53 protein-coding genes and 6 pseudogenes (2 of these 59 running past the window's edge) are annotated in these 56,140 nt (G+C 62.6%); 35 read left to right on the top strand and 24 right to left on the bottom strand.

The genetic code is table 11. From position 1 onward, the window contains the following. From AB4Z16_RS25495 to AB4Z16_RS25485, 3 genes and pseudogenes are all read right to left on the bottom strand, one after another. Nucleotides 1-265, bottom strand: partial view of a CopG family transcriptional regulator gene (locus AB4Z16_RS25495; protein ID WP_441514113.1) — the 5' portion only. It extends 128 nt beyond the left edge of the window; only the first 265 of its 393 coding nucleotides appear in the window; the start codon lies at nt 263-265; its stop codon lies off the left edge, out of view. Between the two features lie 313 nt (nt 266-578). Beyond that, nucleotides 579-866, bottom strand: a complete 288-nt coding sequence (locus tag AB4Z16_RS25490) for a YciE/YciF ferroxidase family protein (RefSeq protein WP_441514112.1) — start codon at nt 864-866, stop codon at nt 579-581. A gap of 38 nt (nt 867-904) precedes the next feature. Then, a pseudogene (locus tag AB4Z16_RS25485) lies at nt 905-994 on the bottom strand (cold-shock protein); the annotation flags it as partial. Nucleotides 995-1,444: 450 nt separating this feature from the next. On the opposite strand from AB4Z16_RS25485, the gene AB4Z16_RS25480 reads away from it, so the two are divergent. The 4 genes from AB4Z16_RS25480 to AB4Z16_RS25465 all read left to right on the top strand — a co-directional run bounded on the left by AB4Z16_RS25480 (nt 1,445) and on the right by AB4Z16_RS25465 (nt 6,132). Continuing rightward, entirely contained in the window at nt 1,445-1,711 is a 267-nt protein-coding gene (locus AB4Z16_RS25480; protein WP_441514111.1) for a hypothetical protein, read from the top strand. 66 nt (nt 1,712-1,777) lie between these two features. Continuing rightward, nucleotides 1,778-2,038: a hypothetical protein gene (locus tag AB4Z16_RS25475; RefSeq protein ID WP_441514110.1), complete on the top strand. Its 261-nt coding sequence runs from the start codon at nt 1,778-1,780 to the stop codon at nt 2,036-2,038. 336 nt (nt 2,039-2,374) lie between these two features. After that, nucleotides 2,375-3,499, top strand: coding sequence for a metallophosphoesterase family protein (locus tag AB4Z16_RS25470; RefSeq protein ID WP_441514109.1), 1,125 nt, complete (start codon nt 2,375-2,377; stop codon nt 3,497-3,499). Next, nucleotides 3,496-6,132 carry an AAA family ATPase gene (locus AB4Z16_RS25465; RefSeq protein ID WP_441514108.1) on the top strand — a complete coding sequence of 879 codons (2,637 nt, stop codon included), beginning with the start codon at nt 3,496-3,498 and terminating at the stop codon, nt 6,130-6,132. Before AB4Z16_RS25470 ends, AB4Z16_RS25465 begins: the two co-directional genes overlap by 4 nt. Before the next feature lie 111 nt (nt 6,133-6,243). On the opposite strand, the gene AB4Z16_RS25460 is transcribed toward AB4Z16_RS25465, so the two are convergent. Then, nucleotides 6,244-6,546 (bottom strand): HigA family addiction module antitoxin, encoded by a 303-nt coding sequence (locus AB4Z16_RS25460; RefSeq protein WP_441514107.1) that lies wholly within the window; start codon nt 6,544-6,546, stop codon nt 6,244-6,246. Next, complete coding sequence (locus AB4Z16_RS25455) at nt 6,546-6,833, bottom strand: type II toxin-antitoxin system RelE/ParE family toxin (RefSeq protein WP_441514106.1); 288 nt, start codon at nt 6,831-6,833, stop codon at nt 6,546-6,548. The genes AB4Z16_RS25460 and AB4Z16_RS25455 overlap by 1 nt, the downstream gene beginning before the upstream one ends. Before the next feature lie 91 nt (nt 6,834-6,924). Between AB4Z16_RS25455 and AB4Z16_RS25450 the strand changes: the two genes are divergently transcribed. The 4 genes and pseudogenes from AB4Z16_RS25450 to AB4Z16_RS25435 all read left to right on the top strand — a co-directional run. Beyond that, nucleotides 6,925-7,233, top strand: a complete 309-nt coding sequence (locus AB4Z16_RS25450) for a hypothetical protein (RefSeq protein ID WP_441514105.1) — start codon at nt 6,925-6,927, stop codon at nt 7,231-7,233. 423 nt (nt 7,234-7,656) lie between these two features. Next, nucleotides 7,657-7,780: pseudogene (locus tag AB4Z16_RS25445) on the top strand (IS30 family transposase); the annotation flags it as partial. A 30-nt stretch (nt 7,781-7,810) separates the two neighbouring features. Next, nucleotides 7,811-8,394, top strand: a pseudogene (locus AB4Z16_RS25440) (IS3 family transposase); the annotation flags it as partial. Nucleotides 8,395-8,425: 31 nt separating this feature from the next. Beyond that, a pseudogene (locus AB4Z16_RS25435) lies at nt 8,426-8,545 on the top strand (IS5/IS1182 family transposase); the annotation flags it as partial. Nucleotides 8,546-8,559: 14 nt separating this feature from the next. Here AB4Z16_RS25435 and AB4Z16_RS25430 read toward each other — a convergent pair. Continuing rightward, nucleotides 8,560-9,297: an alpha/beta fold hydrolase gene (locus tag AB4Z16_RS25430; RefSeq protein ID WP_441514104.1), complete on the bottom strand. Its 738-nt coding sequence runs from the start codon at nt 9,295-9,297 to the stop codon at nt 8,560-8,562. Nucleotides 9,298-9,357: 60 nt separating this feature from the next. Further along, nucleotides 9,358-10,596, bottom strand: a complete 1,239-nt coding sequence (locus AB4Z16_RS25425; protein WP_441514103.1) for an FAD-dependent oxidoreductase — start codon at nt 10,594-10,596, stop codon at nt 9,358-9,360. Between the two features lie 338 nt (nt 10,597-10,934). Here AB4Z16_RS25425 and AB4Z16_RS25420 point away from each other — a divergent pair, with 338 nt between their 5' ends. The 6 genes and pseudogenes from AB4Z16_RS25420 to AB4Z16_RS25395 all read left to right on the top strand — a co-directional run bounded on the left by AB4Z16_RS25420 (nt 10,935) and on the right by AB4Z16_RS25395 (nt 16,351). Next, nucleotides 10,935-12,167: a quaternary amine ABC transporter ATP-binding protein gene (locus AB4Z16_RS25420; RefSeq protein WP_441514102.1), complete on the top strand. Its 1,233-nt coding sequence runs from the start codon at nt 10,935-10,937 to the stop codon at nt 12,165-12,167. After that, nucleotides 12,164-13,063, top strand: a complete 900-nt coding sequence (locus AB4Z16_RS25415) for an ABC transporter permease (RefSeq protein ID WP_441514101.1) — start codon at nt 12,164-12,166, stop codon at nt 13,061-13,063. The genes AB4Z16_RS25420 and AB4Z16_RS25415 overlap by 4 nt, the downstream gene beginning before the upstream one ends. A gap of 143 nt (nt 13,064-13,206) precedes the next feature. Next, on the top strand, nt 13,207-14,244 hold the full coding sequence (gene proX / locus AB4Z16_RS25410; RefSeq protein ID WP_441514100.1) for a glycine betaine/L-proline ABC transporter substrate-binding protein ProX: 1,038 nt from the start codon (nt 13,207-13,209) through the stop codon (nt 14,242-14,244). Nucleotides 14,245-14,358: 114 nt separating this feature from the next. Continuing rightward, nucleotides 14,359-15,309, top strand: a complete 951-nt coding sequence (locus AB4Z16_RS25405) for a LysR family transcriptional regulator (RefSeq protein WP_441514099.1) — start codon at nt 14,359-14,361, stop codon at nt 15,307-15,309. 33 nt (nt 15,310-15,342) lie between these two features. Continuing rightward, nucleotides 15,343-15,564: pseudogene (locus tag AB4Z16_RS25400) on the top strand (tautomerase family protein); the annotation flags it as partial. A gap of 10 nt (nt 15,565-15,574) precedes the next feature. Then, the gene (locus AB4Z16_RS25395) at nt 15,575-16,351 is read left to right on the top strand and encodes an alpha/beta fold hydrolase (RefSeq protein ID WP_441514098.1); all 777 of its coding nucleotides are present in this window, start codon (nt 15,575-15,577) and stop codon (nt 16,349-16,351) included. Between the two features lie 380 nt (nt 16,352-16,731). Here AB4Z16_RS25395 and AB4Z16_RS25390 read toward each other — a convergent pair whose 3' ends face one another. From AB4Z16_RS25390 to AB4Z16_RS25375, 4 genes are all read right to left on the bottom strand, one after another. Next, complete coding sequence (locus tag AB4Z16_RS25390) at nt 16,732-16,989, bottom strand: GCG_CRPN prefix-to-repeats domain-containing protein (RefSeq protein WP_441514209.1); 258 nt, start codon at nt 16,987-16,989, stop codon at nt 16,732-16,734. Between the two features lie 246 nt (nt 16,990-17,235). Beyond that, nucleotides 17,236-18,177 (bottom strand): HlyD family secretion protein, encoded by a 942-nt coding sequence (locus AB4Z16_RS25385; protein WP_441514097.1) that lies wholly within the window; start codon nt 18,175-18,177, stop codon nt 17,236-17,238. Next, complete coding sequence (locus AB4Z16_RS25380) at nt 18,174-18,434, bottom strand: DUF3302 domain-containing protein (protein WP_441514096.1); 261 nt, start codon at nt 18,432-18,434, stop codon at nt 18,174-18,176. Before AB4Z16_RS25380 ends, AB4Z16_RS25385 begins: the two co-directional genes overlap by 4 nt. Before the next feature lie 216 nt (nt 18,435-18,650). Further along, complete coding sequence (locus AB4Z16_RS25375) at nt 18,651-19,508, bottom strand: acid phosphatase (protein ID WP_441514095.1); 858 nt, start codon at nt 19,506-19,508, stop codon at nt 18,651-18,653. Between the two features lie 280 nt (nt 19,509-19,788). Between AB4Z16_RS25375 and AB4Z16_RS25370 the strand changes: the two genes are divergently transcribed. Beyond that, nucleotides 19,789-20,820, top strand: coding sequence for a DUF1254 domain-containing protein (locus AB4Z16_RS25370; protein ID WP_441514094.1), 1,032 nt, complete (start codon nt 19,789-19,791; stop codon nt 20,818-20,820). A gap of 241 nt (nt 20,821-21,061) precedes the next feature. Here the strand turns inward: AB4Z16_RS25370 and AB4Z16_RS25365 are convergent, their stop codons facing one another. From AB4Z16_RS25365 to AB4Z16_RS25345, 5 genes are all read right to left on the bottom strand, one after another. Further along, complete coding sequence (locus AB4Z16_RS25365; RefSeq protein WP_441514208.1) at nt 21,062-22,555, bottom strand: mechanosensitive ion channel family protein; 1,494 nt, start codon at nt 22,553-22,555, stop codon at nt 21,062-21,064. Between the two features lie 548 nt (nt 22,556-23,103). Beyond that, on the bottom strand, nt 23,104-23,451 hold the full coding sequence (locus AB4Z16_RS25360) for an HdeA/HdeB family chaperone (protein WP_441514093.1): 348 nt from the start codon (nt 23,449-23,451) through the stop codon (nt 23,104-23,106). A gap of 138 nt (nt 23,452-23,589) precedes the next feature. Beyond that, nucleotides 23,590-25,977 carry an arylsulfatase gene (locus tag AB4Z16_RS25355; RefSeq protein WP_441514092.1) on the bottom strand — a complete coding sequence of 796 codons (2,388 nt, stop codon included), beginning with the start codon at nt 25,975-25,977 and terminating at the stop codon, nt 23,590-23,592. Beyond that, nucleotides 25,961-26,896, bottom strand: a complete 936-nt coding sequence (locus AB4Z16_RS25350; RefSeq protein WP_441514207.1) for a formylglycine-generating enzyme family protein — start codon at nt 26,894-26,896, stop codon at nt 25,961-25,963. Before AB4Z16_RS25350 ends, AB4Z16_RS25355 begins: the two co-directional genes overlap by 17 nt. A gap of 371 nt (nt 26,897-27,267) precedes the next feature. Continuing rightward, the gene (locus AB4Z16_RS25345) at nt 27,268-28,803 is read right to left on the bottom strand and encodes an arylsulfatase (protein WP_441514091.1); all 1,536 of its coding nucleotides are present in this window, start codon (nt 28,801-28,803) and stop codon (nt 27,268-27,270) included. 358 nt (nt 28,804-29,161) lie between these two features. Between AB4Z16_RS25345 and AB4Z16_RS25340 the strand changes: the two genes are divergently transcribed. After that, nucleotides 29,162-30,385, top strand: coding sequence for an MFS transporter (locus AB4Z16_RS25340; RefSeq protein ID WP_441514090.1), 1,224 nt, complete (start codon nt 29,162-29,164; stop codon nt 30,383-30,385). Nucleotides 30,386-30,481: 96 nt separating this feature from the next. Here the strand turns inward: AB4Z16_RS25340 and AB4Z16_RS25335 are convergent, their stop codons facing one another. Then, nucleotides 30,482-31,264 (bottom strand): hypothetical protein, encoded by a 783-nt coding sequence (locus AB4Z16_RS25335; RefSeq protein ID WP_441514089.1) that lies wholly within the window; start codon nt 31,262-31,264, stop codon nt 30,482-30,484. A 117-nt stretch (nt 31,265-31,381) separates the two neighbouring features. Here AB4Z16_RS25335 and AB4Z16_RS25330 point away from each other — a divergent pair, with 117 nt between their 5' ends. Both AB4Z16_RS25330 and AB4Z16_RS25325 read left to right on the top strand, forming a co-directional pair. After that, nucleotides 31,382-32,059, top strand: a complete 678-nt coding sequence (locus AB4Z16_RS25330; RefSeq protein WP_441514088.1) for a Crp/Fnr family transcriptional regulator — start codon at nt 31,382-31,384, stop codon at nt 32,057-32,059. A gap of 51 nt (nt 32,060-32,110) precedes the next feature. Then, entirely contained in the window at nt 32,111-32,800 is a 690-nt protein-coding gene (locus AB4Z16_RS25325) for a Crp/Fnr family transcriptional regulator (RefSeq protein ID WP_441514087.1), read from the top strand. A gap of 365 nt (nt 32,801-33,165) precedes the next feature. On the opposite strand, the pseudogene AB4Z16_RS25320 reads toward AB4Z16_RS25325, so the two are convergent. From AB4Z16_RS25320 to AB4Z16_RS25305, 4 genes and pseudogenes are all read right to left on the bottom strand, one after another. Beyond that, nucleotides 33,166-34,550, bottom strand: a pseudogene (locus AB4Z16_RS25320) (IS1182 family transposase). Between the two features lie 500 nt (nt 34,551-35,050). After that, on the bottom strand, nt 35,051-35,680 hold the full coding sequence (locus AB4Z16_RS25315) for an NADPH-dependent F420 reductase (protein ID WP_441514206.1): 630 nt from the start codon (nt 35,678-35,680) through the stop codon (nt 35,051-35,053). 39 nt (nt 35,681-35,719) lie between these two features. Next, nucleotides 35,720-36,151: an ester cyclase gene (locus tag AB4Z16_RS25310; protein ID WP_441514086.1), complete on the bottom strand. Its 432-nt coding sequence runs from the start codon at nt 36,149-36,151 to the stop codon at nt 35,720-35,722. Nucleotides 36,152-36,204: 53 nt separating this feature from the next. Then, nucleotides 36,205-36,870 carry a hydrolase gene (locus AB4Z16_RS25305; RefSeq protein WP_441514085.1) on the bottom strand — a complete coding sequence of 222 codons (666 nt, stop codon included), beginning with the start codon at nt 36,868-36,870 and terminating at the stop codon, nt 36,205-36,207. Between the two features lie 83 nt (nt 36,871-36,953). Here AB4Z16_RS25305 and AB4Z16_RS25300 point away from each other — a divergent pair, with 83 nt between their 5' ends. From AB4Z16_RS25300 to AB4Z16_RS25225, 16 genes are all read left to right on the top strand, one after another. After that, a complete protein-coding gene (locus tag AB4Z16_RS25300; RefSeq protein ID WP_441514084.1) occupies nt 36,954-37,061 on the top strand; it encodes an Hsp20 family protein in 108 nt (35 codons plus the stop codon). Nucleotides 37,062-37,071: 10 nt separating this feature from the next. Beyond that, nucleotides 37,072-37,599, top strand: a complete 528-nt coding sequence (locus AB4Z16_RS25295; protein WP_441514083.1) for an Hsp20/alpha crystallin family protein — start codon at nt 37,072-37,074, stop codon at nt 37,597-37,599. Between the two features lie 134 nt (nt 37,600-37,733). Beyond that, on the top strand, nt 37,734-38,228 hold the full coding sequence (locus AB4Z16_RS25290; protein ID WP_441514082.1) for a hypothetical protein: 495 nt from the start codon (nt 37,734-37,736) through the stop codon (nt 38,226-38,228). A 149-nt stretch (nt 38,229-38,377) separates the two neighbouring features. After that, nucleotides 38,378-39,031 (top strand): BON domain-containing protein, encoded by a 654-nt coding sequence (locus AB4Z16_RS25285; RefSeq protein ID WP_441514081.1) that lies wholly within the window; start codon nt 38,378-38,380, stop codon nt 39,029-39,031. Nucleotides 39,032-39,451: 420 nt separating this feature from the next. After that, nucleotides 39,452-40,477: a cation:proton antiporter domain-containing protein gene (locus AB4Z16_RS25280; RefSeq protein ID WP_441514080.1), complete on the top strand. Its 1,026-nt coding sequence runs from the start codon at nt 39,452-39,454 to the stop codon at nt 40,475-40,477. Beyond that, nucleotides 40,474-41,157, top strand: a complete 684-nt coding sequence (locus tag AB4Z16_RS25275) for an NAD-binding protein (protein WP_441514205.1) — start codon at nt 40,474-40,476, stop codon at nt 41,155-41,157. Before AB4Z16_RS25280 ends, AB4Z16_RS25275 begins: the two co-directional genes overlap by 4 nt. A 132-nt stretch (nt 41,158-41,289) precedes the next feature. Continuing rightward, complete coding sequence (locus tag AB4Z16_RS25270) at nt 41,290-41,898, top strand: HdeD family acid-resistance protein (RefSeq protein WP_441514079.1); 609 nt, start codon at nt 41,290-41,292, stop codon at nt 41,896-41,898. A 15-nt stretch (nt 41,899-41,913) separates the two neighbouring features. Beyond that, complete coding sequence (locus tag AB4Z16_RS25265; RefSeq protein WP_441514078.1) at nt 41,914-42,423, top strand: redoxin domain-containing protein; 510 nt, start codon at nt 41,914-41,916, stop codon at nt 42,421-42,423. Beyond that, nucleotides 42,389-42,925, top strand: coding sequence for a DsbA family protein (locus AB4Z16_RS25260; protein ID WP_441514077.1), 537 nt, complete (start codon nt 42,389-42,391; stop codon nt 42,923-42,925). Before AB4Z16_RS25265 ends, AB4Z16_RS25260 begins: the two co-directional genes overlap by 35 nt. A 550-nt stretch (nt 42,926-43,475) precedes the next feature. Beyond that, nucleotides 43,476-43,775, top strand: coding sequence for a putative quinol monooxygenase (locus tag AB4Z16_RS25255; RefSeq protein ID WP_441514076.1), 300 nt, complete (start codon nt 43,476-43,478; stop codon nt 43,773-43,775). 81 nt (nt 43,776-43,856) lie between these two features. After that, on the top strand, nt 43,857-45,056 hold the full coding sequence (locus AB4Z16_RS25250; protein ID WP_441514075.1) for an alcohol dehydrogenase catalytic domain-containing protein: 1,200 nt from the start codon (nt 43,857-43,859) through the stop codon (nt 45,054-45,056). A 143-nt stretch (nt 45,057-45,199) separates the two neighbouring features. Further along, complete coding sequence (locus tag AB4Z16_RS25245; protein WP_441514074.1) at nt 45,200-45,769, top strand: type 1 glutamine amidotransferase domain-containing protein; 570 nt, start codon at nt 45,200-45,202, stop codon at nt 45,767-45,769. 118 nt (nt 45,770-45,887) lie between these two features. Further along, nucleotides 45,888-46,100 carry a zinc-binding dehydrogenase gene (locus AB4Z16_RS25240; protein WP_441514204.1) on the top strand — a complete coding sequence of 71 codons (213 nt, stop codon included), beginning with the start codon at nt 45,888-45,890 and terminating at the stop codon, nt 46,098-46,100. Nucleotide 46,101: 1 nt separating this feature from the next. Next, the gene (locus tag AB4Z16_RS25235; protein WP_441514073.1) at nt 46,102-46,788 is read left to right on the top strand and encodes a type 1 glutamine amidotransferase domain-containing protein; all 687 of its coding nucleotides are present in this window, start codon (nt 46,102-46,104) and stop codon (nt 46,786-46,788) included. Between the two features lie 290 nt (nt 46,789-47,078). Further along, nucleotides 47,079-49,625: an excinuclease ABC subunit UvrA gene (locus tag AB4Z16_RS25230; RefSeq protein ID WP_441514072.1), complete on the top strand. Its 2,547-nt coding sequence runs from the start codon at nt 47,079-47,081 to the stop codon at nt 49,623-49,625. 344 nt (nt 49,626-49,969) lie between these two features. Further along, on the top strand, nt 49,970-52,030 hold the full coding sequence (locus AB4Z16_RS25225) for a mechanosensitive ion channel domain-containing protein (RefSeq protein ID WP_441514071.1): 2,061 nt from the start codon (nt 49,970-49,972) through the stop codon (nt 52,028-52,030). A 185-nt stretch (nt 52,031-52,215) separates the two neighbouring features. Here the strand turns inward: AB4Z16_RS25225 and AB4Z16_RS25220 are convergent, their stop codons facing one another. After that, complete coding sequence (locus tag AB4Z16_RS25220) at nt 52,216-53,136, bottom strand: LysR family transcriptional regulator (protein WP_441514070.1); 921 nt, start codon at nt 53,134-53,136, stop codon at nt 52,216-52,218. 92 nt (nt 53,137-53,228) lie between these two features. Between AB4Z16_RS25220 and AB4Z16_RS25215 the strand changes: the two genes are divergently transcribed. Next, nucleotides 53,229-54,182: an NAD-dependent epimerase/dehydratase family protein gene (locus AB4Z16_RS25215; protein ID WP_441514069.1), complete on the top strand. Its 954-nt coding sequence runs from the start codon at nt 53,229-53,231 to the stop codon at nt 54,180-54,182. A 47-nt stretch (nt 54,183-54,229) separates the two neighbouring features. On the opposite strand, the gene AB4Z16_RS25210 is transcribed toward AB4Z16_RS25215, so the two are convergent. Continuing rightward, nucleotides 54,230-56,071 carry a putative bifunctional diguanylate cyclase/phosphodiesterase gene (locus AB4Z16_RS25210; protein ID WP_441514068.1) on the bottom strand — a complete coding sequence of 614 codons (1,842 nt, stop codon included), beginning with the start codon at nt 56,069-56,071 and terminating at the stop codon, nt 54,230-54,232. A 66-nt stretch (nt 56,072-56,137) separates the two neighbouring features. Next, nucleotides 56,138-56,140 carry the 3' portion of a GlxA family transcriptional regulator gene (locus AB4Z16_RS25205; protein ID WP_441514067.1) on the bottom strand. It continues 984 nt past the right edge of the window, so 3 of the gene's 987 nt are visible here — the last part of the coding sequence; its start codon lies beyond the right edge, outside the window; it ends in the stop codon at nt 56,138-56,140.

Raw genomic sequence — 56,140 nt, 5'->3', positions numbered from 1 at the left:
CCAGGACGCGAATCTCCAGTCGTTCGCCGGCGGCCTTGACCGCCTCAAGATCGCGCCGGGTGAATGTCCTCAGGCCGAGTTCGAGAGACAGCCGCGTCGTGGCCTGCGCCGCGACATCGGCATGGCTAGAAAGCTGGTTTCGGATCGCCGTGCGAATGAAGTCGGACCGATTCGAGTAGAAGCCGTCCCTGACCAGCAGGTCGATGCGGCCGAGATCGACGAAGCCGAGATTGAGAGTCAGTTTCTCGCTATCGGGGGTTTTCATCAGGCATCCATATACCATCCACATGGATGGTATATGGATGCTTTGCGCCGAAGCGCAAGACCGCTGGCGCAGCTCAGGATGCGGAGACCAGCGAGCCCCCACATTATGCTGACTGCCAGACCGCCGGTGTGTGCGGATGCACATCATGGCATCACGCCTTCAACAAGGACCCGTCGACGGCGAGATGACTGGACCAGTTGTCGCGATGGCCGGCGAGCGACCTCAAGGCGGCTTCGAACATGACGACAAATTATCCCGAGCGCAAAAATGACCCCGATGGCAAATGCCGTCGGGGTCTGATGCAGCGGCGTGATCAGGCGGCCTTGGCGACAGCCGCCGAGTTCGCAGGCGCGCCGAGCTGGGTCAGGGTCTTGTCCGTCTTGGTTTCCTCGGCGAGGACGTCGCAGGTCTTGCCTCGCGGTGCCTTGCCGATGATCTCGAAGACCTGGCCGAGACGCGCGACATGTCCGTCGGTTTTGTCGCGATGGGTCTCGAAGGCCTTCTTCAGCTCGGGCGCCTTGGCGACCTTGGCCATCTTGGGCAGCGCCTTAAGAATCTGCTTCTCGGCGTAATAGACGTCCTTGAGCATGTGGAGGAACATCTCATCCAGCGGCTTCGGGGTCGTGGGTGGTCCCCGGATTGTTCGGGCTCCCGCAGGTCACGCATGCCAGCCCGCTCGATGGCAGAAATATGGACGAAGACGGCCTGGCTGCCGTCATCCGGCTGGATGAAACCGAAGCAGCCCTTGGTGGAATTGAACCATTAACGTTGCCGTTGTCCTGAAAACCCTCTTTGTGACGAACTCTGTCGCTCGCCGACAGGATGTCGAGCGAGTTCAGAACGATCTCGAAGGGGGGTCATCATCGATGCCGAGCCGAAGCGCGAGAAAAACAAAAAAAGCCATCCAGGCAATCTCGATATAGCGATATCCATCTGCTAAATTTTTGGGACACAAATAAAAATACCATAGTGGTGGGTTCTTCAAAATCGGAATTCTTGTTTTCCGCACGAATTCGGCACGGTATTACAATATTCTTTTATCAGATATATTTTCAAGATCGTACGGTTTGCGCGAAATCGACGTCGATGAGGCGAACAGACTGAATAAATCCCCACAGATGGGCAAGGCATGGTAGGATACATCTCAGCTCCAGAAGCTGCGTGCATCAAGGAGTCATCATGCCCCATCGATATGTGATCGGCGACGAAGTTTCCCTCGCCTTCGGCTTTTTCGACCGAGACGCTGCCGGCACCTACGACGTCACCAGGCTCCTCCCGACTTCGCTGAACGGCGAGCCACAATATCGGATCAAGGGCAAAGACGATCGTGAGCGAGTGATCGGAGAGGGGCAGATCATGGGCAATGGGCACCTCAGAAATGCCAAGCCGCGGAGCAGCCATAATCCCATTACGGCGATGTTCGACCGCCTGGACCGCGCGAAGTAGCGTCTTGCCGAGCAGCGAAATCGTATGCCGCTGGCAGCTAATTCGCGCGCAGGAGAACGGAACATCATGAGCGAACGACGCGAACTCTACCGCGGTCCAAATGGCGAAAGCTGGTATCTGGGGAGAGAACCGGCCACCGGAAATGCCTTCGTTATACACCAGCCAAACGGGCCTTCGGGAGGTCAACTCAGTCATATCGCGCTGGGAGCGTTTCTCGAAGAAGGAACCAAGGAGCGGCCAGAGCAACGCGCGTTGCTGCGCCTAATTGCGACATTGGTAGACGTCCCTCCATTCGGAACGCGCGGTGTGCCGCCGGAGAATGACTGACGCCTTCGAGGCTCCGCGACGAGCGAGCCACCCAAGGGACGGCTGGCAACTTATGTCAGCTTCCCCGAATTCAACGAACAGCAAGGTCAGATGAAAAAGCACAACGAGCAGGCTGTGTGGGCGATCCGCGGGTGGGACTGGAATCGTACGTCAGAAAGCGTCGTGTTGAACAGAGGCCAACAAACGAGGGGGAGGCCCTACCTCCGGAGGTCGCATCCATAGATCCGCGTGTAAGTGATCGAGCGCCTCGCTTAGACGTCGTGGGCGCGTCGGTGAGGCGCGCCCGCGACATAAAATGTCCGGAAGAGCTGTCAGCATGCGCTCTATAGGTTTGACATGTTTCGCTTCCTGCACAGCGCCGATCTGCACTTGGGCAAGCCGTTCGGCTCCATGCCAGAGGAGTTGAGAGGCCGGTTGCGTGACGCAAGGCATACGGTCCTTGATCGCCTCGCGGCCAAGGCCCGATCAGGCGGTGCCGAGACCGTATTGCTGGCCGGGGACACATTCCACACGGAAACCCCCAGTCCTGCGATTCTTCGCCAAGCGCTCGCGGCCATGGCCGGCCACCGTGATCTGCGTTGGTTTATTCTCCCAGGTAACCATGACTCCTTGGCAGCCGATGAGCTCTGGTCTTCGGCGAGTGCGGGACTTCCAGCCAATGTCCATCTCGCGCTTGCCCCCACCCCAACGGCGCTCGCCGACGATGTAGTCCTGTTGTCGGCCCCCTGCACAACACGACGCCCCGGCCGCGATCTGACGGAATGGATGAGCTCGGCCGCGACAACAGATGGCACCATCCGCATCGGGCTGGCACATGGTGCGGTTCAAAGCTTTTCCGAAGAGGAAGCTGCGACCGACATCATTGCGCCTGATCGAGCCGCCCGCGCACGTCTGGACTATCTCGCGCTAGGCGATTGGCACGGCCAACTGAGCGTTGGAACGCGAACCTGGTACTCTGGCACGCCCGAACCCGACCGATTCAAACACGATGAACCTGGGCGAGCACTGCTCGTGGCGGTGGCAGCACATGGTGCAGAACCAGCGATCGAAGCCGTACAAACGTCGCTGTTTGATTGGCGAACGATCCAGCTCGACTGCCTTCCCGGCGAAGCTGGGGCGGGCAATCTGCTCAGCAGATGTCCCGATGGACCAGCACGTCGACAAACCCTGCTGCGCATCCTCGCCGCGGGGCGGGCAGGGCCGCAAGCAAGATTGGAACTCGACGCCGCTGTTGCAGCGATCGCGCCCGAATTTGCTCTCATGCAGTTCGATGCAGAAGCTTTGGTGACCGAATGCGAAGTCGGGGATCTCGATCTCATCGACCGTGTCGGAGCGCTGCGACGAGCAGCCGAGCATCTTCTTTCTGAATGTCATGACGATACTCGGTCAGCGGGGGAGCGGGAAGTATCCCGACAGGCGCTGACCCGCTTGTTTTCCTATTGCGCGGGTGTGCCGGCATGAAGCTGACGGCGCTGCGCCTGCACAACGTTCGCCGCTTCGGCGGGAGGGGCGTCCGGATTGAAAACATCGGCGAAGGTGTCAACGTTCTCTGCGCCGCAAATGAATATGGGAAATCGACCAGCTTCGATGCGTTGCACGCCCTGTTCTTCCAAGCTCATACTGGAACGCCTAGTGCGGTGCAGGCTCTCCGGCCGTATAGCGGGGGCAGCCCCCTCGTCGAGGCTGACCTTCTGACAGCTGACGGCGCATTCCGGCTGACAAAGCAGTTTTACAGCGGGCGGCGAGCACAAGTCCGCGAACGCGATAGCGGGCGCTTGATCGCGCAAGCGGATGAAGCAGAACGCTTCATGTCGAACTTGGTGCGTGGCGGTACTGGCGGTCCCGCGGGGCTCCTCTGGGTTCGTCAAGGAACGACCGGTATCGAAAAGCGCGCCAAGTCGGATGATGAAACCGAGAGAAGGGCCCGAGAGACGGTCCTGACATCCGTTCAAGGCGAAGTTGAAGCTTTGACTGGTGGCCGACGGATGTCGCATGCGCTCGCCGCCTGCGAAGCCGAATTGACACGACTTGTCACGACCACAGGTAAGGCAAAAACAGGCGGTCCCTACGCGGTCGCGTTGGAAGAGCAACAGCGGCTCAGGGAGTTGGAGGCTCGCCTCGGCGGTGAAGTCGTCGAGTTGCGCGCGGCTCTGGACCACCGCCGATCTGTGCGGGGGCGGCTGGCAGAGATCGACACTCCAGAGCAGGAGCGTGATCGTCATGCTGCTCTGGCCGATGGCGAGGCGATTCTAGCGTTGGCCAAAGCCCATCGCTCGGAGCTCGACGCAGCTCGGAGCGGCGAGGCTCTCGCCCGCAACGAACTGGAAGCGGCGCGTTTTGCTCTGTCGACCTTTCAACAGTCTCGGGCGCGCCATAACGAACTCGTCGATTTGCTGATGGCCGCCGAAGCTGATCGGGATGCGCATCGCACGCAACACCACGAAGCGAAGTCGGCGGCTACGCAGGCTTCTGCCAATGTTATTGCCGCCGAGCAGAACGAACGAGAACAGCGGGATTATGTGGCGGCACTCGAAAAGTCCGTTCGCGCCACGTCAGCAGCCAGCCGACTGGCGCTCGTTCGGAAGGCGCGAGACGACGCCGACGCAGCGCGCAAAGATGTCGAAGTCATCCAAGCATCGATCAAGAACCTGACCTTACCGCCCAAAAAGCTCGCGGAACTCGGAGAAATCGAGGAACATCTCGCTGGACAACGGGCAGCCGAGCGAGCCCAGGCACCGCTCCTACGTGTGGAATATTCAACTGGGGTCGATGCGGCAGTCTCGATCGATTCTGCCATATTGCAGCATGGCGAAGAACGACCACTGCTGGGTACCACCCTCATCGACATCGTGAACGTCGGCCGGCTGTCGCTATCGGTGCCTCGATCGGAAAAGACTGAGCGTGACATCGTCGCGCTGAAGGCTCGCCAGAGTGCTTTGCTGGCGGAAATGGGCATCGAGAGCTTGGCCGCAGGTCGACAGAGAGAGGCGCAACTGCGAGACCTAAGCAACCAGTTAGCCCTCGCTCGTCAACGCTTCGACCTCCTCGCGCCAACGGGGTTGGGCGCGCTTGACGAAGAGATTGTCCGGTTAGAAGCCGAAGTCGCGGACTCCAGCCAAGTCACCGGCGACCTCGGCGTGGCACGAGCAGCCGCGCGTGAGGCGGAAGCTCTTATGCGATCGACAAGAGAGGCCGCTACAGCGGCCCGAGCGCGGGCGGAGCTGCTCGCGACGAGCATGGTCGAAGCCGAGCGGCGGGTGGCGGCCCTCGCTTCTTCGCTCGCCGCCATCCGTGAAACTCTGGGTGCGACGGTTGAGTGGTCGGAGCGAGAGGAGGACCTCAAGCGCGCCGAGAAGGAAGCGTCAGCCAAATTCCAGCGGATCGCCGAACATGCTGCTGAAATGGCGGCGCGCAATAGCGACTTGCCCGCGGCCGAGGCCAGATATGCGCGGATGCGTTCATTGGTAGAGGCGGCCAGGAGCGAGATCGTCCGGCTGCGGGAGGAAGCTGCAGGCCTCAACGGCCGTATTCAAACCCGTGCGGAATCCGCCATCGAGGAAGCCTGGCAGGAAGCGCGTGACAAACTCTCAGAGGCGGACCGGAAGGTCGCTGTTCTGAGCCGCGAGGTCGCAATTCTAACTCGTCTGCGAAGCGCTCTAGAAGGCGCCCGCTCGGAGGCGCGGTATCATTATTTTGCTCCCGTACTTCAGGAGCTGCGCCCCTTGCTCGGCCTACTCTTCGACGCCGCCGACGTGACGTTCGATGAGGACACGTTGCTGCCGCGAGCAGTCGAACGCAACGGCCTCGAGGAAGAGGTTGGGTTTCTCAGCGGCGGCATGCGTGAGCAGTTGGCTATCCTCACGCGTCTCGCTTTCGCGCGGCTGCTCGCCAAGGACGGACAGATCACACCCGTAATCCTGGACGATGCGCTGGTCTATTCCGATGACGACCGCATCGAAAAGATGTTCGACGCTCTCCATCGGCAGGCTCAAAGCCAACAGATCGTCGTGTTTTCGTGTCGCCAGCGCGCCTTCGCCCGACTGGGCGGGAATGTGTTGCACACGGTTCCCTGGGACCCTGTCGCAGCTTCCTAATCGAGGAGCCACCGGAATATATCCCGGCCTCAGTGCTTCCGGCGCCCGCCGTCTGGCTTGGGTTTGCAGAGCGGCGAACCGTACTGCGGAACTGGTCCGCATACCTGATGGCTACGCAGCTTTCGCAACCCGTTCCACGATGATCTCCTTTTCATGCCCGCGAGCCTGAGCGAGATCGTACACAGCCTGCATCCGCAGCAAGGTATCCGCGCGAACGCCAAAGGCTTTTTCGAAGCGGATTGCCATCTCTGCCGACAATCCGGCTTTACTGTTCAGCAGGTTGCTCATGGCCTGGCGAGTGACCTTGAGCTTCTCGGCCGCGACGGTGACATTCAGCCCATAGGGCTCGACCAGTTCGCTTCTAAGCCACTCTCCAGGGTGAACAGCAAAACTTGCGTGAAGCTTGATCCCCATCAGTGATAATCCTCCAAATCTATGTCCTCGATCGCACCTGCCTGATTGACGCGAAACGTTATCCGCCAGTTCTTCGTAACTGTGAGCGACCAAACGCCAGCTCGGTCGCCGGTCAGCAGATGTGCACCAAAGTTTGGCGGGGTGTACAGTTCTTCGGCAGACTCGATCGCCGCCAGAAACGCCAGCATGTTCCGAAGTCGTCCCACGAGATCGCCAGGCAATCCTTTGGATCTGCCTGTCTCCGCGAACCTCCGGAGTGCCTTATCCTTGATACTCTCGATGTCCACGTGAACACGCTAGCGTCCGGCCTGCATAGTGTCAACCGTCAATTGACACCAGACACCTGACTTCGAGAATGGGCTCACGATCGCGCAGGAGTTGGAAGGGCTCAAGAGCGATCTATCGCGTCTAGAGACGGGTTGGAATCCCAGTCGTGACGACCTGACGGATTCGGCCCCGCTTCTAGAGGGCTGGGGTATCTGGGACAGTGGAGAAGTGCTGCCGCGCATCGTCGGCTTTTGCGCAGGCGCCTCGAAAATCGGCTCCTTCTACGAAGAAGGTGAGCAGGTCGTCACACTCCAAATTCTGGCGATTGACCATCGCTTCGCTTGGGTCCGTGATCGTCGGGGCTTCTACCGGCTTGCCGACTGCCAACTACCTCGTCGGGCCATTCTCGGCTCCCAATAGTCGAAACATTTTAATCTAAGCGTGAGGCAAAACATACGAGCAAACGATAGACATCGTGGACCCGCCGGGCAGATTACCGAAAGGTCGGTCGCATTCCCGCGACCCGGGCAGTGTCTTAGATCTGTAGAAGAAGCATGAATCGTGAGACCGTTCATCCGGCTTTGGAAGGCCTGGAAACCAACGCGGACATAATCCAGCGCTCGCGTTGGCAGGCATTTTCAGAGCTGAAATCGTCGAGAGACTTGCGCCCAATTGAGTTCGATAATGTTAATCATCGGAATCGCTGGTGTAGGCGGGGTGGGTTCRAGTTTGAAATGCGACTTGCGAATGATCCAATGGGTTATCAGTCGCAGGAACGCAGCGATGCAACGCACCTACTTCCAGATCGACCTGAACGACCGCCGCAAGCTCGCCCGATGGCGCGACCAGGAGCTGAAGGACATCTGCGAGCGCTTGAACACAACACCGCGAAAGTAACCCGGGCTACAAAACCCCGGCGGAAGTCTTCCGGCAGAAGCTCCTCGCCCAGATGCGGGCGGTCGGATAGGATCACACAGCCGCAAGTCGCGCTTCAGCAAGAACTCACAGGCGTCGGCGCAGCAAGCCCAAGGACGACGGCCAGATGTCGACGTTCGCGCAGAATACGCTCGGCCGGGAGTTCCACGCCGAACGGCCCAACCAGCGCTGGATCGCCGACTTCACCTACATCTGGACCGCAGAGGGATGGCTTTACGTTGCAGCCGTCATCGACCTCTTCTCCCGCCGGGGGTGGGCTGGTCGATGAAGGCCGCGATGACCGCCGGGCTCGTGACCGATGCGCTGATGATGACGATCTGGCGCCGGTGAAAGCCGGATGCCCTGCTGCACCATCGGACCAGGGCAGCCAGTATGCCAGCGAGCCGTTCCAGAAGCTCATAGCCGACAACGGCATCACCTGCTCGATGAGCCGCTCGGGCAATGTCTGGGACAATGCCGCGATGGATCGCTTCTTCTCATCGCTCAAAACCGAGCGGATCAGAGGCAGGGGTCTACCGGACACGCGACGATGCTCGTGCCGACGTGTTCGATTACATCGAGCGGTTCTACAACGCCGTTCGCAGACACTCGAGCATCGGCTACATCAGCCCGGTCGAGTTCGAAAAGAAGGTGGGGTTAGCTTAACTGACCGTCCACGAAACCGGCAGCAGGCCAGATCGACCTTCTCGATCAGCGCCAGATCACCCCCGTCATCCCCTCGAAGGCAAACCGCTTGATCCAGCGTAAAACCGACTTCGCGCTCTACCGCGAACCCAATCTCGTCGAGCGCTTCTTCAGAAGCTCAACGCTTTAGGTGCGAGAGTGATCACCAACGAGATGTTTGATTGAAGACACGATCTTACCAGGTGCTTCGGTCGGAATTCCGTTCTTCAGCTTCGGCACGATGACCACGTTCGACCGCGCGATGTTCTGCGCGAAGGCAACAGCCGCCTGGGCCCCGCAGCCGCGCGCGAATTCACCGGTCATGACCGTGGTGGGACAACGGAGGCGACCGGCGATCGCGCCGAGCTCGAAATCGTTGTACAGCTCATAGGTTCTGATCGAGATGTCCTCGTCCAGCCTGCCGATCTGGTCGAGACGCCTGTCGACGGCGTCCGGGTGCCGTTCGCGGAACTCGTCCGTATACCAGGCTGAAACGAGTGTTTTCATCACCGCCATCACGCCTTCGGCCCGGAAGCGCACGACGAGGTTGCGTGCCTGCTCCAGCTCCACGACGCTCCGGCCGGCCGGCGCCGCGATCAGCAGCAAGCCTCTCACATGCTCAGGAAACTCAGCGGCATAGGCAGCCGCCACGAAGGCGCCAAAGGATTGCCCGACAAGGATCATTGGAGGCAGGTCGAGTTGTCCGCGCAGTTCGTCGAGGTCCGCTGCGAAATCCGGGACGGAGGGATTTCCGAACGGCTTTGCCGAGGCCGAATGCCCGCGCAGGTCATAGGCCACCGCACGCAGATCGGAGGGCATGGCAGCCAGGACATGCCGCCAAGTCTCATGGGTCGAAAGATTACCGTGAACGAAGACGACCGGCACGCCCGCGCCCTGCTCAACATGCATCGGCAACTCTCCTTGTCGGGGTGGAGGCGCGACGCCTCACAGCCCCGGCTGGTGCGTGACGGCGACCCGCAGGCTGTGCTGGAACAGGTCTGTCCGCGCCAGGAGCGGCAACACCCTCGTCCGGAGACCAAGAAGTGCCGTCGGCCAGCGTGTCCCGACGGCGCCGTAGAGGAAGGACATCCGCTGCGTCTTGTCGATATAGGGGCGTTCTACCGCCTCCCACTGCTTCAGGGCTGAAGGAATGTCGGCGGAAGCGGAGGCCGCGCGGGCCAACACGACGGCGTTAACAATGGCGACGCAGGCGCCCTGGCCGAGATTGGGTGCCATGCCATGCGCCGCATCGCCGACGATGCAGACATGCCCGCGCGACCACGAGGAACAGGTGACATTGAAGAAGGGCCGCCAATGCTCAGCCGGATGGCGCGGCAGCCGTTCAAGATATTGCCGATGCTGCGGATGACTCTCGACCCAGGCCTCGAGATTGAAGGGCTGCTGGGTCCGGCCCGGAACATCACTCTCCGGGCAGCAGAGAAACACGTAATGCTGGTCCTTGCTGACCGGCGCCATGCCGATCCGCCGACCGCCGTTCCACATCTCGATGCGGCGGTTGTTGAGGCCGTCTTCGGGCAGCCGCGGGATGAGATGGCGGCCGCAACCGTCGCGCAGATCGGTGACTGCGGTCGCGAGCTTCAGGGAATCCCGAACGCGGGAGAAGACGCCGTCCGCGCCTACGACCAGATCGACCTTGGGTCCCCAGCCGTCGCGGAATTCGAGCCGGCCCTCCGGATCAGCGCTGAGCACGGGGGAGTCGGTCAGGATCTCGACGCCGCATTCTACCGCTCGTTCGGCCAGGATCCGGTGAAGTTCTGTGCGCAGGACGACGATCAGCTCGGGCGCCGGATCGTCATCGCGACGCAAGTTGATCTCGCGGCCCTTGTGGTCCTGGAGCAGGCGCGGGACGGAGGAAGCGACGCCGACCGCCGCGACCTTCTCGTAGACGCCAAGCTCGCGCAGTGCGTCGAGCGCGTTCTTCCAGCAATACAGGCCGGCGCCGATCTCGCGCAGTTGCCGGCTCCTCTCATGGACCCTGACCTTCCAGCCGCGCTGGGCGAGAGCCGCGGCGCAGGCCAGCCCCGCGAGGCCGGCACCCGCGATCTCGGCATGCAGGCGACGGCCTCGGCCTTGTTGCGGCGTGATGCCTTTGGCTGAATTGACGCGGCCGCCGCTGGCCTGATGCGTCGCCGAGGGATCACGAAGTTCGCTCCCGATAACCATGGTGGCTCCGTGCTGGATAATCTGGAGCAAGCCTAAGCCGATCTGGAGCAAGCAGAAAAATTGTTAATTTCAATCCAATCATCGTTCTGATCGATGGATGTTCGCCAGCAAGCACCCGCGTGCATAGCGCGTGCGGAGAAAACAAATCGCGCAGTGAGGGATATCATTTATCGCTCATATCAATAATGACATTAAAATTATCGATTTGAAATGGGTATAGAGAGTCCGCCATCATGGTTTCTGACGAGGGCCGTCGCGGACTGGTGTTCTTAATTGTTCGATCGTACCGCATCGGACCGGATCGCGGGTGTGTCGGGTAGCTCGCAGAAGGGCCGTGCATGGCGAAGAAGCTCGAAGTGGACGGTCTCACCAAGGTCTACGGCGCGCGGCCCGAAGAGGCTCTCGCGCTTCGCCGCGACGGGCGCTCGCCACGTGAGATTCTCGCCGAAACCGGGCAAATGATCGCCGTTTCGGACGTCTCCTTCAGCGTCGCCGAAGGCGAGATCTTCACGATCATGGGCTTGTCCGGCTCGGGCAAGTCGACTTTGGTGCGATGCCTCAACCGTCTGATCGAGCCGACCTCCGGCACGGTGCTGATCGACGGAGAAAACATCCTGGCGAAGCCGAAGCCCGCCTTGCGAGCGGTGCGGCGCAGCAAGATCGCTATGGTCTTTCAGAATTTCGCGCTGCTGCCGCACAAGACGGTGCAAGCCAATGTCGAGTTCGGCCTGATGCTGCGCGGGGAATCCGCCTCGCTCCGCACGGAGAAAGGTCGGCGCGCGCTCGATCAGGTCGGGCTCGGCGAATGGGGAGCTCGCTATCCTGACAATCTCAGCGGCGGCATGCGGCAGCGCGTTGGCCTCGCGCGGGCGCTCGCTAGCGATCCTGACATCCTGCTGATGGACGAGCCCTTCAGCGCGCTCGATCCGCTGATCAGGTCGGAGTTGCAGCAAGAGCTGCTCAAACTGCAACGCGACATCAAGAAGACGATCATCTTCATCACCCACGACTTCCATGAGGCCGTGCGGATCAGCGACCGTCTGGCAGTGATGCGCGATGGCCGCTTCGTCCAGGTCGGAACGCCGCAGGACATCGTGCTGCGGCCGGTCGACGATTATGTAAGCACCTTCGCCCGCGAACTCGATCGCGCGAAGATGCTGCGGGTCGGCGACCTCGCGCCGATGCGCGTTCCCGTCGTCGCGCATGACGCGGCGGCGGAGGGCGTACGCCAGCAAATGCTCGCCGATGGCTGCGGACACGCCGTGCTGATCGCGGCCGACCGGACGCCCATGGGATATGTGCGGCTAGCGGATTTCGACGATATGCTGAACGGGCAGCCGATCTCTGCGATGCCACATCGCTCGGTGGCCTCGACCCCGGTGGGGTCGAGCCTCAGTCGGCTCTATACGCTGTTCAACGGCACGGCTCCCGTCGCTGTGCTCGACGAGAAGGGCCACACACTCGGCGCCGTCGATGCCTGTGATGTCGTCGAGCAGCTCCGCCTCGTTGCGCAATCGGACGTCTCCGGCCCGGCGACGCAAGGTCCCGATTCCAAAGGGGAGCGGCCATGAACTCGTGGTTCGAGAACGTCCGTATTCCGCTGGACAAATGGATCCAAGCCGGCATCGACTGGCTGGTCGCCGAATGGCGGCCGGCCTTCCAGGCGCTGCGCTGGCCGATCGCGGAGGCGCTAAACTGGATTCAGGCCTTTCTCGGCTGGGTGCCGCCTTGGGCGGTATGCCTCTTCTTCCTGATAGCGGGCTGGCGTCTCGCCGGGCTGCGCCACGGCATCTTCTCCGCCGCGTCCTTTCTGCTGATCGGCGCGATGGGGCTGTGGCAGGAGGCGATGACCTCGATCGCGATCCTGCTGACGGCGGTGTCCTTCTGCATCATAATCGGCGTGCCGCTTGGCATTGCAGCCGGCCGGAGCAACACTTTTTGGGCGGGCTTGCAGCCTGTGCTCGACGTGATGCAGACCACCCCTTCCTTCGTCTATCTCGTCCCGGTGGTGATGCTGTTCGGCATCGGCACGGTGCCAGGCGTCATCGCCACGATCATCTTTGCGATGCCGCCGATCATCCGGCTGACCAATCTCGGCCTGCGGCAGGTCCCGGTCGAGGCGATCGAGGCGGGCGAGGCGTTCGGCGCGACGGAATGGCAGGCGCTCATGCACGTGCGGATGCCGCTCGCCCTTCCCTCGATCATGGCGGGCCTCAACCAGACGCTGCTGATGGCGCTTGTGATGAGCGTGATCATCTCGATGATCGGCGCCGAGGGGCTGGGGCTAACCGTGCTGCGCGGCATCGGCGCGCTTGACGTCGGCCTCGCGGGCACCGGCGGCCTCGCCATCGTCCTGATCGCGATCAGCCTGGACCGCATCGCGCAAGGGGTGGTGCGCCGGTCCAGCCCCGATTCGCGTTCCGTCAGTCTGGTGAAGCAACTGCGTCCCATTCGGACGGCCGCCTGAAGCATCGGACCGGAACGCAGCCTCCGCTTTTTCTCGGAAGAATTCGGCGTTGATCAAAAAGCTGGATCGCCAACCTGCATCCGACAGGACGCATGGCGGTCCGGCCCCTCACCAAAGCCAAGCACAAAAAAGGGGATATGCTCATGCTCGACATTCGGAAAATTCCACAAGCCCTCCTGGTCAGCCTCGGGCTTTTCGCCTGCGGCGCGGCGCCGGCCGCGGGTCAAGCCGCGCTACCAGGCGCGGGCAAGACGGTCAGCCCGGCGCGGCCCAATTGGGATTCGTTCTGGTTCGGCCAGCGGATCATCGACATTGGCATAGAGACGCTGGGCTACAAGGTCGAGGCGCCCAAGACGCTGGCTCCGGCGGCGGTGTTTACCTCCATGGCGCGCGGCGATGTGACCTATACGGCCGACACTATCCTGCCCAACCATGCCGACCTCTATGCCAAGACCGCCAACGAGGTCGTCGCGATCGGCCCGTTGATGGATCCGGGCACGATCCAGGGCTACATGGTCGATAAGAAGACGGCGGACGCCCACAATATCCGCTTCCTCGAGGATCTCGCGGACCCGAAGATCGCCGCGCTGTTCGACCAGAATGGCGACGGCAAGGCCGACATGGTCGGCCCTTCTGTCAGCTGGTCGGGCTCCTACGGGGTCGCGCAGGGCCATATGAAGGCGCTCGGCCTCGAGAAGACCGTGACGCTGGTCACGGGCGAGTACACCACGCTCGCCGCCGATGCCGTTGCCCGCTATGCCGCCGGCAAGCCGGTCTTCCTCTACACCTGGTACCCGAACCCGACCACAATGAAGCTGCTGCCCGGCAAGGACCTCGTATGGCTGCAGCTGAAGAACCCGGCCTTGCCGCCCGATCAGATGAAGACCTACAAGCCGCTGGCCGACGTCGCCGGCTGCGCCGGCAATCCCTGCTCCGTGGGCTGGCTCCCGACCGTCTACTACATCGGCGCGAACAAGAAATGGGTGCTCGAAAATCCGGCTGCGGCCGAGTTCTTCAAGCAGATCAAGATGACGCTCAAGGACCGCGCGGACCAGAACCAGAAGATGCTCAACGGTGAAAACCGCGAGGCCGACATCGACCGTCACGCGCGTGAATGGATCAAGGCGCATCAGGCCGAGTTCGACGGCTGGATCAAGGCCGCCATCGCCGCGGCCAAATGAGAAAAGCCGGAAACGACCGAGTACGGACGATCTACCTGCTCTGAAATCCAGGGCAACCCCGCTTCGAAGCCCCGCTTCGGGAGGGGTCGCCATCCGTTCCGCAAGGTGCCTTCCATGCTGTCCAGCCGCGTGAACTGGAATCTGCTGCACATGTTCGTTGTGCTGGCCGATGCGCAGAATCTGTCCCGCGCGGCCGAGATCCTCGGACGCGGGCAGCCGGCAGTGAGCGCCGCGCTCAAGAACCTCGAGGACCAGCTCGGTCACACCCTGATCGAGCGGGGCCCGCGGCTCTTCCGCCTGACGGAAGCCGGAAAATTGCTCTATCGCGAGGCGCGCGAGATCTGCGGCTCGATCGACAGGATCTCGAATTTGCTGACCGATACCGAGGAGGTACTCGTCGGCAATCTCCGCATCGTTATCGCCAGCCACATGACGAGCCCGCTGATCGACCGCTCCATCTACGAGTTCCATCGGCGCTACAGCCGCGCCACGATCACCGTCACGGTAATGAACAGCCGCGAGATCATCGAGGCCATGGCCGACAGGCTGATCCATTTCGGCATCGGGCCGAATTTCAGCAAATTGCCGGAACTCGAATATTTCCACGTCTTCAAGGAATATTGCGGGTTCTATTGCGGCGAGCGCCACCCGCTCTTCGGCCGCCGCGACCTGCGCGTCAGCGACCTCGAAAACCAGGAATGTATCTCCTACCGCTCGGCGGTCGATTCCGACACCCTGCAATCGATCACCGACATGCGCAAGACGGTGCGCTTCGCCGATCCGATCAAAGGCATCGCGAACAATTTGGAAGAGGTCCGCAGGATGGTTGTCGCGGGCCTCGGCATCGGCGCTATCCCCGTCCAGATCGCCGCTCGCGACGTGCGCGATGGCCTGCTCTGGCGCCTGCCGCCCTATGACGACGTGATGCCGATCGACATCTACCTCCTGACCAATCCGCGCGTCCGGCCGAGCAAGTCGGAACTCGCCTTCGTTTCCATCCTCCGCGAGATCGTCGAGGCCACGCCTCTCGAGGACAGAATCTACAACGGCCTGAAATTCAACTGAACGAACCCGCTCGTTCCCTACCGCCGGAGACCGCCCATGCCCATCATCCGCGTCGAACTGCTCGAAGGGCGCACGCCCGATCAGAAACAGAATCTCGCCCAGGCGATGACGGAGAGTTTCGTCTCGATCTGCGGCGGCACGCCGCAAAGCGTGCAGGTCATATTCCAAGACGTCCGCAAGACGGACTGGACCGTGGCCGGCAAACCGCTGGGCGCCCCGCCTGCCGCCACGGCGACGTCAGACAGTCGGAATTGAGGAGTACGTGATGACCGTAGCCGTCGAAAGTTCCTATGTAGTCGAGGGCAAGGGCCCACCGCTATTCATGGTCCATGGCATTGGCGCCCGCAAGACGAGCTGGGCCGGCCTCACGCAGCATCTGAAGGACGACTTCACCTGCATCGCCTACGACCTGCGCGGCCATGGCGACACGCCGAAAGGCGATGGGCGTTTCGGCCTCGACGAACTCGTCGCTGATCTGGAGGCGCTGCGCGCCCGGCTCGGCATCGAGAAGGCGCACGTCATCGGCCATTCGCTGGGGGGGATGATCGGCCCGGCCTATGCGCGGGCCCATCCCGAGCGGGTGATCGCGCTGGGCCTGCTTTCGACTGCGGCGTTCCGCACGGAGGATGACTCCGCGAAGGTGAGGGCCGTCGTCGCTGCGATGCGCAAAAAGGGCATCGGCCCGGTTCTTCAGACCCTGGCCGATCGCTGGTTCACCGAGAAATTCCAGACCGAGCACCCCGAGCGCATCGAGGCCCGGAAGGCGCAGGTGGTCGCGACCGATCCAGAGATTTTCCTCAACGTGTTCGACATCTATGCCGAAACCGAGATGTCGCCTTGGCTCCATGAGGTCACGGCTCCCTCTCTCGTCCTGACCGGGGAGCTCGACGGCGGCTGCAACCCGCGTCTCAACCGCCAGATCGCGGAAGCGCTGCCGAATTCCGAACTCGTCATTCTCGATGGTCTAAAGCACGCCATTCTTATCGAAGCGACCGAGCGGGTCGCGCCGCCCATCCGGGCCTTTCAGACGAAGCACCGCTGAGCCCGCAGTTGAGCGTATCCCAAAAGGCCTCGGACCGAAGATCAATCGGCCCGAGGCTTTGGCATACTCATTTCATCAATCGGCCCGACGAGGAGTGTGAAACGGCGCCGTCAGTTGACCCCGTAATCTGAGCTAAGTCAGGGATACTCAAGGGCTTAGGCGGGTGCCGATCCGCGTCGAACCGCTGTGCCGTTTCACACCGAGTGCGCATCACGATCGAACCGCGCAACGGCGGCTTGCGACCTTGAGCTGCGGGGAGGTCCGCTTCCTGGCAGGCCAATCAGCAATCCGAAGCCGGTTACAAGCGCGGCCATGAAGTTCAAATATCTATGCATTTTACTTCCTCCGCTTCAGGTTGATGCACGCGGGCGTCGCTGGGCTCAACGGATCACAATCGGCCGTCGATCGATGACGACGGGGCGCGGGCGAACGACTGGGCGAGGAGCGACCACAACAGGCCGGGGCGCGACGACGACCGGTCGAGGAGCGACAACCACTGGGCGCGGTGCAACGACGACGCCCCCGGCGCCGCGGACACAACCGCCGAGAGGCCCGCGATAGAAGCCGACACCGCATCCGCCCGCGACCTTTGTGACGTCGTATGCCCTTGTCTGTGACAGGGCAGATGACGTCGGCATGGCCTGCGCCTCGAACGAGGTCAGGGCGAGGAACGCGACCCCCATAGAGGCTAGAGCAATCTTTGCGGTCATCTTGGTCGTTCCTGTTCCGTTTTGAATATAATCAGGATCCCGGACAGCGATATTGGTTACCGAGAAGCTCTCTCACAAATAGCGGAAAATAACAGGAGGATTGCTCCTACCGAACAATTAGAGGCAGGACCGGGCACGCCTCCGACTGCGGGTAGCCGACAGAACAAACCTTTTTCAGAATGGGTTAATGTAATTAGTGATCGCGACCTGACGCAGCAGCACTTTACGGATCAGGTGCGTGGGCTTGACCTGATCCGTGAAGATCGCAGCCTCGCCTGTGCTCCCGGCAGGCAGCGACCCGGCAAAGGCTTCGTCGTCAAGCTTGACGCGCACGAGGAAGGGCGCTGATGCGATTGCCTTTGGCGCAACGGCTACGCCGGAAACCTGAACCTGGCCTGTGGCAATCGCCTGCACGAGGCTCTCGACCTTGCCGGTCAGTACCCTGCCCGGAAACATCTTGAAGGTGAGTTCGACTTGCTGCCCAGGAGCGACGTAGCGTGCGTCGATCTGAGCGATTTCCACACCGATGACCGTCTCGGAGGTGTCGATGAAGGCCATCACCGGCGCCAGCGGGAGATTCGCGACGCGAGCTCCCTTTCGGAGCGCGACATTGGTGACGTAGCCCTCGGTCGGCGCGCGGATCACGGTCTTGTCGAGGTTCCACTGGGCCGCCGCGAGTTGAGCTTTCAGTTGGTCGACCTCGGCCTGGCGCTGCTCGACGTCGAAGGCGCGTCCCGTGCCGTGCGTCTGCAACTGCATCATCTCGGCCAGCCTCGTCTCCTGAAACTTGAGCTGCGCGGCGAAGGTATCGACCTGGGACCGGAACGGAACCGGATCGATCCGGAACAACACGTCGCCTGCCTTAAGCGGCTGGTTCGGCTGGACCGGGACGTCGACGACCTCACCCGCGACATCGGGCACGATGGCTACCGAATGCCGGACGACCAGCGCCGACCCTTGCGGAGCGCCCCAGCTCATCGGCACGAACAGGCCGACCAGCAAAAGGACGAAGACGATGGCCGGCGAGACCTTCCAGAACCGATTGAAGCGAATGATCCCGAGCTTCACCAGAATGAAGAGCAGGGCGAGATAGACATTGAGGAGAACCAGGATCACGGCGCAGTCGCCTCATCGCCCGAGCCGAGGCGCGGCTTGGCCGGCCAATCGACAAAGGCCCAGATCAGGACGGCTGGCCACAGCACGAAGCCGAGGATGGATGTCACCCACCCGCCCGCGGTGACGCCATCGACCCAGGGATGGTTGCGCTTCCGGGCTATCATGCCCGGCAGCATGGCGAGGAAGACCACGACGGCGATCGTGCTGAAGACCAGCACGACCAGTACGATCCAGGCGAAGATGTCGAGAATGGACATGGCTGTTTCATCCTATGGGAACGCTTTGGGAGACAGCTGCTTGCAGCTCCGAGGTGCGGAATGACGTAATCCGAACGAGGAGATGCGCCCCAGTGACGAGCTCGGCCTTCACGGAGGCTCCGTCAGAGCCGGCCGCCGGGCCGAGCGGACCGGAGAGCCGAAGATCCGAGAACAGATCGCCTTCTCCGATTCTCGCGCACGATCTGAAAGCGGGGGCTATCGCTCGGACAAGGAGGCCGCTTCAGCAACGCAATCGTTTCGCGGCTTGAGATTCGCCTGACGCGACCGCAATGCTTCTGCTCGCGCGGACTGTAGCCCCGCCGCAAAGCTGCTATCGGAGTGCAGCCGGGCGACGGTCGCGGCGGCCATAATACGACCCGCGTCGACATCGCTCTGCCAATGCGCATTACAGATGACCCGGCTTTGCCCGAAGGCCAGGCCGCGGGACAAAATCTCGTCCGAGCGCTCCGGATTGATCTCGGCCAGGACGAGAGCCCAGCCCCATCCGACGGCCGAATGACCGGACGGATATGAGCCATCGGTGCGCAGGATGTCCTCGTCGCCCGGCGTACAGGTCCCCTCGGCATGCCGGGCGAAGGGGCGAGTGCGCTGAAACTTGTTCTTGACGCCGTAGGTGGAGAGGCCGACATCCGTCAGCATCCGCTGCATCAACTTGTAGAGATGCGGCGTGTTCTGTGCATCGATCGAAATTCCCATCGCGCACGAGAAATTCTCGGCGGGTTGCGGAAAATTCAGATCGGCATCGCGCACCGCCAGTTGCCAGCGCGGCGATCCCTTCAAGCGGGCAGCGTCCTGTCTTGCTGCCTCGTCTTGAGCGAGAGCCGCCGAGTCCGAGGCTGGGGGCGGCCTCAGAAGGCGCAGGCTATCGGGCAGACTTGCTGCAGGCAAGAAGCCCGGCAGAAGATTGAAGTGAGGATCGGTGGGCTTCGCAAGAGGCTTGCTTTGATCTGCCTGCGCAAGCGCCGACTCACTCGCGAAGATGGCCATAAAAGAAAACAAGGCAGAACCTATTAGTTTGATAGCTTTCATCTTAATCGTCAATTCCAATTTCAAGCCAGTACTCGGTCATGGATATAAGTTTGTCTGCCTATGCCAAATCTATTCGGAAGGGATCATTCCGCATTTTAGGCTGCATTAGGACATTCATTGATCATAAAGGAGAAGCTCGCATCCGCTCTCTGCCCGATTGGCGGCCAGAATACATGGCGCCGAGGGCAAGATTGTTCCGGAAGAACAATCCTCGGGATTGTGCGTGCTAGGGGAACATATCGCGCAGGCCGGCCCGTCGAGTGGGGCGCCCTTGCCGCGGCGCAGCCGACGGAGTGACGCAGCTATGAATACCAAGACAGCAATTTACTTCGTTGCCACCACCTTGGCGGCGGTTGGCAATGCAAATGCCCAGACCGCTTCCGGCGCCTCGACGCCAGTCGGCGTCGAAAATTTCATCCGCGCCGAGTCCGATCTCTACATGGGCAAGGCGGTAAGGGACGGCAGCTTTGGCCGGTTCGTTCATAGCCGCGCGCCAGTCGCAATCGACAAGCAGAACGTCATCCGCATGAATCGAGACACGCTCTATTCGGAAGCGGTCTTCGATCTCGATGCCGGCCCGGTCACGATCAAACTCCCCGATGCGGGCAAGCGATTCATGTCCATGCAGGTGGTCAGCGCGGACCACTATGTGCCGTCGGTTTTCTACGGAGCCGGCAGCCATACCCTGACGAAGGAGAACGTCGGCACAAGATACGTGTTTGTCGCCGTCCGCACGCTGGTCGATCCCGCCGACCCCAAGGACGTTCAGCAGGTTCATCTGCTCCAGGACGCGATCGAGGTCAGCCAGAAGGACGTCGGCAAATTCGAGGTGCCGAACTGGGACCAGGCGAGCCAGAAAAAGATGCGTGACGCCCTGGCCGTGCTCGGTTCGACGATCCCCGACTACAACAAGGCCTTTGGTACCAAAGCGGCAGTGGACCCGATTCAGCACCTGATCGGCACCGCGACCGGCTGGGGCGGAAACCCCGCCAAGGATGCGATCTATCTCAGCGGCGCGGTGCCCAAAAACGATGGCGCGACCGTCTACAAGCTCAATGTCGGAAACGTTCCGGTCGACAGCTTCTGGTCGGTCAGCGTCTATAATGCCCAGGGCTATTTCGAGAAGAACGCCTACGACGCCTATTCGCTGAACAACCTGACGGCGAAGAAGAGCGCCGACGGTACGATCGCCATCCAGTTCGGCGGCTGCGACGGCAAGGTGGTCAATTGCCTGCCGATCACATCTGGCTGGAACTACACGGTCAGGCTTTATCAACCGCGTGCCGAGATCCTGAACGGCAAGTGGAGCTTCCCGAAGCCCCAGCCCTTACCCTGAGGCCGGAAGGGACCGACCTCGACAGCATCCAGCTAAATGAAGAACGGGGCGACGATTTCGTCGCCCCCGTTCTCATTAGGTCGCATCTCCGGCAATCGCGGCCGGTACTGCTGCAAGCAGCCGGTCTGGCGTGCTCGGCGGGGCGAGCGGACGCAAAAGGTCGCTATGGGCAGGAAGCGAGTGGCGGTGACCGGTTCGGCACGAGCATTTCGATGTGCGGTTGATGCCGGATGGCCATGGCTCATCCGCCCATCTGCGGCACATGAAGCGGTTTCGGCACCAGCTTGATATTGTTCTCCTGAAGCGTAATCCGGACCTTCGAAAGGATCGCCTTGCGGATCTGGAACTGGTGCCCGGCTCTCGCCTTGTACTTGCCGCGGATCACCAATGTCCCTTCCTCGAGAGCGCCAATGCCCTGGCTCTTGAACGGCTCGATGAGGTCGGCGTTCAGTTCCGGGTCCGCGGCGATCTCCTGCCCGATCTTCTTGAACAGCTTCCGCACGACTTCGACATCGGTGTCCAAAGCGACCCGGAAAAGCATCTTCTCGACAACCCATTCCCGGCTGAAATTCTGGATTTTCCCGATCTGGCCATAAGGAATCGTCGCAACCGCGCCGCGCGGGTGCCTCAGGGAAACGGAACGAAGCGAAATCCTCTCGACAGTGCCTTTAGCGCCCGAAGTCTCAATGTATTCGCCGTGGCGGAACGCATCGTCGACGAGGAAGAACAGGCCGGCCACCACATCCTTGACCAGCGTTTGCGAACCGAGGCCGATCGCCAAACCGAAAATCGACAGGCCTGTGATGAGCGGCCAGACATTTATGCCCAGCATGACCAGGATCGTCAGTGCTCCCAGCGTCAGAAGCCCGGCTTTGGCCAGGCCCACGAGCACAGGGCCGACGGTGGTCAGCCGCGTGCCGATCACAAAGGCGCCACTCTGCGGTTCGCTCGGCGCAGGAGGCCTGATGCGCGCGGCCAGGATAGCCACCCAGTTCCAGCAGAAGGCAATGACCAGCACGAGCATCAGAATTTCGGCTGCCTTCAAGACGATGATGCCGCGCGAAATGCCGGCGACATCGAGGATGGGTAGAACCCAGAGCGTCGCCAGGATCGCGAAGATCGAGGACGCTGCGACGATCCGGAAGGTGCGCCACAGCACTCCCCTCAGTTCGCCTCCCTGCGACCGGACCGCGCGCCATCCGCGCCGTTCGATGGCGATGTCGAGATGTGGACCAGCGAGAACGAGAAGAAGCGAAAGAACCAATGGCCCGCCCCGCATCGGCCTTCCGAGTGTTATGCCCAGTTGGATGAAAACAAAGGCGAGTGCGACGAGTGCTACAACGAGCCAGGGCCAGTTCGCGGCGAGCTTCCGGCGCAGCGATCCTGATCTGGCGCCGAAAGACAATGCCCTCACGACCAGTCTGCGATGGCGAACATAGGCCGCAGCGGCCAGGATAGTGAACGGCAACGACACTGCGAATGTGGCGAAGAGATCTCGCAGCGGATCAGCGGCATTCCATGCACGCAGGCAAGCCAGCACCACCAGGCCGCCGGCCGCAACGCAAATCGAGATCGCAACGTCGCGGCGCCAGGGCCAGAAGACCGCCCCGCGCCCGGTGGTTAACGGCAAGCAGATCATCGTCGCCAACACCGAGATCGCGGCGCAATTCACCAAAGCGCCGCGGAGCACCGGGTCAGTGACGAAACTCCGCAGCAGGACCCAGAGAGTCAACATCGCGACCACGGAAGCAGCGAACCAAGCGAGCGCTCGCAGCACTGGCCTGTCATTCAGCCTGCCAACGATCAGCCTGGCGACCGCAGCCGTTGCAACGAAGGCAATCGAGCAGGTTGCCACCACGCCAAGCGCCAGCAGCGCGGGACTGTGGCCGGCAGCTTCGAGACCCTGCATGAAATCGCGCCACCCGTCTGTGGCCGAGAGCCATCCCGAGAACCTTGCCGCCAACCCATCTTCAAGCAGTGTCATAAAATGACCGGCCATCGCCGATGCGGCCTCGATCTCGTCCGCCTTGGAACCAACAGCCATGGTCTCTGTCTCGCGCTCAAATCGATGATCTAAGTCTAATTTCGTCAGACGATTGTCCAGAAAGAGAGATTTCCCTTACGGATAACGGTTCTAAGAAGCCTCTCAGCGATCATTAGCCAAATAAGACGAGTATCATCGTGGCTCGCGCTTCGAAATGGTTTCGACTCAGCGAATAAACGCAGACGAATAGCTCATGGAGAATGGTCCGTGCCTGAGTCTGTCAGGCACGAACCGTCGCCTCATTTGGCGTTGCGTGCTTTCTCATCTTTCAAAAGAACATCGATGGCTTTGATGATCGTCGAGGCCTGATTTGATTTGCAATAGACGATCAGCTCGTGGATACCTTCTTTGACCCTGGGTAGATTGACGGAAGATTTCTTCCCGAGGCCGTTATACCAGCCGCTGTACCAGATGCCGAGAAAGTTCGCATCTTCCTGGAACGTCCCGGCAAGCTGCCCGCAGGTCAGCTTCTGGACATTGACGTAGCCATTCTTGTCGGCATAGGCGCTCAGCTCGGTCTGGGCTTGCACCGGGACCGACGGCATCGCGGCCGCGGCGACAAGAACAAGAGCAAGTCGTTTCAACATGGAGTTTCCTTTTCGCAGTTCGGCAGTGCATTCGACGAAACGTGCCTCCTCCGGACTCTAAGGAGAGGAGGTTCCGCGCCGTCGAAATTTGAGAAGAGGCGGCGAAGATCGTGCTCGCCGCCTCCGGCTGGTCGGCGGTCAGTCCAGATATTCCACCTTCAGATGCCGGATCTTGCCATTGAAGGCGAAGGGCTTGCGGTCGAAATACGTAAGCGAGACGGGGGAGTAACTGTCCCGGCCGACGTCGAAGGCATCGTTGGCGGTAAAGCTGCCCGGTGCCGCGCGTGGGACACGGCCCTTGCTGACTTCTTTGCCGTCAACGCGCATGACGATGTCGAGAGACGCGGGGCGGGCGCCGTTGGCCTTGCGCGTTGTTTCGATCTCGATCTTGACCTTCCCGGTCGGGAGTGGGGCAGACGTTTCCAGTTGAGTCCGTTCGATCTCGAACAGATTGTACTCGTAGCTGAGCTTGCCGTTCTCGACCCACAGGGCGATGCCGCCCGAGACGGCGCCGAGCGCGTAGAGCACTCCCTTCGAGTCGGGCTGCAAATCCGCATCGATGGTGACGAGGTTGCTACGCGATCCGAGCTTCGGCGCGGTGAACTCGGGAACGCCAACGACCTCCTGCGTGTAGTTGAACGTCTTGGCGGGATTGGATGGCTGGTCTTCCGGGTGGAAGATCGCGGACCATAGCGCGCCGCCCACCGGATAGACCTTATTGTCTTTAGCGCTGACCTCGAAAGCCTTCTTCAGCTCGTCGAGCTTGCCAGGATTGGCGGCGGCGACGTCCTTCGCCTGCGAGAAATCCTTCTTGAGATCATGGAGTTCCCAGACATCGTTCTTCGGCGACCATGTCATGATCGAGGGATCGACGCCCGCTTGCCAAGGCACTCTCGGCCCGAATGTCGACGCGATCCATCCGTCCTTGTAGTAGGCGCGACTCCCCATGACCTCGAAATACTGCTCCTTCTTGTGCTCCGGTGCCGTCGGCGACACGAAGGAATAGGTCATGCTGGTGCCGTCGAGCGGATCCTGGCTGACGGCGTCGACGAGCTTCGGCGGCGTGATGCGCAGGATGTCGTAGATCGTCGGCACGATATCGTTGACGTGATGGAATTGCGGACGCGGCGTCTTGTCCGGCTTGATCCTGCTTGGCCAGGACACCGCGAGCGGCGTGCGCGTTCCGCCGAAATGCGCGGCAATCAGTTTCGTTGACCGGTGCGGCGTGGAGCCGGCCCAGGCCCAGCCGGCATGGTACATGTTATCTACCTTGGGCGAGCCGAGCACATCCAGGCCGCCGAGCTCGTTCATGGTGCGGATATGGTCCTTGATCTCGGACGGAATGCCATTCTGCGCCAGGAACTCGCTGATCGTGCCGTTCTGGCCTTCCGCGCTGGAGCCGTTGTCGCCCCAGATGTAGAAGACGAGCGTGTTGTCGCGGATGCCGAGCTCGTCCAGGGCGTCGATCAACCGGCCGGCCTGCGCATCGGCATGTTCGGTGTATCCGGCGAACACTTCCATGAGCCGACGCTGGAACGGCTTTTCGTCCTCGGGAATATCGGCCCATGCGGCCAGCGTCTTCGGCCGCGGCGTCAGCTCGGTGTCTTTCGGGATCCAGCCGAGCTCTTTCTGGCGGGCGAAGACGCGCTCGCGCATGACGTCCCAGCCTTCGTCGAACTTGCCCTTATATTTGTCCGCCCAGTCCTTGAAGATGTGGTGCGGGCCATGGGAGGCGCCGGGGGCCCAATACATGAAGAAGGGCCGGTCCGGCGTCAGCGCGCGGACTTGCTTCATCCATGAGACGGCCTTGTCGGTCATGTCCTCGGTGAAGTGGTATTCCTTCTTTCCTTCGGACGGGTTCACCCGGACCGTGTTTTCGACGACCGCAGGCTCCCATTGCGAGGATTCTCCGGCCAGGAAGCCGTAGAAGTAGTCGAAGCCGATCCCCTGGCCGGCCGGCCAGTTCGTATAGGGGCCGACGGCGGTGGTCTCGTTGGCCGGCGTGTTGTGCCATTTTCCGAAGGCGCTCGTCGCATAGCCATAATAGCCAAGGACCTTCGCTGCGGTCGCCGAAGTGCGCGGGATCCGGCCGGAATAGCCGTCCCAGTCGTTCGCCAGTTCGGTGATCTGGCCGGAGCCGACGCGATGGTGATTGCGCCCGGTCAGCAGGGCCGCGCGGGTGGGTGAGCACATGGCGGCATTGTGGAAGCGGTTATAGGTGATCCCGTCTCCGGCAACGCGGCTCAGCGTGCGCGTATCGATCACGCCGCCGAAGGTGCTTGGAAGCGCCGGACCGACATCGTCGAGCATGATCACGACGATGTTCGGCGCGTTGGCCGGGAGATGCGACTTCGCCGGCAGGGGGCTGTAGGTCGATTCCGCGATCGTCGGTCCGGCCTTGCTCCCCGAAGGCTTGGGCGGAAACGGCAGCGATTCCTGGGCTGCCACGGGCGATCCCAACATCAGCAGCGTCGTGCTGACGCCCAGCCAGCGCGCTCTGAATTGGTGATTAGGAGGCCGTTTCATTCGATTCTCCGTTCCGGACAACACATCTGAACCCGACATGGCTTGTCGACGTATCGATCGTCTCGGCATGTCGGGCTGCAGGTCGATAGCGGCGGCAGTAGTTCGGAGCGCACAGATGCGATCCGCCTTTCAAAACCTTCCGCGGAATCTTGATGTGGGGGAGACACGGATCATAGCTGGCGGACTCGAGCCCTCCGCGAGGGTTCCTGGGTATGCAGCAGGCTTTCGTCGCGTCCGCTTCGTGCTTCGGGGCGAACCAGTCGGAGGTCCACTCCCAGGCGTTCCCGATCATGTCGTAGAGGCCGTATCCGTTGGGCGGAAAAGCCCTGACGGGCGATGTGCGGGCGTATCCGTCGAGTTTGTGATTGATGCTCGGAAACGATCCTTGCCAGGTATTGGCCATATGCCGCCCATAGGGGGTCAGTTCCGAGCCCCAGGCGTATTCGGCCTGTTCGAGGCCTCCTCTGGCGGCGAATTCCCACTCGGCTTCCGTGGGGAGATCCTTGCCCTTCCATCGTGCATAGGCCAATGCGTCGTGGTGGCTGACATGGACAACGGGATGATCGTCCAGCCCCGCAATGCTGCTGCGCGGTCCATAGGGCTGGCGCCAGTTGGCGTCCTTCAGGAACGTCCACCATTGCGACCAGTCGCGGAGATCGACGCGCCCGGTCGGCTCCCGGAAGACGAGCGAGCCCGCATACAGCATCTCCGGCAAGATGCCGGGATAGTCTCGAGGGTCAGGCGCGAACTCGGCAAATGTGCGATGTCCGGTCGCCGCCACGAACTCGGCAAATTGCGCGTTGGTGACAGGGGTTTCGTCGATGAAGAAGCCCTCGACACTGACACGATGGGCCGGCTTCTCTTCGGGGTAGTGATGATCTGAGCCCATCCAGAAGATTCCGGTGCGCACGAAGATCATGCCCTCGCGCGCACGCTCCGGCGGCAAATCCGTCTGAGCCGTCTCGGCCTGCATAGCCAGCCTTCTCGTCAATCTGAATCGGGTTCGCGAGCGCACTCACGTTCAATGCGAACTCATACAGGGCGCGAGGATAGAGACTGTCCCGATCGGACAATTCGCGAGGTTCTTGGTGTTCCCCGAGCAAGTCGGGAGTGTCGGTCTGCTCAGGCGCTCCAGCTATCACGCTGGATTCACGAGATGAATCCCCCAACCGATTTGCGTTACAGAGCCCCAGCCGAACTCTGCGCGGGAGAGGAGGGTTTCCCCTCTTCTCCTATTTTCATCTTGGTTTCGCGCATAAGGGGCACTCTCCCCTATCCCAATCGTTCGTTTTATTTCTTAGCCCCACTAAACTCGGTGAGGTTGGCTGACGGTGGGTTCGGATGATCCTTGAGGCTTTCGAGGTATTCATTCACCGCCTTCAGGCCGGAATCCAAGATCCATGGATAGTAAGCAAAATAATTCAGGGTTTCATAGGGGTCCATTTCGATATTGTATACCTTGGGATAGCCCATCAATTTTGCTTGAGCCGCGCCCATGCCCGGCATAATCTGGCTGCTGGTTCCGGCAGGAAAGACGTGGGTGAAGTACATTCGCCACTGGTCCACGCGCACGGCCAAGAGATCAGGGCCGACAAAGCTGAGCAAGGACGTCCGGCTGCCCTTCTCGCTCGTGCCCATCAGCACTTCGGTCTGGTCGACGCCGTCGATCGGGCGGTCGGTCGGCAGCTTGGCGCCGATAATGTTCGCGAAGGTTGGCAGAAAGTCCATAATCGAGAACATCGCGTAGGAACTGCTGCCCCGCGCGATTTTGCCCGGCCAGCGGATGAAGGCGAAGGTCCGGATCGCGCCCTCGGTCACCTCGCCGAGTTCGCCGCGGAAGGGTCCCGCGTTGCCCATGTCAGGGCTTTGCTTGTTGCCGTACATCTGGGTAATCTGACCGCTTGGCCCGTTGTCGGAGGCGAAGACCAGGATCGTGTTATCTTCCACGCCCAGGTCCTTGAGCGCATCCATGATCTGGCCAACGTGATGATCGCCCTCCATCATCTTGTCGCCGTATTGGCCTACGCGCGATTTACCGGCGAAGTCCTTGGACGGAAGATTCGGCCCATGCCCCATCGAGAACGGCAAATAGAGGAAGAACGGCTTGCCGGCGTCGACCTGCCGCTTCATGAAGTCGATCGATTTTGCCGTCAATTCGACATCGATCTCGGCCCTCACCTCCATGGTGAACGGCTTGACCTTTTTCAGCTTTCCGTCGGGTGTGCCTTCGACAATATGCGGACCTGCGGCAACCAACTCGTCGCGGGTATGCGGGCTCGAATGCGTCATCACGGTGGAGTCGACATAGGAAGCCGAGTCCCATGACAGGTTTGGCGGGATGCCATAGAACTCGTTGAACCCGTGCGCCATTGGAAGGCTCTTCGGCGCACTGCCGAGGTGCCATTTCCCGTAGACCGCTGTGGCATAGCCGGCTTCCTTGAACAGCTGGCCCATAGTGTAGGCGCCTTTTGGCAAGGTATTCGGCGTGGTCTCGCCAACAAGAACCAAGGACAGGCCGTTGCGAATGGAATACTGCCCCGTCAACAGCGCAGCACGGGAAGGCGTGCAGGCGGGCTCGACCAAATATTGCGTGAGCTTGAGGCCCTGCGCAGCGAGTTGATCGACGTTTGGCGTCCGAAAGCCTCGGGTTTCACCGCCGCCATAGGGGCCCATATCGCCGTAGCCCACGTTGTCCGCGAGGATGAAGACAACATTCGGCTTGGTGCCAGCCGCCCTCTTCTGCGCCTGCGGCTGGCCCGCAGGCGCGATCAAAGACGTCGCCATCAGCAGCGATGCCGCCAACGAGAGCGGCAGTGTAGGTTTCATGGATGGAACTCCCTCTATGCTTCAAAGGCGCTGGCGCTGCGGTGGCGCGTCGCGCGCTGCGCCCAAGTGCCGCCGCCCGGATAGTCAGCAAAGCATGGCGCGGCAGTATCCGTCTGAGCCGTCTCTGCCTGCATAGCCAGCCTTCCCGTCAACCTGGATTCGGTTCGCGAGCGCACTCACGTTCCGTGCGAACGCATACAGGGCATGACGATAGAGACTGTCCCGATCGGACAATTCGCGAAGTTCTTTGTGTGCCCCAAGCAGGCCGGGTAGCGCGCATGCGTTCTGGTGGATTGACGACGGCACGGCGAAGCGGCAGAGGCACCGGCCATATGAATGGCGTACGGCGCGGGAGAAAATGGAAGCTCGATCGCGCACGACGAAGGCTCAGATCGCACTATGTCTGGGCCTGACCGCCAACACGACCGGTCAATCATTTCTTCTCGTCGTCCTGCCGCCTTTGGGCCGCCGCCTAGGCTTCTCCGATATCGAGACCGGTGCGATCCTCAGCATCTCCGCGTTGCTGCTCATGGTATCGGCGCCGGCTTGGGGATATCTCAGCGAACGGATAGGGCGCAGGCCGGTTCTGCTGACGGCGCTCGCCGGGGCGGCCATCGCGGCAGCGTTGTTCGGCGCGATCGTGCATCTGCGCCTGGCAGGCGTCTTGGGCGCTGTCCTCACGCTCGGCCTGTTCATGTCCGTCAGGGCGGGGCAGTCGCTTGCTTCCAGCGGCATCATGCCCGCTTCGCAGGCCTATATGGCCGACATCACCACACCGACGCAGCGGGCCGGCGCCATGGGCGTTCTCGGAGCAGCCATCGGATTGGGCACCATCCTTGGGGCCGCGCTCGCATGGCAGGTCGCTCCCACCAATCCTGACTGGGCTTTCGCGATCGTGTCCGTGCTCGCCTTGGTGGCCTTCGCTTGCGTCCATTTATGGGCCACGGAGCCTGCACGCGCCCCGCGCACTACACCGATCGACGCTCATTTGCCGCTTGCCAGGATATGGCCGCTTCTCCTGATCACACTCGTATCGATCTCCGCCTACAGCATCCTGCAGCAGGTGACGGCGCTACGCCTGCAAGATGCGCTCGGATTCACGATGGAGGAATCGATCTCGCTTGGCGGAGCGGCGCTCATGGCGACCGCGACGGCGATGATCGCCGTCCAGGCTTGCGCAATCCGCTTGTTGCGGTGGGAGCCGATGCGATTGCTTGCTGTGGGAGCCGTCATCGCCGTCTCGTCGATGATGATCTGCAGCCTGGTGGTCAGCTATATCGAGATTTTCGGCTCGCTCGTGATGCTTGGGATTGGTCTTGGCCTCATGCTCCCCGGCAATCTCGCTTCGCTCAGCTTGTGGACGGGTCCAGCTGCCCAGGGCAAGGCGGCTGGCTTCAACGTCGTCGCACAAGGGGCGGCTCAGGCTATCGGCCCGCTCGCCGGCGCCATGCTGCATCGGGTCTCGCCGCAGGTTCCCTTCTTGGCTGCGACGATTCTCCTCACGATCGCCTGTGCGGTTGCGATCTTCACCTGGAGATCGGCCATGCAGCCGCACGAGACTCTCGCACCGCGCTGCAGTTGAAAATACATGCGCCGCCCGATCCCTTCGAGGAGCGGGCTTTCATGCCCTATGGTCTTTGTGCCGGCCGGGCAGACCAGCACGCTTCGTTTCGAGAACTCAGAATCGATAGGTCGCGGCGATGATTGGGCCGTGCATCGTCGTGTCGTAGAGGAAATCGCCCTTGCGATAATCGACATAGAGCGCGCGATAGCCGGCCCGGAACACCCAGTTGTCGTCCCACTGGTAGTTGACCGTGCCGAGCGCCTGCCAAGTCAGCCTGGAAGCGAGGTCAAAGCCGCCGATATCACCCGCGAGCGTGACGCTCCAGGGGCCGCCGAGCCTGGCGGTCATGCGGGCCGCGATGACCGGGTCAAGCCAGTTCGCCGAATCGCTGTGATGGATCCGGAGGTTGAGGGAGCCCGGTGCGATCTTCAGCTCGTTGTCGAGATTCCAGAAGCGAAGGCCTGCGCCGATATCGAGATCGAACGCCTCGTCGGTGTAGATGCGGTAGAGGATCGCGGTCTGAAGCGTCAGCGTCTGCGAGCGGACCTTTGCCGAGGAGAAGTAGGGACCCGGCAACGAGCCGCCGGGCGTGACCTGCGAGAGCATCGCGTCCGCCAGGAAGCCCCAGCGCCCGATGTGCATTTCGGCGGCCCCCATCAAGCCGACATTCATGTTCTTGAGGATGTCGCCGAAGCTGAGGTCGAGATTGGCCGCGGGCAGAGGCGGCAAGGTGGAGGCTCGCCCGTCGAGCGCGGCAGCCCAGGCATAGCCGGTGAAGGAAAAGCTCGGTCCGGTAGACGGCTGCGCCGGCGGAGGCGGCGGTGTAGGCACGAGATCGGCGGCCAGGAGCGGCGCAGAAATCAACAGAACCACCGCAGCGGCAATAACGGATCTCAAAGCACAAACTCCGATTGATTATCCCGCGGCAGTAGATGCGCAGGATCGCGGACGAGACTGTCCCGTTGGAACAATCTTCGAGTTTTAATGTGCTATGCGCTCCATATGAGCCTGAGATTGATCAAGAGAGACGTCGCCGAGGCCATTCTCCAGCAGAATGGCTGGCTGTCCTATCAACCCGAGGTGTTTCAGAAGGAGGTTCTGCGACGCTCCATCCTCGTGCACTTTGAGCCGGGCGAGCTGATTTTCGACGTCGGCGACGAGCTGGGAGGCATCTATGGCCTCGTGAGCGGCACCGCGACGATAAACACCGCTCCGCCAAACCATGTCCCGCAGCTGATCAATGTCGGCGCGCCTGGTGCCTGGGCCGGAGAAAGCTGCTTCCTGGCGCGCCGGCCGCGGAGCGTCGAACTGCGCGCACTGGTCGAGACCTGGTTGATGTACCTGCCCCTCGATCAGATGGATGAAATGGCTGATGCCGACCCGATGGTCGCCCACAACTTCGGGCAGATCATCATGACCAATGTCGACGCCCTCATCAGGGTGATCCACGACCTGCAGAGAGTCGATCCCGATCGCAGGATCGCCTCCGTTCTACAGCGCGCCCGGTGGATCGGGGAGCGTCCCCTTCCTGTGACGCAATCCGAGATCGGTACCATGGCCCGCGCTTCACGCAGGCAGGTCAATGCCGCCTTGAAGCGGTTCGCCGACAGCGGATGGGTGAAGACCAGTTATCGGTCCGTCACCATCCTCAATTCCGAGAAGCTACGGCTCTTTTCAACTGAAGACGACTGAGCCAACACGGCTCGGCAAAGAGTTTCTCGGTCCTGTGCGAGGCGGTGCTTGATGAGCGCGATATTGATCAAGAGAGCAACCGCAGAAGCCATCCTTCGGCAGAACGGATGGCTGTCAACTCAAGCCGAACGGTTTCAGGATGAGGTTCTGCGACGCTCCATCCTGCTGCGTTTCGCGCCTGACGAGGTTGTTTATCACTTCGGCGATGACCTGGGGGGCATCTATGGCCTCGTGAGCGGCGTGGTTGCAGTCAACACCGCTCCGCAAAGCGATGCTCCGCAGTTGATCCATATGGGCGTGCCTGGTTCCTGGACCGGCGAAGACAGCTATCTGATCCGCCAGCCGCGGCGGCTTGAACTGCGCGCAATGACCGAGACCTGGGTGATGCATCTGCCCCTGGACCAGATGGCCCAGATGACTGCTGCCGATCCCGCGGTCATCCGCAATTTCTGCCAGAACCTCCTGCGCGGCGTCGATGTCCTCATCAGGATCATCCACGATCTGCAGAAGCAGGATCCCGAGCGCCGGATAGCCTCTGTGCTGCAGCGCATGACCTGGAGCAGCAAACAGGTCCTGCTGACGCAGACCGAGGTCGGCACGATGGCCTCGGCATCACGCCGCCAAGTCAATGCCGCCTTGAAGCGGTTTGCCGAAAACGGATGGCTGACGACCAGTTATGGCTCGATCACAATCTTGAATGCCGAAGCGTTACGACTCTTCGGAGATGAAGGCGACCGTTGAGGTCAAAGCCGGTTCCCGTTTTCGGAGCGGTCATGCCTTCCACCGCCTCTGCCCTCGGAGCGGCCTGCAGCCGGATGAGGACTGACTATCCGGAACTGGAGCGAGGCTGCCTACGGCGCCTAACAGCGGCCGACAGTCGCTTGATGCCTGGCGGATGAGCGAACCTGAAGAGATTTAGCGCCGGCAATGACCGCTTGGAGATAGAACAGGGTACGCGCCAATGGCGAGCTGCTTCTTCTCCCCTTTGTGGAACGTCTGCTTCTGGGCTGTCGGCCAATGTCCGGATGTGGCGGATACCGTTGAAAAAGTCGGCCATCTGAGCGCCGCCGCGGCGTGGCGGATTTGGCCGATCGAGGCTCGGCGTCTCACACTGGCCGGATCTGTGGCCCGTTCGGCAGGAGCTTGGCGAGTTTCCTGAGGTTCTGGGCGGCTGCGGCGAGGTGGAACTCGTCTCTGGCGCCATTCGGTCCGCGCAGCCGCAACCGGTCGAGCCGCAAGATGCGCTTGAGATGGGCGAAGAGCATCTCGACCTTCTTCCGCTCTCGCCGCGAGATGACATAGGCGTCGGTCGCGGCGATGTCCCTGGCCATGTCGCGGGCGCCCTCATGGATCGAGCGCAGGATTTTGCGGGCTGGGTCTTTCGGACAGCAGCGCGGCTTCAAGGAGCAAATGTCGCAATCGCGCTTCATGGCCCGATAGCGCATGAGCCCCTCGCGATCCACGCGGTCGCGCGGCACCGCGAAGGCGCGGCGGAACTGTCGAAGCTCCTTGCCGCTCGGGCAGACGTAGAGATCGCCTCATGGTCATAGGCGAAGTCGGAACGGCTAAAGGTGCCGTCGCTGCGCTGGGATTTGTCGAACACCGGGATATGCGGCTCGATCCCGCGCTCATGCACCAGCCAGGCGAGGTTCTCGGCCGAGCCATAGGCGCTGTCGGCGGCGAGCCTCGCCGGCCAGAGGCCGAAGCGCTCCTGCGTTCGGTCGAGCATGGTGCGGGCCGAGCCGACCTCGGCCTGCCGGATGGCACGGCTGGCCTCGACATCGACGATGACGGCGTGATCGAGGTCGATCAGATAGTTCGTGGCATAGGCGAAGAAGGCATGGCCCTTCAGGGCTCCGGTCCATTGCGCTGCCGGATCGGAGCGCGACACGAACTTCGGCTTGGCCTCGCTGGCCGCGCCCCAGGCGGCCTCGTCGAGCGTGTCGAGATACTCGCGGACCGAGCGACGCGTCCGGGCGAGATCGTCCCAATCGACCGGCTCGGAGGCTTCGGCCGAGCGTTGCTTGTTGGCATCAGCCTTGATCAGGCTGGCATCGACCGCGAAGCCCTCGCCGCCGACGAGACCCTCCGCGATGCAGCGCCGGACGGTCGTCTCGAACAGCTCGCGCAGGAGATCGCTCTCGCGGAAACGGCCATGCCGGTTCTTCGAGAAGGTGGAATGGTCAGGGACGTCCCCTTCGAGCCCGAGCCGGCAGAACCAGCGATAGGCCAGGTTGAGATGCACTTCCTCGCACAGGCGCCGCTCGGAGCGGATGCCGAAGCAATAGCCGACGAGCAGCATCCGGATCATCAGTTCCGGATCGATCGAGGGTCGGCCCATCTCGCTGTAGAACGGGCGCAGATGCACGCGGATCTCCGAGAGATCGACGAAGCGATCGATGCCGCGGACCCAGTGACCGGCCGGCACGTGGCGGTCCAGGCTGAACTCGTAGAATAGCGCCTCCTGCGCCACCAGCCGTTCGCCCATCATCGCGCCGCCCTCCGCAAAAGGACGACTGAATCAGGACTTCAAGCCCGCAGCAACGCAGACTTTTTCAACGGTATCGGCGCTATGTGCCCTCCCCCATAGGCGCAGAAGCATTTCAAGTTCGCCGTCGATTTCGGCGGCGCATAGAGACTGCTCGACCGGATCCGGTGGACGACGGGGGCGGGCCGTCCATAGATGCTCTGGTGCCAGAGGAGTGCTCCATTCAGCCGCGTAGAAGTAACTCGACGAGATCCTAAGTGTTCATGGCGTCGTATTTCCTGAGCACACGGGCTCCGTTCATCCGATAAGTATCCACGGCGAAAAGTTATCCTCACTCACGTAGCGTGCGGACTTTAGCCCGTCGGTGAAGGCAAAAAAATGCGCTCCGGCTTCCGCCTGAACGCTCTCGATTACGCCCGCATATGCAAGACGTACTTCGCGTTGAAATATGCTTCGGGGGCTTCAGAACCTGCTGACGTAGTAGTCTCGAAGATCGCTCGCATTCACCCGAGCTTGATGAGGTTCTGGTTGGGGAGCGGGCCACCGGGAAACTGGGCGAGCTTGCCGCCGGCTGCGAGTGAGCCGAGATCGATTCCAGCGAAGCCAAGGCGCTCGATCAGAGCTGCGACTTCCGCCTTCGCCGCAGCATCGTCGCCGGAATAGAACAGCACGCGCCGCCCACCGTTCGAACCCGGATCGGTGGCCAGCAGCTCCGCGCGGAGGTGATTGAAGGCCTTAACGACGCGGGCTTGCGGAACGAAATCGGCAACGACCTCGCTCGATACCCGACCACCGAGGTCCACTGGCTGGAACAGCGGCGCTTCGATCGCATTGTTGGCGTCGATGACGATGCGCCCGTTCCAAGCAGGAAGTCTCGCCAGCGCGGCCGGCAGCTTGGTCCAGTTGACGGCGACGAAGACGATGTCGGCGCGCGCCGCTTCCTCGCCGCTGACCGCGGTGATGGATGGCCCGAGCTCGCGGACCAGGCCTTCGAGCGAATCCGGGCCGCGGCTGTTCGAGATACCGGCCGCGATTCCCGCGCGTGCGAGCGTTCGGGCGAAGGCCGCGCCGATGGCGCCCGAGCCGATGATGCCAATGCTCATGTGATGTTCCTTGAGGGTCGGCGCCGGCAGCCGTCGAGCGTGCCGGCGCGCGTGATTTCACGGTTCGTGTCAGACGGCCGGCGCAGCGCCCAGTTGCTGCATCAGCGAGAAGAGGTTGGCGACGCCCCAGTGCTCGGCGATCTTCCCATCGCGGACGCGCATGACGTCGACGGTCTCGAACTGGATTGTCCGGCCCGTCGGCTTGATCCCGAAAAGCTCGCCCTGGTGCGTGCCGTGATAGGTCTTGTAGGTGGTCACACGGTCGCCATCGGCGAGCTGCCAATGGATCTCGGCATGGAAGTCGGGAAAGGCGGTGCGAAGCACCTTGTACAATTCCCTTGCGCCGGCCTTGTCGGGGGTGCGGCCCGGCTGCGGGGTGTGGTCGAGGAAATCGTCGGCGAACAATTCCTCGAACACCGCGAAATTGCCTCCGCCCTGCACTTCTTCGGTGTTGCGGCGAATGACCGCCTTGGCGGCTTCGCTTGCGTTGCTACTGGTCATGACACGCTCCAAAGCGCTGTAAGATGTGAGTTTCGATTGCTTACGACCGCGGCTCACGCCTTGCCGCCGGCCGCCTGGCCGAGCAGTTGCAGTTCCCAGGCGAGCGCGATGCCGGTGCCGCCGCCATGCTCGATGAAGATCTCGCCGCCCTTCGCGGCCGTCTCTTCGCGAGCCCAGTCGCGCTGCAGCTCGCCGGCCACCGCCATCCAGGTGATCGGAACCACGCCCGCCATCACCATGCGGCGCACCGCCATGTCATGCGCTTCCGCGCTCACGCCGCCGGAGGCGTCAGTGACGGCATCGACCTCGTAGCCTTCGCCCGCGGCCTGGATGGCCGGCATGGCCAAGCAGATCTCGGACCAGAGCGCGGCGATGATGAGCTTCTTGCGGCCCGTCTTCTTCACCGCGTCGACGACGCGCGCATCTTCCCAGGTGTTGATAAAGGTGCGGTCGATCGGCTTCTGATCCGGGAAGACATCCTGCAGGCCCTTGATCAGCTTGCCGCCGCGGTCTTCGAGGACGGTGGTCAAGATCGTCGGCACGCCGAAGAGCTTGGCCGTCTTGGCCAGCGCGATGACGTTGTTCACGATCATCGTGGGCTCGTGGCTGTGCAGATTGGCGAACTGGAACGGCTGGTGGTCGATCAGCACCAGCACGGACTCTTCAGGGGTCAGCAATGCGTTGAGGCCGTTCTTCGGGGCGGTGGACTGGGTAGGCATGGGCGTTTCTCCGATTGGTTCTGCGTTGTCCGCCCCACAGAAATCGCCCGTTTATTCGCCTATGATTAGACGGTAATGAGCAGATGGACCGCGATGGCATCGACGCGACACTGAAGGATGGCGTGCTGCAACTCACCATCCCCAAAGCCGCCGATACCGGCGCCAAGAAGATCACCGTCAAGGCAGCATGAGGAGGACGATATGCGGGTGAGTGATCTCATTCCCTGGAAGCCCGGGCACAGTTCCGCGACGCCTGCGACTTCCGCCGCCTCGGCGAGCGGCGAGCGCGATCCGATCGCCGCTCTTCAGAACGATATCAACCGCGCCTTCGACCATTTCTTCCTTCCGCTTCCCTTGCCCTTCTCCGGCTGGCCCGCCGGCCTTCTGGGCAGTGGCTCAGGCATCCAGGTGGATGTCGCCGAGAACGACAAGGAGGTGAAAGTTACCGCGGAGCTGCCGGGCCTGGAGCAAGGCGACATCGACATCCGCGTGAGCGAGGGGATGCTGGTCCTCAGCGGCGAGAAGAAGGCCGATCGCGAAGTTGACGAAAAGGGCTATCTGCTACGGGAGCGAACCTTCGGTCGGATCGAGCGGACCGTCCCCGTGCCAGACGGAATTGACGCGGACCAGGCCCAGGCCAGCTTCAAGAGCGGCGTACTCACCGTGACGATCCCGAAGACGACCGAAGCGCAGGCCGCTGCCAAGCGGATCCCGGTGCGATCGAACTAGCGAGCCCGCGGGACACCTACTTGCCCTCGGTTCTCTCGACGATCCTCCCCAACTGAATGCGACGCTGTCCCTATGGCGTCGCATTATTTTTACAGCGTCCCGACGGGGCGCTTCGGAAGAAGGACCGGCTATCCATGAGCGTGCTGCCACGCGTGACGGAACTGACACGGGAGCGAATCTCGCGCGAGTTCGACGATCTTGGACCCGATGCCTGCATGACCGAGATCAAGGCGGACCTTCGCCAACATAATCCCGAGTTGCTCGACATGGCGTTGCGCTGGGCGGGGGCGGGCACCGAAGCGGATAGCCTGATGACGGCGTTCGGGATGTTCTACAGGCTCCTGGCCGCGGAGGCGCTGGCTCCGCTGGGTTCGAGCGGGCTCCATCCGCTTCCGCGCGTCTCCATCGAGGTCCGTGATACGGTTGTCGATCGCATCGATCATTCCGGTACCGAGGGCTTCACGAGTGATGCGATCGATAATCTCGCAGCGGCCAACCCCGAGCTCCTGCAGATGGCCCACGGTTACGCATCGAGCCGTCTGGACTACGGCCGCACGATGCAGGGATTCGCGCTTTTCCATGAAGCCTTGTTGATCCAGTCCAGCCGCGATCGAGCGAGCCCCCACTGACGAGTTGCCGGATCAGAACAGGGTTGCGCGAAACTGACGACCGTCAAGGCGGCCAGGAGCTCGACCGACTTAGTCTATCTCTCGCTGCACCTGAGTAGCGACGCGTACGCGGTCTAGGTGCGTTCGACCCAACCAAGCGGGAGAGCGAGATGAGAAACGACAGTGACATCAAGCGCGACGTCGAAGCCGAGCTGAAATGGGACCCGGACATCGATCCGACGGACATCGCGATTGCCGTGAAGAGCGGCGTCGTGACCCTGACCGGCTTCGTCCGCAGCTACTCTCAGAAATACCAGGCCGAGCGCGACGTGAAGCGCGTCTCCGGCGTCGCCGGCGTCGCCAACGACCTCGAGGTCCGCTTGCCTTCGAGCAGCGAACGGCCGGATCCGGAGATCGCCCGGGATGCGGTCGCCGCCCTGAAGGCCGACCTGCCGTTTTCCTCCGAGAACATGAAGGTGGTCGTCAAGAACGGCTGGCTGACGCTGGAAGGCAACGCCGAGTGGAACTATCAGCGCGACCGTGCGGAACAGGCGGTCCGGCGGGTCAAGGGCATCAAGGGCGTCAGCAACATGATCGTCCTCAAGCCTCGCGTGGCGCCGACCGAGATCAAGAGCAAGATCGAAGAGGCCTTTCGCCGCAGTGCGGAAGTCGACGCCCACAACATCACTGTCGAAGCCAACGGCGGTGAAGTGATCCTGAAGGGCAAGGTTCGATCCTGGGCTGAGCGACAGGAGGCTGAACGCGCCGCTTGGCGGGCCCCCGGCGTCACGAAGGTCGAGAACCGCATCGCCATCGGCCTTTAGCCGCGACCGCCAGCGTTCCGGACCAGGCTTGCTCACCGAGGGCGGCTGGTCCGGGCAAATCCTTTGAACGGGTCTGAAGCGTTAGACGGCCGCCGGATCCACGCAGCGCCGGAAAGCGAGAAGCTCGATGTCATCGCCGAGAAGCAGCCTCTCAAATCAGGGCCGCACCGTGCGCAGGGTCAGCGGCGGGAAACGGACGGTCGATCCCGACGCCAACGATCGCTCCTCCGATCCCGGTTCCGTCGAAGACCCGGATGACACGGTCTACGAAGCGAGCCTCGAATCCTTCCCGGCAAGCGATCCCCCAGCTTGGATCTTCCGGCGGCCCAAAGAGGATAGTAGCAAGCCCGACCCTGAGCTCAGCTCGGTGCAGGACGATCCGGGCGGCCCTCCTGGGCCGGCTTTTGATCCACGAACCAGATGACCGAGCATTTGCTGACGCAAAGCCTGGCGATCATCCTCGCCTCCGCGCTTGGCATCGGCTTCTTCGCCGCGTCTCGCATGCCAGCGGCCATGGGCTATCTCCTGGCGGGTCTTGCGATCGGTCCCTATGGCCTGAACCTCGTCGGGATGAGCGACGATACTCGTTTCCTCGCGGAACTGGGCCTGATCTTCCTGATGTTCATGGTCGGGCTGGAGTTCTCGCTGAACAACCTGCTCGCAGCCCGCACCGACGTGCTGCTTGCGGGCAGCCTCCAGGTCGGGGCGACGCTGACGGTGATCGCCGCTGGGCTCTGGTGGCTCGGGCTCGAGCCACGGCTCGCCATCCTGCTCGGCGGCGCGGTGGCGATGTCATCGACCGCCGTTGTGGTGAAGCAACTCGCAGAACAGGGCGAGGTCTCCAGCCAGCACGGCCGTTTCGCGATCGGTATCCTGCTGTTCCAGGATATCGCGACGATTCCCCTTCTTGTCGCAGCGGACAGCTGGTCACGGCAGGCGGCCTTCGACCCGCTTGATCTCCTGCAACACCTCGCGCTGGCGGCGATCACGCTCGCCGCCGTCGCCGTGATCGGCCGCCCGCTCGTTCGCATGGTCCTCGCCAACGCGGCCAGATCACATTCAAGCGACCTGTTTCTCCTGACGGCGCTTCTCACCGCGCTGGGGGCCGCCTACGTCGCCCATCTCGCTGGCCTGGCCTTGCCGGTCGGTGCCTTCATCGCCGGCATGGCCATTAGCGGCAGCGATTTCCGGCATCGCGTCGAGGACGACTTGCGCCCGTTTCGCGACATCCTTGTCGGCCTGTTCTTCATCACGGTGGGCATGGGGATCGATCTCTCGCTGATCGTCGTTTCTCCCGGCACGGTTTTGGCCTGGTGCCTGGTCGTTCTCCTCGGCAAAGCCCTGGTGATCTTCGTCGTCGGCCTTATCCTGCGAAGAGCCCTGCAATTGCGCTGCGCGTCGCAGCCAACCTCGCCAATGGGGGCGAATTCGGCTTGCTGCTCGTGACCTTGTCGATCAGTTCGGGCCTGCTCTCATCCGCGATCGGACAGCCGCTTCTCATCGCCCTCGCCCTCACAATGGGACTGGCTCCCCTGGTGATCCAGCGCAGCGCGCAGGTCGAACGTCTTTTCGGGAATTCACACGCCCGCTTGGCTGCGAGCGAGATGGCAATCGGCACGATGAGTGCGTCGTTGGATAGGCACGTTCTGCTGTGCGGATGCGGGCGCGTCGGGCGCCTTGTCGCGACCGCGCTCGAGGCCGCCAAAATACAGTACATTGCCGTCGAATCCGACCTCACACGCTTCAAGCAGGCCCAACGCCAAGGCCACATGGTGGTCCATGGTGACGCCGCACATCGTCGGATTCTGTCCGCCGCCGGTCTCGCAAAGGCTAGACTTGTCGTCATCACCTTCGATCGACACTCCGCCGTCGAACGGGTCCTGAGTTTCGTGCGCGAGCAGGAACCGGTCATTCCATCGATGGTCAGTACCGCGGACGACCAGGACGTCACGACCGTTGCCGACGCAGGGGCGGACGTCGTCTTCCCTGAAAATCTCGCTGCCGGCCTCGCGCTCGCCGATCAAGCCCTCCTGCTGTGCGACCTTAGCCAGGAAGAGGCGGGGCGGGTCATCACCACGCTTCGCGCGGAGCTCAACCCGGAGCTTCGGCACCGCGTCGGCATCTGATCTCCGGTAGCATGCGAATTCGCGTTTCTTGACGATCGTCAACGCCTCCGGCGCCGCCCTGCCATTACACTGCCCTCAATATCGCCGAGCAGCAGAGATCCGAGCACATTGCCCGCATCCACGAGGCGCTCCATGAGCCTGTCCCCATCGCAGGACCCAGAACTCGCCCAGGCAAGAAACGCCGTGCTCGCCGAGAACTGGTGGCTCGTCGCGTTGCGGGGCGCACTGGCCATTCTGTTCGGCATCATCGCCTTCATCATCCCCGGCACGACAATGCTGGCGCTCGTTCTGATCTTCGCTGCCTATAGCTTCGTCGACGGCATCTTCGGCGTGGTTTCGGCCATACGCGGCGCCCGCAAGAGCGAGCGCTGGGGGCTCCTTCTGGTCAACGGGTTGCTGGGGATCGCGATCGGCATTGCCGCCGCTCTCTGGCCCGGCATCACCGTGCTCGCCTTCGTCTTCATGGTCGGGGCTTGGGCCCTGCTCTCCGGAGGGCTACTTCTCGCCGCGGCCTTCGGCCTCAAGATCAGCCATGGGCGGTGGCTGCTTGTCCTCGGGGCACTGCTGTCGATGCTCTACGGCGTTCTCCTCTTCGCAGCGCCGATGATCGGCGCGCTCGTCCTGACTTGGTGGGTGGGGGCCCATGCCGTGGTCTTCGGTGCAATTCTCATCATCCTCGCCTTCAGGCTGCGCAAGCACCGTGGCGAGCAAATCCCAACTGCAATGGCCACAAGCAGCTGAGCGGAGGAGGACGTTATGAATGGTATTCTTCCCCGAGGAACCAAGGCACCAGGGTTCACCCTTCATGTCACGCCGGACCAGACGCTATCCCTTGATGAATTCTCCGGCCGGCGTGTCGTGCTCGCCTTCTATCCCGCTGACTGGAGTCCGGTTTGCGGCGACCAGATGAGCCTCTACAATCACATCCTGCCCGAGTTCCGCAGGCATGGCGCTGAGTTGCTCGGCATTTCGGTCGACGGAGCCTGGTGTCACCAGGCCTTTGCCCGCGACCGCAATCTGCATTTCGCCCTGCTCTCCGATTTCGAGCCGAAGGGCGCGGTGGCCAGATCTTACGGCGCTTACCGGAGCGAAGGCGTGGCCGAGCGCGCGCTGTTCGTGATCGACGAAAAGGGAATGATCGTCTGGAGCTACTGCTCGCCGATCGCCGTCAATCCCGGAGCCGACGGCATTCTGGATGCACTCGAAGCGCTCCCTGCATTGGAGATGAAAGATGGCGCAGCTCAGGATTCCCGTCACGTTGCTTGACCATGTTTTCGGCAGCGAGGACGCCGGCGTCACCATCGTCGAATATGGCGATTACCAGTGCCCGCATTGCGCGGCGGCGCAGGGGGTTGTCGCAAGGATCCTCGCGCAGTTCGGTTCGAGCGTTCGCCTCGTATTCCGGCACTTCCCCCTGGCGGAGATACATCCGCTGGCGATAACGGCCGCCGAAGCGGCGGAGTTCGCCGGCAGCCACGGCGCCTTTTGGCCGATGCACCAATCCATTTTCGCCAATCAGCAGCGCCTGAGCGTTTCGCTTCTCGTCGCGCTCGCGGCTCAGCTGAAGCTGGCGCCAGTCGCCCTCCGCGACGCGATCGCCTCACACACCTTCGCGCCAAAGGTCCAGGCGGATTTCCTGGGCGGCGTGCGCAGCGGCGTCAATGGGACGCCGACCTTCTTCGTCAACGGGATACGGCATGACAGCCCTTATGGTTATGTCGATCTCCCATCGGCGATCGGCCAAGCGGTCATGTCGACGGCCGCCTGACGAATTCATGCGCTTCGCAGGCCGTGATGCTCGCCAAGCTGAGGCCGGTTGTTCGGCCCGATCATCCGACCCGCATGAAAACACCGCATCGCCCGCGACGCAGTGCTGGAGGTTGATTGACCGCGAGCGCGGTCTGTCTTGTTGCGTCCGACAACGGGCCCGATCGTCGGTTCGACGTTTGCTCAGCGCCGCGGGTCACGGTGAGGGTGCAGCAATGCCGGTCCTCAAGGCCAAGCGCCATGAGATGGCCTGGGGACTGGAGACCGTCGAATGGCGCGCTTTCAGCGGGATCGCGAGCGTCAAAAGGAATTCGCATAATTGACGATCGTCAGGGCGGCGCACCCGCGCGTGAGGCTTGATACGCGTGGAGCGATATCCCGGGACCTCGATCCCTCGTCGAAATGTCGTCTGGCCTACGTTCGCGGCTGAATAAGCAGACCATGAACGCGGGTTCGGTCACACGATCCGGCGCGTCCGCCGGGCCCCTCCGACGCAGGTCCGAAGGCGGCTCACACCCGCTTCGCTGAAGCTATCCGAAAGGAATGAGCGAATGGTCAAGTTTGCACTTCTCGTCACCATGGAAGCGAAGCCCGGAAAGGAAGCGGAGGTCGAGGCGTTTCTGCGAAGTGGCCAGCCCCTCGTTGAGAACGAGCCGGGAACCGTCGCGTGGTTCGGCGTCCGCATGGGCCCTTCGACATTCGGAATCTTCGACGTGTTTCCCGATGAGGTCGGACGGGACGCGCATCTTTCCGGCCTCGTCGCGGCGGCCCTGATGGAGAAAGCGCCCGCGCTTTTCGCCTCGTCCCCCCGCATCGAAAAGCTCGACGTGCTCGCGGCGAAGCTGCCTTGAGACGCCTCGCCACAGAAGTCCTAGCCAGGGATCGATGAGCCCGACCGGGCCGATCCAGAAACCAACGCTGGAGGAACAGTCATGGCATCAGGTAATCGAGCGGTCACCTATATGGGACCGAAGAAAGTCAACGTCGAAACCTACGACTATCCGAAGCTCGTCGATCCCAGGGGCAACAAGACACCCCACGGGGCGATACTGAAGATCGTCACCACCAACATCTGCGGCAGCGACCAGCATATCTACCGGGGCCGCTTCGCCGCCCCTTCGGGCATGGTGCTCGGCCACGAGATGACCGGCGAAGTGATCGAGACCGGGCCCGACGTGCATTTCATCAAGAAAGGCGACCTTTGCTCGGTCCCGTTCAATGTCTCGTGCGGACGATGCCGCAACTGCAAGGAGGGCCATACCGACACCTGCATGAACGTCAACGACGAGGTCGATTGCGGCGCCTACGGGTTCAATCTCGGCGGCTGGCAGGGCGGACAGTCCGACTATCTCATGGTTCCATTCGCCGACTGGAACTTGCTTCGCTTCCCCGACAAGGATCAGGCGATGGCCAAGATCAAGGACCTGACCTTGCTCTCCGACATTCTGCCGACGGGCTTTCACGGCTGTGTGCAGGCGGGCGTCAAGTACGGTTCGACGGTCTATATCGCGGGGGCAGGACCGGTCGGCCGGTGCGCCGCCGCCTCCGCCCATCTCCTGGGCGCCTCCTGCATCATCGTGGGCGACACCAACAGCGAGCGTCTCGCGCTGGTCAAGAACGCCGGGTATGAGATCGTGAATGTGTCCTCCGAGACGCCGCTCGCCGACCAGATCGCGGCCATCCTCGGCCAACGGGAAGTGGATTGCGGCGTCGATGCCGTCGGCTTCGAAGCGCACGGAAACGGACCCGGCGCCGGGGAGGACCCGGCCGCCGTGCTCAACGCGATGATCGCGGTCGTTCGCGCCAACGGCGCTATCGGCGCGCCCGGCATCTACACGGCGGGAGATCCCGAGGCTGTCGACGCGGATGCGAAGGCCGGGCGGTATCGCATCGATTTCGGCAAGGCCTGGATCAAGTCGCCCCACATCTCGGCCGGCCAGGCGCCGATCATGCACTACAACCGCGATCTGATGATGGCGATCCTCTGGGATCGGATGCCGTATCTCGGAAAGCTTGCGAATGTCGAGGTCATCCCGCTTGAGCGAGCGGCCGACGCTTACCGGATATTCGACCAGGGCTCGCCCAAGAAGTTCGTCATCGATCCGCACAACGCGACGAAACTGGCCGCCTAACTCACCGGCGGATGCCACCGGCGCCTTTCCCTTGAGGCGCTTCATTCCGCCAAACAGCGGACGCCGCGCCGAGCCCCCGGGGCGCGTGCGTCCGCGCCCGAGCGGCCCGACCCGGCCAGGCTCAGTTTCGAAGGAGATCACCCATGGCAAGCGACACGCTCAAAGGAATGAATGTCGCGATCCTCGTCACCGACGGGTTCGAGGAAGTCGAAATGACCGAGCCTCGCAAGGCGCTCGACGAAGCCGGCGCCAAGACAAGCCTCATCTCGCCCAAGCCGGACAAAGTCCGCGCCTGGGACTTCACGGACTGGAGCAACAGCTACCCGGTCGATGTACCACTCGCTTCCGGCAATCCCGGAGATTACGACGCGCTGCTCCTGCCCGGCGGCGTCATCAACCCGGACGCGCTCCGCACCGACGCCAAGGCCGTAGCGTTCGCCAAAGCGTTCTTCGACGCCAAAAAGCCCGTTGCCTCGATCTGCCATGGGCCGTGGACGATCATCGAGACCGGCGCGGCAAGCGGCCGCCGCGTGACCTCGTGGCCCTCGCTCAAGACCGATCTCAAGAACGCCGGCGCGAACTGGGTCGATGAGGAGGTCGTCGTCGACCGGGGCCTCGTGACCAGCCGCAGCCCCGACGACATGGCCGCTTTCAATCGTGAAACCATCAAGTTGTTCGCGAGTGCGCGCGGACGCGGAACACAGGCGGCCTGAAGCGGCGGTCATCGTTCCCCGCGCAAACGGCGACCGATCCTAGGATGAGTAAGGCGCACATGATTCTCGCGGCTTTTGCAACGGAAGGACACGTCGCCATCACACGCGTGGCTACACACTGTCCGAGTTCGTCCGGGACAAGGAGCGGCTGGCCCGCGCATCAGCTTTCATCGATAGTGGGCTCGCCGGCGGCCGGCTGAAGCCGGTCGTCGCGAAGACTTTCACGCTCGACGAGATCGTCAAGGCGCATGTCTACATGGAATCCAGCGAGCAGTTTGGGGAAGATCGTGGTCACCGTCCCCCGCTGAGCGCTAGGCGAAGAGGAAACTGACGTGAAGGTACTGATGGTGCTCACCTCGCACGACCGCCTCGGCGACACCGGCCGCAAGACCGGCTTCTGGCTCGAGGAACTGGCTGCTCCTTACTATACCTTCAAGGACGCAGGCGCAGACATCACTCTGGCGTCCCCCAAGGGCGGCGAGCCGCCGCTCGATCCCAAAAGCGCCGAACCTGACTCCCAGACCGACGACACGAGGCGCTTCGAGGCCGACGCTGCGGCCAAGGCAGCGCTCGCAGCGACAGAGCGGCTGGACACGGTCTCACACGAGCCGTTCGATGCCGTCTTCTATCCCGGCGGTCATGGCCCCCTCTGGGATCTGGCGGAGGATCGCAATTCGATCGCGCTGATCGAGGCGACACTAGCGGCAGGCAAGCCAGTCGCTCTCGTGTGCCACGCGCCCGGCGTGCTCCGTCATGTGCGGGCCGCAGACGGCAGGCCGCTGGTCCAGGGCCGCAATGTCACCGGCTTCACAAACACCGAGGAGGAGGCCGTGGGGCTTACCGCGATCGTTCCGTTCCTGGTCGAGGACGAGCTCAAGCGTAACGGCGGTCTGTTCTCAAGAGTCGCCGACTGGCAGCCCTATGCGGTTTCTGACGAGTTGCTGATCACCGGGCAGAACCCGGCATCCTCGGCGCCCGCAGCCAAGGCCTTGATCAAAAAGCTCGCGGCTCGCGCTTAAGAGTGTGAACAGGTCCAGATCGGCGTGATCGGTCATGTTGGCATCGGCGGAAAGCCATCGTTGCTCATGATGCCGCAGGCGTCCAGTATCGAGCGCCGAAGACAATTCGGGCGCGGGCTCGCCGCGGCTGACGGAAGCTGAACTCGCCCCATAGGGAGAGTATTCCCGCTTGGCTCCGAACCGCGTCGCGTTCCAATGTTGGTGGCTATGACGCATCCTCGTCTCGAGCAGGCATAAGCGCGATGCCGACGGGCGGCTATTCGTGAGTGTCCGGGGTCGAGGAGGTTCGCATGCGAGACATCAAGGCCTCCGGCTTCGTCCGCGTTCGCGGCGCGCGCGAGCACAATCTCAAGAACGTCGACGTCGACATTCCGCGCGACGCCTTGGTCGTTTTCACCGGGGTGTCGGGATCGGGCAAGTCGTCGCTCGCTTTCTCCACCCTCTATGCCGAGGCGCAGCGCCGCTATCTGGAATCGGTGTCGCCCTATGCGCGTCGCCTGTTTCACCAGATGGAGGTGCCCGAGGTCGACGAGATCGAGGGCCTGCCGCCGGCGGTGGCGCTGCAGCAGCAGCGCGGATCCCCAACAACCCGCTCGTCGGTCGGCAGCGTGACCACCCTCTCGAACCTGCTGCGCATGCTCTACTCGCGCGCCGGCGACTATCCGCCGGGCCAAGCCCATCTCGACGCTGAATCCTTCTCACCCAACACGCCCGAGGGCGCCTGCCCGCGTTGCCACGGCCTCGGCCGGATCCACGAGGTCACCGAGGCCTCGATGGTGCCCGATCCTTCCAAGACGATCCGCGAGCGCGCCGTCGCCGCCTGGCCGACGGCGTGGGGCGGCCAGAATCTGCGCGACATCCTGATCAGCCTCGGCATCGATGTCGACACGCCGTGGCGGGACCTGCCGAAGAAGGTGCGCAACTGGATCCTGTTCACCGAGGAGCAGCCCCAGGTCCCGGTCTATCCCGGCTGGGACCATAATCAGATCCAGCGCGCGATCCGGCAGGAGGTCGAGCCCGCTTATATGGGCACCTTCTCGAGCGCGAAGCGCCATGTCACCCACAGCTATGCGACGACGCAAAGCGCGATGATGAAGGCGCGCGCCGCGCGCTTCATGATCGCTCGACTTTGCCCGGTCTGCGACGGCAAGAGGCTGCGCCGGGAAGCACTGTCGGTCCGCTTCGAGGGCCTTGACCTCGCCGAGATGAGCCGTCTGCCAATGGCCCGGTTTTCGAAGATCTTCGCGTCCTATGCCGAAGCGAAAGCCGCCAAGCTAAAAGCGCTGCGCAAGACCCATCCGGAGAAGGCCTTGGTCGTCGAGCGCATCGCCGGCGATCTGTGCCGCCGGCTGGCGGTGCTGCTCGACCTCGGTCTCGGCTATCTGACGCTGGAACGTGGCACGCCGACCCTGTCACCTGGCGAGTTGCAGCGGCTGCGGCTTGCCACCCAGGTCGTCTCCAACCTGTTCGGCGTCCTCTATGTCATGGACGAGCCGTCCGCCGGGCTCCATCCCGCCGATACCGAGGCGCTGCTTCGGGCGCTTGACGCGCTCAAGGCGGTCGGCAATTCGCTGTTCGTGGTCGAGCATGAGATGGACGTCGTCCGCCGCGCCGACTGGATCGTCGATGTCGGCCCCGCCGCCGGCGATCATGGCGGCGAGATACTCTACAGCGGCCCGATCGAGGGACTGCGCGAGGTCGCGGCGTCGGAGACGGGGCGGCATCTGTTCCGCGAAGACAGCGGAATGCCGAGCCCAAGGCGCGAGCCCGCCGGGTGGCTGCGACTGGAGGGGGTCTCGCGCAACAATCTCAAGCAGGTTGACTGCGCGATCCCGCTCGGCGTGATGACTACTGTCACTGGAATCTCTGGCTCGGGGAAATCGAGCTTGGTCAGCCAGGCGCTGGTCGAGCTAGTCGCCGGTGCCCTCGGCGCCCCGGTCGCGGCCGAAGAGGAGACGGATGCCGAAGCCGCGCTCGAGGACCGCCCCGCCGGCGCAACGGAGGGCCGCATCCTCGGCGGGCTCGAAGGAATCAGGCGGCTGATTGAGGTCGACCAGAAGCCGATTGGCCGCACCCCGCGCTCCAACCTCGCGACCTATACCGGCCTTTTCGACCATGTCCGTGCTTTGTTCGCGGCGACCCCCGAAGCCAGGAAACGCCGCTACGATTCAGGCCGCTTCTCGTTCAATGTCGCCAAGGGCCGCTGCCCGCGCTGCGAGGGAGAAGGTTTCGTGATGGTCGAATTGCTCTTCCTGCCGAGCGTCTACGCCCCCTGTCCGACATGTCACGGCACCCGCTACAACCCCAAGACGCTTGAGATCCGCTATCGCGGCAAGACGATCGCAGAGGTGCTCGCGCTGACCGTCGAAGGAGCCTGGGAATTCTTCGGCGACGCGCCCCATGTCTGCCGGTCGCTGAAGGTGCTTCGCGAGGTCGGGCTCAACTATCTCCGCCTCGGACAGCCCGCGACCGAGTTTTCGGGCGGCGAGGCGCAACGCGTGAAGCTCGCCACCGAACTGCAGCGCGCCCAGCGCGGCGGCGCGCTCTATGTGCTTGACGAGCCGACGACCGGCCTGCACCCGACCGATGTCGAGCGCCTGCTCGGCCAGCTCCACGCCCTGGTCGATGCCGGCAACAGCGTCGTCATGGTCGATCACGATATGAAGGTCGCGGCGGCGAGCGACTGGGTGATCGACATCGGCCCCGGCGCCGGCGACGAGGGCGGCCGGATCGTCGTCAGCGGCCCACCGACGACGGTTGCCGCATGCAGGACGAGTCGCACCGCGCCTTATCTCGATCACGCGCTCAGCGGAGACGCGGTCGCCACGGCCACTTGAGCAGCAGCACCGACACAGCTTACGATCTCAGCCGCCGAGGCGATCAACCGGATCCCGTCGGTGTGATGGCGTTGAATGCCCGCTCTTCGAGGGCCGACGCTCCAGGAGTGCTTCTTCGCCCGCGACGGCGACATCTTCACGCTCTGAACCGCTGATTGCACACCATCATTGCGGCGACTTGCTCACGGCGCTCAACCTCGAACCTTTCCATAACCTGCAAGTGGCCGCTTTAACGACCGCTGGATGGGCAGATAATGCGATCCGTTCGTTCGACAAATTCGGACCCGGTTACCGGCGCGAGCCGGTCTGCGCGGTGGGGCGGAGTAACCGTGGCAGGCTGGCTCATGTCCGAGCGATCGCAGATATGCGCACGAACGCCCCCGAACATCAGGCGGCATTGTCCTGCGATGTCCGGCACAGCAGCTTGCGCCGCCGCCAGCGGCTGGCTGAATGCAGCGCGGGCAGACGTGGACGCATATCCCTCCGGCATGCCGATGCAGCGAAGCCTCGTCAGCTATCTGGCGCAAGGCCTCACGGCCATCCGAGATCTGTTCTGGCCGATCCTGGCCGCGGTTCCGCGCATTCCCGGGGAAGCCAGGGACGCAGCCGCTCGCATATTGACGACCGGCCATCCGGCCGTTCTTTGGCGTGCCGCATTCATCGTGGCGCTTCTGTTGTTGCTTCCGCATGCCATGCGCCTGGCAACCTCGCGCCCGAGGGCGCGCATGAGCGCTTCGAGACCGACCCGGCTCCTGTCCGCTTTCGCATTCGATGTCGGTGACCTGGTCTTGATGATGCTTGCGGCGGCCATCCTGGCCGAGCTCGCACTGGGCGACGACACACTCATGGCCCGGCTGGGCATCGCCCTCGTCGACATCGTGCTCCGATTCAGAATCGTCATGACGGCGGTTCGGATGTTGCTTCGCCCCGGCGAGCCGCCGCTGCGCCTCATTTCGGCGAGCAATGCCCAGGTCCGGCGTGCCATGCCATTTCTGACAGCCTCGCTGCTTCTGGCTGTCAGCTTCGTAACGGGCATCCCGCTGCTGCTTGAAGCCGGAATGAGCTGGCCGGCCGGACAGGCTTCGGGTGTAACGGTCGGAACCATCGTTGCCACGTTGATGTGGACCGCGGCGCGCCGCTTCCACGCCGAGGCTCCGATGCGTCTGCCCGGACGCGAGATCGGCTTCGGCGCCGCGATCGGCATCGCCTGGATCGCCTGGGTCTACGGCGTTCTATCCCTCGATTTTCCATTCTACTTCGCAGCGATCTCGATCGGCGGCATCCTCGTCGGAGCGCTCATCGTTGTTAGGCTCCTGCTGGCCTACTGCGATGCCCACGAATGCGACCGTGCGAGTGCGCCCCTGCCGTGGCGCTTGGCGCGAGCACTCGTTGCGATCGTGCGTCTGGCCGTGGCGTTGGTCGTGGTTCTGATCGTCGCGCGATTTCTCGCCATGGACTTTTCGGCCTGGCTCGGAGAGCAGCGCTGGAACGAGATCAATGAGAGCATTGCCAGGGCGGCCGCGGCGATCATCGTCGCTTATGCTCTGTCGGCCCTGATTAGCACCTGGATCCGCGCAAAATTCGTGACCGTCACCCGCTATGTGCCCGGCGAGGAAAACGAGTTCCAGCCTGGTTCGCGGCTCCTGACAGTCATACCGCTGCTCCAGTGGGGGATCACCTTCCTTGTGCTCGGAACGGGGATTTTGGTCGCCCTCGGAGAGCTCGGGGTCAACATCGCCCCGCTCCTCGCAGGCGCAGGCATTTTTGGGCTTGCGCTCAGTTTCGGCGCCCAATCACTCGTGCGCGATATCATTTCCGGCCTATTCTACATGGCGGATGACGCCTTCCGTATCGGCGAATACATCCAGGCCGGACAACTCAAGGGGACGGTGGAGAGCATCTCACTTCGATCCGTCCGCCTCCGCCACCAGCACGGCCAGGTGCATACGGTTCCCTTCGGCCAGCTCGGCTCCGTGACGAACAGCAGCCGCGACTGGCTGATGGTCAAATTCAATTTGCGCCTGGCACGCGATGTCGATCCCGAGGTGGTGCGCAAGACCGTCAAGAAGATCGGCGAAGAGCTGCTGGCCGATCCGGAGTTCGCGCCCGAATTCCTCGAACCGCTCAAGATGCAGGGTGTCGTCGACATTCAGGAGGCGGCTCTTGTGGTGCGCTTCAAATTCACGGTTCGGCCGGGAAAACCAACCGTGATCCAGCGAGAGGCCTTGAAGAGGATCGTAAAAGTGTTCGGCGAGCGCGGCATCGCCTTTGCGTCGCACTCGGTGGTGGTGCATGGCGCAACGGGTCATGCGGATGCCGCCGCCGGAGCAGTGGCAGCTACGACGCAGGGCTTTGGCACGATGCCGCGATCTGAGTCTGGCTCAACGGTCGTCGATAGAGACTGATCTTGGTGCGGCTGGAGGCGCCCGAGAAGCTCAGTACGTATCCGGCCGCGGCGCGACGCAGGCAGCGCCCCAGCCAGCGGCAAGGCAATTTCGCCCGATCTGCGCACGCCGCCCAATCCGGCGGCTCGGTTGCTTCATGGTGAAAGCGGGCGGTCGTGGGCCATTTCAACGTTCGAGACATATGGTTACGGGCACGTCGGTCGTGACGACACGCACGCCGCCAGCTCACCGCCGCGGATGTAGTGTCTCAACCCATCCCGTATTGCTTCCATCACGGCGCTGATCCGTGGGATTGAGCGAAGGTCCTCGTGCGTGACAATCCAGGTCTCCAGGTCGAAGTTGGCGTCGTCAGGGAATAGGCGAACGAGAGCACCATCCCGTGCCGCGAGCGATACCTGGCACAAGCCGTAGCCGACGCCCGCCCGGATCGCTGCGAGATGCGCCAGATGATTGTCACTGCGAAAGACGGTTCTAGCCATCGCGAGCGGCGAGCCCGCAGCACGTAATGCTTTCAAGATGGCATCGTCATGCTCAAGCCCGATCAGGCCGGTCGCGATCACATCGGCGAGGTCGCGTGGCCATCCGGTCCGGTCCAGATAGTCGCGGTGAGCGTGCAAGCCGATCGCGATGGCCCCAATGCGACGGGCGACCAGGCCGTCCTGCGCCGGCGGCGCCATCCGCACGGCGATGTCGGCCTCTCGCCGCAGCACGTCCTCGTTGCGGTTACTCGGGCTTAACGCGATGACCAGCTCCGGATAGGCCACGCGCAACCGGGCGACGATAGGTGGCAGCACCTCAATCGCGATCACCTCACTGGCGGAGACTCGCACCACGCCGGCTATCTCACGGGCTGAGCCGGATGCGGTGCGCAGCAGGGCTTCTGCTGCATAGCTCATCGCCTCAGCATGGCCAAACAGCGTCAAAGCGGTCTCCGTTGGCGTCAGGCCTGTAGGAGTTCGGGTGAAAAGTGCCGTGCCGACCTGGCGCTCCAACGCCTCGATCCTGTGTCGTACAGTCGGTTGAGCGAGCGCGAGCGCTCGGGCTCCCCCCGTCAAACTGCCTTCTCGAAACACGGCGAGAAAGGCTTGCACGTCATCCCAGCTCATCAAACTATGATAGGCTGACCGTCAAAGTTCGGCAATTTCCTTCCGACCTCAGACTGCGCATCTCTCTCCCGGAACTCGAAGGGAGATGACCCATGCGGAAGGTTTTGGTACTCGGCGCAAGCGGTGGGATCGGCGGCGAGACGGCCCGGGCCCTGATCGCCCACGGTTGGGAAGCGCGCGGCCTCAGCCGCACGCCCCGTCAGGGCGACGGGATCGACTGGCGGGTCGGCGACGCGCTGGATCCGGCCACCGTTCTCGCGGCCGCCGAGGGTGTCGAGGCCATCGTGCATGCCGTAAACCCGCCCGGCTATCGTGACTGGGACAAGTTGGTCATGCCGATGCTCGACAACAGCATCGCCGCCGCCCTCGCCAACGGCGCGCGGCTGGCCCTGCCGGGCACGATCTACAACTATGATCCGGCCGAAATGCCGGTCGCCTATCCGGATGCGCCGCAGCGGCCCCAGACCCGCAAGGGTGCGATCCGGCGCGAGATGGAGGAACGGATGCGGAGGACGCCCGGGCTGCGAGCGCTCATTCTGCGCGCTGGCGACTTCTTCGGACCTCGACCCGGCAACAGTTGGCTCTCGCAGGGGATGATCCAGCCCGGCAAGCCGGTCAATCGCGTGATGACACCCTCGCGCCGCGGTGCCGGGCATGCCTGGGCCTATCTGCCGGACGTTGCGGAGACCTTCGCGCGGCTTCTCCATCGGCAGGACATGCTGCCGCCCTTCGCGCGTTACCACTTCGCGGGGTACTGGGATGCCGACGGCCGCTCCTTCGCTCGGGCGGTACTTCGCGCAGCAGGGAGGACTTCGGCGCGGATCTGGCCCTTCCCGTGGCCAGTGCTTCCCATCGCGGGCCTGTTCGATGTCACGATGCGCGAACTGTTCGAGATGCGCCCCTTCTGGACACACGGCGTGCGCCTCGACAACCAGAGCCTCATCGAGACGATCGGCCCCGAGCCGCACACGCCACTTGAAGACGCTCTTCGCACAACACTGGTGGCTGTAGGCTGCCTTTCGGAGGCATTGGCTGGTCCGCGCTGACGTCCGGTTTCGGGCAGCATGCCAACGTCTACTCCTGGCGCGCTCCGTCAGGATTTGTCGCCGCGTGGGGAATGAAGGGTGCCCAGAGAGCCGAATGATGTCTTGGCTCGAAAGGAGCCATCGCTCATTGCGCGATGTGTCGAGTCGTCGGGAGATTCCCGACGCAGGTTCGCGGCAAAACCTTCGCCGCCCTCAGGGCGACCGAATAAAAAGCCCTGGCCGATTGGACAGCCCATGCCCTTCAACAGCACTCGCTGAGCTTCCGTCTCTACGCCCTCCGCTACGACGGTGAGTCCAAGGGCGCGCCCCAAGTCAATGATGGCCCGGACGATGACCGTCTTCGAAGGGCTGGCGGTCAGGCCTCCGACAAAGCTCCGGTCGATCTTGATCTCGGTCACAGGAAACGCCTCAAGGGACCGAAGGTTGGAATATCCGGTCCCGAAATCATCGACGGAGAGGCCGACGCCGAGATTCCGCAGCCGGCGGAACGTCTCCAGCACGCCGGGCGTGTCATTGAGAAACATACTTTCGGTGATTTCGAGTGTCAGCAAGTCCGGCCGGACGCCGGACTGTCGTAAAACACGGTCGACAACTTCCGCCATGTCGCGATGCAAAAACTCGGTCGCGGACACATTCACGGAAAAGCGCAGCGGTTTATCCCGGTGTTCGTTGATCCTGCGCGCAAAGGCGGCAACGGCGGCAAGCCCACGTTCGCCGAGGTCGAGCAACACGCCGCTGCGCTCCGCCGCTTCGATGAATCGGCCTGGCGGGACGATACCAAACAGGGGATGATTCCACCTTATCAAGGCTTCCGCACCTACGTATTGGCCTGTCGCGAGATCGACCTGGGGCTGGAAGTGATGGATGAACTCATCTTTTGCGAGAGAGGCTCTCAACTCGCGGGTCATTCGGACCCGATTGCGCGCCTCCTCTTCATCGGCGTGCTGAAACCGGCGAGGCCCGCTCAGCGGAGCTGCCTTTGCCGCGTGCAGCGCTGCGCCGGCATTCCGGATCAAGGTGATCAAGTTGCCGTCGGGTTGGCCGAGCGCATAGCCGATGGCGAAACGCAGGGAAACATGTGCCCCAGGGATCACAAAATCGGGGGCGAGAGCGGCCCAAACCTCGGCCACGATCGGTGGCCCGCTGGCCTCATCGGTCAGTTCGAAGGCGAGGACGAATTCGTTGGCGCCGATCCGAGCGACCAGAGCAGCCCCGGTCCCGCGCAGCCGGCGGCCGGTTTCCATCAGCAGGGCGTCCCCGACGTCATAGCCGTACCCGGCGTTGATGTCGTGGAAGCCGATGATGTCGCACTTCACGAACAGCACTGGGCCGGCACATGTCGCGAAGTGCCTTTCTACGCTAACGATGAACGACTGACGGTTGAGGCAGCCTGTTGCAACGTCGAGGTTTGCAGCGCGATCGAGGGCGATCTCTGTCTGGCGCGTCGCCGACACGTCGCGAAGAATACCAAGGTAGAGCAGTTCGCCACCGACGGTGAAAGGTCTAAGGCTGAGGTTGTTCCAGAAGACCGACCCGTCTTTACGATGATTGCGAAGCGTGACGTCCACCGGTTCGGTGGCCCTGATGGCCTCTCCGATGCGGGCGACTTCCGGTTGATGGCGTTCATTGCCCTGTAGATACCGGCAATCCTTCCCGAGCACTTCGAGACGCGCATACCCCGTTAGACGTTCGAAGGCCCGGTTGACGTAGAGAAGCGGTCCGTTCCCCCCGGAAACCCGGGCGATCGCCACACCGTCGGAGAATTCCTCGACGAGCGGCGGCAGAATCGAGCGGAGCAGCGCGTCCGAGCCGAGATCCCCATTCCCAGCGCAGGGTCCCGGCGCGAACTTCATGAACTCCAACGGCTTCAGTCCCTTGAACTCCTTCATACCCAAGCAATGGCGCTGTTGCCCGTAGCCGGGCAATCCGCGGGCACGGCGGTTTCGAGACAACCGTCA

It is taken from the genome of Allobosea sp. TAF32 (genome assembly GCF_052113585.1).
Classification (GTDB): Bacteria; Pseudomonadota; Alphaproteobacteria; order Rhizobiales; family Beijerinckiaceae; genus Allobosea.
The sequence above is the reverse complement of the archived record's forward strand: the minus strand, read 5'-3'. Positions and strand labels throughout refer to the sequence as shown.

What these genes read in the sequence shown, in the direction of transcription:
- AB4Z16_RS25300 (WP_441514084.1), top strand. Translation starts at nt 36,954, where the DNA reads ATGGACCGCGATGGCATCGACGCGACACTGAAGGATGGCGTGCTGCAA.
- AB4Z16_RS25215 (WP_441514069.1), top strand. Translation starts at nt 53,229, where the DNA reads ATGCGGAAGGTTTTGGTACTCGGCGCAAGCGGTGGGATCGGCGGCGAG.
- AB4Z16_RS25390 (WP_441514209.1), bottom strand. Translation starts at nt 16,989, where the DNA reads ATGCCGACGTCATCTGCCCTGTCACAGACAAGGGCATACGACGTCACA.
- AB4Z16_RS25420 (WP_441514102.1), top strand. Translation starts at nt 10,935, where the DNA reads ATGGCGAAGAAGCTCGAAGTGGACGGTCTCACCAAGGTCTACGGCGCG.
- AB4Z16_RS25345 (WP_441514091.1), bottom strand. Translation starts at nt 28,803, where the DNA reads ATGAAACCTACACTGCCGCTCTCGTTGGCGGCATCGCTGCTGATGGCG.
- AB4Z16_RS25490 (WP_441514112.1), bottom strand. Translation starts at nt 866, where the DNA reads ATGTTCCTCCACATGCTCAAGGACGTCTATTACGCCGAGAAGCAGATT.
- AB4Z16_RS25220 (WP_441514070.1), bottom strand. Translation starts at nt 53,136, where the DNA reads ATGAGCTGGGATGACGTGCAAGCCTTTCTCGCCGTGTTTCGAGAAGGC.
- AB4Z16_RS25470 (WP_441514109.1), top strand. Translation starts at nt 2,375, where the DNA reads ATGTTTCGCTTCCTGCACAGCGCCGATCTGCACTTGGGCAAGCCGTTC.
- AB4Z16_RS25260 (WP_441514077.1), top strand. Translation starts at nt 42,389, where the DNA reads ATGGCGCAGCTCAGGATTCCCGTCACGTTGCTTGACCATGTTTTCGGC.
- AB4Z16_RS25255 (WP_441514076.1), top strand. Translation starts at nt 43,476, where the DNA reads ATGGTCAAGTTTGCACTTCTCGTCACCATGGAAGCGAAGCCCGGAAAG.
- AB4Z16_RS25350 (WP_441514207.1), bottom strand. Translation starts at nt 26,896, where the DNA reads ATGATCTTCGTGCGCACCGGAATCTTCTGGATGGGCTCAGATCATCAC.
- AB4Z16_RS25280 (WP_441514080.1), top strand. Translation starts at nt 39,452, where the DNA reads ATGACCGAGCATTTGCTGACGCAAAGCCTGGCGATCATCCTCGCCTCC.
- AB4Z16_RS25290 (WP_441514082.1), top strand. Translation starts at nt 37,734, where the DNA reads ATGAGCGTGCTGCCACGCGTGACGGAACTGACACGGGAGCGAATCTCG.
- AB4Z16_RS25270 (WP_441514079.1), top strand. Translation starts at nt 41,290, where the DNA reads ATGAGCCTGTCCCCATCGCAGGACCCAGAACTCGCCCAGGCAAGAAAC.
- AB4Z16_RS25360 (WP_441514093.1), bottom strand. Translation starts at nt 23,451, where the DNA reads ATGTTGAAACGACTTGCTCTTGTTCTTGTCGCCGCGGCCGCGATGCCG.
- AB4Z16_RS25405 (WP_441514099.1), top strand. Translation starts at nt 14,359, where the DNA reads ATGCTGTCCAGCCGCGTGAACTGGAATCTGCTGCACATGTTCGTTGTG.
- AB4Z16_RS25460 (WP_441514107.1), bottom strand. Translation starts at nt 6,546, where the DNA reads ATGGGGATCAAGCTTCACGCAAGTTTTGCTGTTCACCCTGGAGAGTGG.
- AB4Z16_RS25285 (WP_441514081.1), top strand. Translation starts at nt 38,378, where the DNA reads ATGAGAAACGACAGTGACATCAAGCGCGACGTCGAAGCCGAGCTGAAA.
- AB4Z16_RS25415 (WP_441514101.1), top strand. Translation starts at nt 12,164, where the DNA reads ATGAACTCGTGGTTCGAGAACGTCCGTATTCCGCTGGACAAATGGATC.
- AB4Z16_RS25355 (WP_441514092.1), bottom strand. Translation starts at nt 25,977, where the DNA reads ATGAAACGGCCTCCTAATCACCAATTCAGAGCGCGCTGGCTGGGCGTC.
- proX (WP_441514100.1), top strand. Translation starts at nt 13,207, where the DNA reads ATGCTCGACATTCGGAAAATTCCACAAGCCCTCCTGGTCAGCCTCGGG.
- AB4Z16_RS25370 (WP_441514094.1), top strand. Translation starts at nt 19,789, where the DNA reads ATGAATACCAAGACAGCAATTTACTTCGTTGCCACCACCTTGGCGGCG.
- AB4Z16_RS25210 (WP_441514068.1), bottom strand. Translation starts at nt 56,071, where the DNA reads ATGAAGGAGTTCAAGGGACTGAAGCCGTTGGAGTTCATGAAGTTCGCG.
- AB4Z16_RS25295 (WP_441514083.1), top strand. Translation starts at nt 37,072, where the DNA reads ATGCGGGTGAGTGATCTCATTCCCTGGAAGCCCGGGCACAGTTCCGCG.
- AB4Z16_RS25325 (WP_441514087.1), top strand. Translation starts at nt 32,111, where the DNA reads ATGAGCGCGATATTGATCAAGAGAGCAACCGCAGAAGCCATCCTTCGG.
- AB4Z16_RS25305 (WP_441514085.1), bottom strand. Translation starts at nt 36,870, where the DNA reads ATGCCTACCCAGTCCACCGCCCCGAAGAACGGCCTCAACGCATTGCTG.
- AB4Z16_RS25480 (WP_441514111.1), top strand. Translation starts at nt 1,445, where the DNA reads ATGCCCCATCGATATGTGATCGGCGACGAAGTTTCCCTCGCCTTCGGC.
- AB4Z16_RS25475 (WP_441514110.1), top strand. Translation starts at nt 1,778, where the DNA reads ATGAGCGAACGACGCGAACTCTACCGCGGTCCAAATGGCGAAAGCTGG.
- AB4Z16_RS25310 (WP_441514086.1), bottom strand. Translation starts at nt 36,151, where the DNA reads ATGACCAGTAGCAACGCAAGCGAAGCCGCCAAGGCGGTCATTCGCCGC.
- AB4Z16_RS25265 (WP_441514078.1), top strand. Translation starts at nt 41,914, where the DNA reads ATGAATGGTATTCTTCCCCGAGGAACCAAGGCACCAGGGTTCACCCTT.
- AB4Z16_RS25395 (WP_441514098.1), top strand. Translation starts at nt 15,575, where the DNA reads ATGACCGTAGCCGTCGAAAGTTCCTATGTAGTCGAGGGCAAGGGCCCA.
- AB4Z16_RS25245 (WP_441514074.1), top strand. Translation starts at nt 45,200, where the DNA reads ATGGCAAGCGACACGCTCAAAGGAATGAATGTCGCGATCCTCGTCACC.
- AB4Z16_RS25225 (WP_441514071.1), top strand. Translation starts at nt 49,970, where the DNA reads ATGTCCGAGCGATCGCAGATATGCGCACGAACGCCCCCGAACATCAGG.
- AB4Z16_RS25340 (WP_441514090.1), top strand. Translation starts at nt 29,162, where the DNA reads ATGGAAGCTCGATCGCGCACGACGAAGGCTCAGATCGCACTATGTCTG.
- AB4Z16_RS25250 (WP_441514075.1), top strand. Translation starts at nt 43,857, where the DNA reads ATGGCATCAGGTAATCGAGCGGTCACCTATATGGGACCGAAGAAAGTC.
- AB4Z16_RS25380 (WP_441514096.1), bottom strand. Translation starts at nt 18,434, where the DNA reads ATGTCCATTCTCGACATCTTCGCCTGGATCGTACTGGTCGTGCTGGTC.
- AB4Z16_RS25365 (WP_441514208.1), bottom strand. Translation starts at nt 22,555, where the DNA reads ATGTTGACTCTCTGGGTCCTGCTGCGGAGTTTCGTCACTGACCCGGTG.
- AB4Z16_RS25425 (WP_441514103.1), bottom strand. Translation starts at nt 10,596, where the DNA reads ATGGTTATCGGGAGCGAACTTCGTGATCCCTCGGCGACGCATCAGGCC.
- AB4Z16_RS25465 (WP_441514108.1), top strand. Translation starts at nt 3,496, where the DNA reads ATGAAGCTGACGGCGCTGCGCCTGCACAACGTTCGCCGCTTCGGCGGG.
- AB4Z16_RS25230 (WP_441514072.1), top strand. Translation starts at nt 47,079, where the DNA reads ATGCGAGACATCAAGGCCTCCGGCTTCGTCCGCGTTCGCGGCGCGCGC.